At 60.0% G+C, this 56,947-nt stretch carries 52 protein-coding genes (1 of these 52 cut by a window edge); 24 read left to right on the plus strand and 28 right to left on the minus strand.

All coding sequences use genetic code 11. From position 1 onward, the window contains the following. Positions 1-31: 31 nt before the first annotated feature. The 4 genes from ACJO3T_RS13520 to ACJO3T_RS13535 form a co-directional block, all read right to left on the minus strand. Positions 32-985, minus strand: coding sequence for an IS110 family RNA-guided transposase (locus tag ACJO3T_RS13520; RefSeq protein ID WP_406964945.1), 954 nt, complete (start codon positions 983-985; stop codon positions 32-34). 802 nt (positions 986-1,787) lie between these two features. After that, positions 1,788-2,078 (minus strand): hypothetical protein, encoded by a 291-nt coding sequence (locus tag ACJO3T_RS13525; RefSeq protein WP_406978785.1) that lies wholly within the window; start codon positions 2,076-2,078, stop codon positions 1,788-1,790. A gap of 222 nt (positions 2,079-2,300) precedes the next feature. Further along, the gene (locus ACJO3T_RS13530) at positions 2,301-2,654 is read right to left on the minus strand and encodes a hypothetical protein (RefSeq protein ID WP_328184501.1); all 354 of its coding nucleotides are present in this window, start codon (positions 2,652-2,654) and stop codon (positions 2,301-2,303) included. A gap of 3 nt (positions 2,655-2,657) precedes the next feature. Then, entirely contained in the window at positions 2,658-3,659 is a 1,002-nt protein-coding gene (locus tag ACJO3T_RS13535; RefSeq protein ID WP_406963424.1) for a hypothetical protein, read from the minus strand. A gap of 573 nt (positions 3,660-4,232) precedes the next feature. Between ACJO3T_RS13535 and ACJO3T_RS13540 the strand changes: the two genes are divergently transcribed. Next, positions 4,233-4,499 carry a hypothetical protein gene (locus ACJO3T_RS13540; protein ID WP_406963422.1) on the plus strand — a complete coding sequence of 89 codons (267 nt, stop codon included), beginning with the start codon at positions 4,233-4,235 and terminating at the stop codon, positions 4,497-4,499. Between the two features lie 196 nt (positions 4,500-4,695). Here the strand turns inward: ACJO3T_RS13540 and ACJO3T_RS13545 are convergent, their stop codons facing one another. The 3 genes from ACJO3T_RS13545 to ACJO3T_RS13555 all read right to left on the minus strand — a co-directional run bounded on the left by ACJO3T_RS13545 (position 4,696) and on the right by ACJO3T_RS13555 (position 7,764). Further along, a complete protein-coding gene (locus ACJO3T_RS13545) occupies positions 4,696-5,142 on the minus strand; it encodes a YybH family protein (protein WP_406978787.1) in 447 nt (148 codons plus the stop codon). 499 nt (positions 5,143-5,641) lie between these two features. Continuing rightward, the gene (locus ACJO3T_RS13550; RefSeq protein ID WP_406978788.1) at positions 5,642-6,223 is read right to left on the minus strand and encodes a CHRD domain-containing protein; all 582 of its coding nucleotides are present in this window, start codon (positions 6,221-6,223) and stop codon (positions 5,642-5,644) included. A 215-nt stretch (positions 6,224-6,438) separates the two neighbouring features. Beyond that, entirely contained in the window at positions 6,439-7,764 is a 1,326-nt protein-coding gene (locus tag ACJO3T_RS13555) for an SCP2 sterol-binding domain-containing protein (RefSeq protein WP_406978789.1), read from the minus strand. Positions 7,765-8,187: 423 nt separating this feature from the next. Here ACJO3T_RS13555 and ACJO3T_RS13560 point away from each other — a divergent pair, with 423 nt between their 5' ends. Next, a complete protein-coding gene (locus ACJO3T_RS13560; RefSeq protein ID WP_406963419.1) occupies positions 8,188-9,168 on the plus strand; it encodes a sensor domain-containing diguanylate cyclase in 981 nt (326 codons plus the stop codon). A gap of 116 nt (positions 9,169-9,284) precedes the next feature. On the opposite strand, the gene ACJO3T_RS13565 is transcribed toward ACJO3T_RS13560, so the two are convergent. The 3 genes from ACJO3T_RS13565 to ACJO3T_RS13575 are packed head-to-tail and all read right to left on the minus strand — an operon-like array spanning position 9,285 to position 10,472. Next, positions 9,285-9,710 (minus strand): DUF6691 family protein, encoded by a 426-nt coding sequence (locus ACJO3T_RS13565; protein ID WP_406978790.1) that lies wholly within the window; start codon positions 9,708-9,710, stop codon positions 9,285-9,287. Between the two features lies 1 nt (position 9,711). Continuing rightward, the gene (locus tag ACJO3T_RS13570) at positions 9,712-10,146 is read right to left on the minus strand and encodes a YeeE/YedE family protein (RefSeq protein ID WP_406978792.1); all 435 of its coding nucleotides are present in this window, start codon (positions 10,144-10,146) and stop codon (positions 9,712-9,714) included. After that, positions 10,143-10,472, minus strand: a complete 330-nt coding sequence (locus tag ACJO3T_RS13575; protein WP_406963416.1) for a metalloregulator ArsR/SmtB family transcription factor — start codon at positions 10,470-10,472, stop codon at positions 10,143-10,145. Before ACJO3T_RS13575 ends, ACJO3T_RS13570 begins: the two co-directional genes overlap by 4 nt. 95 nt (positions 10,473-10,567) lie before the next feature. Here ACJO3T_RS13575 and ACJO3T_RS13580 point away from each other — a divergent pair, with 95 nt between their 5' ends. After that, positions 10,568-11,428 carry an MBL fold metallo-hydrolase gene (locus tag ACJO3T_RS13580; protein WP_406978793.1) on the plus strand — a complete coding sequence of 287 codons (861 nt, stop codon included), beginning with the start codon at positions 10,568-10,570 and terminating at the stop codon, positions 11,426-11,428. Positions 11,429-11,567: 139 nt separating this feature from the next. Here ACJO3T_RS13580 and ACJO3T_RS13585 read toward each other — a convergent pair whose 3' ends face one another. The 3 genes from ACJO3T_RS13585 to ACJO3T_RS13595 form a co-directional block, all read right to left on the minus strand. Beyond that, positions 11,568-12,272, minus strand: a complete 705-nt coding sequence (locus ACJO3T_RS13585; RefSeq protein WP_406963414.1) for a hypothetical protein — start codon at positions 12,270-12,272, stop codon at positions 11,568-11,570. A 361-nt stretch (positions 12,273-12,633) separates the two neighbouring features. Continuing rightward, complete coding sequence (gene bamJ / locus ACJO3T_RS13590) at positions 12,634-13,395, minus strand: BamJ family beta-barrel-assembly machinery protein (protein ID WP_406978794.1); 762 nt, start codon at positions 13,393-13,395, stop codon at positions 12,634-12,636. Positions 13,396-13,526: 131 nt separating this feature from the next. Continuing rightward, positions 13,527-14,165: a hypothetical protein gene (locus tag ACJO3T_RS13595; RefSeq protein WP_406963412.1), complete on the minus strand. Its 639-nt coding sequence runs from the start codon at positions 14,163-14,165 to the stop codon at positions 13,527-13,529. Positions 14,166-14,656: 491 nt separating this feature from the next. Between ACJO3T_RS13595 and ACJO3T_RS13600 the strand changes: the two genes are divergently transcribed. Next, a complete protein-coding gene (locus ACJO3T_RS13600; protein ID WP_406978795.1) occupies positions 14,657-15,142 on the plus strand; it encodes a VOC family protein in 486 nt (161 codons plus the stop codon). Positions 15,143-15,327: 185 nt separating this feature from the next. On the opposite strand, the gene ACJO3T_RS13605 is transcribed toward ACJO3T_RS13600, so the two are convergent. Beyond that, positions 15,328-17,358, minus strand: coding sequence for a bifunctional 2',3'-cyclic-nucleotide 2'-phosphodiesterase/3'-nucleotidase (locus tag ACJO3T_RS13605; RefSeq protein WP_406978796.1), 2,031 nt, complete (start codon positions 17,356-17,358; stop codon positions 15,328-15,330). A 406-nt stretch (positions 17,359-17,764) separates the two neighbouring features. Between ACJO3T_RS13605 and ACJO3T_RS13610 the strand changes: the two genes are divergently transcribed. After that, positions 17,765-18,508 (plus strand): esterase/lipase family protein, encoded by a 744-nt coding sequence (locus tag ACJO3T_RS13610; protein WP_406978797.1) that lies wholly within the window; start codon positions 17,765-17,767, stop codon positions 18,506-18,508. Positions 18,509-18,525: 17 nt separating this feature from the next. Here the strand turns inward: ACJO3T_RS13610 and ACJO3T_RS13615 are convergent, their stop codons facing one another. Together ACJO3T_RS13615 and ACJO3T_RS13620 are read right to left on the minus strand one after the other, a co-directional pair. Then, complete coding sequence (locus tag ACJO3T_RS13615) at positions 18,526-19,269, minus strand: pseudouridine synthase (protein WP_406978798.1); 744 nt, start codon at positions 19,267-19,269, stop codon at positions 18,526-18,528. Positions 19,270-19,348: 79 nt separating this feature from the next. Beyond that, on the minus strand, positions 19,349-20,044 hold the full coding sequence (locus ACJO3T_RS13620; RefSeq protein WP_406978799.1) for a glutathione S-transferase family protein: 696 nt from the start codon (positions 20,042-20,044) through the stop codon (positions 19,349-19,351). Positions 20,045-20,228: 184 nt separating this feature from the next. Between ACJO3T_RS13620 and ACJO3T_RS13625 the strand changes: the two genes are divergently transcribed. Next, a complete protein-coding gene (locus tag ACJO3T_RS13625) occupies positions 20,229-21,110 on the plus strand; it encodes a LysR family transcriptional regulator (RefSeq protein WP_406978800.1) in 882 nt (293 codons plus the stop codon). Between the two features lie 116 nt (positions 21,111-21,226). Continuing rightward, the gene (locus ACJO3T_RS13630) at positions 21,227-21,904 is read left to right on the plus strand and encodes a nitroreductase (RefSeq protein WP_406978801.1); all 678 of its coding nucleotides are present in this window, start codon (positions 21,227-21,229) and stop codon (positions 21,902-21,904) included. Positions 21,905-21,954: 50 nt separating this feature from the next. On the opposite strand, the gene ACJO3T_RS13635 is transcribed toward ACJO3T_RS13630, so the two are convergent. The 5 genes from ACJO3T_RS13635 to ACJO3T_RS13655 all read right to left on the minus strand — a co-directional run bounded on the left by ACJO3T_RS13635 (position 21,955) and on the right by ACJO3T_RS13655 (position 32,787). Further along, positions 21,955-27,000: a diguanylate cyclase gene (locus ACJO3T_RS13635; protein WP_406978802.1), complete on the minus strand. Its 5,046-nt coding sequence runs from the start codon at positions 26,998-27,000 to the stop codon at positions 21,955-21,957. Between the two features lie 187 nt (positions 27,001-27,187). Further along, a complete protein-coding gene (locus tag ACJO3T_RS13640) occupies positions 27,188-27,913 on the minus strand; it encodes a hypothetical protein (protein ID WP_406963403.1) in 726 nt (241 codons plus the stop codon). A gap of 9 nt (positions 27,914-27,922) precedes the next feature. Continuing rightward, positions 27,923-28,735: a gamma-glutamylcyclotransferase family protein gene (locus ACJO3T_RS13645; RefSeq protein ID WP_406978803.1), complete on the minus strand. Its 813-nt coding sequence runs from the start codon at positions 28,733-28,735 to the stop codon at positions 27,923-27,925. Positions 28,736-28,955: 220 nt separating this feature from the next. Further along, positions 28,956-32,282 carry an alkaline phosphatase family protein gene (locus ACJO3T_RS13650; protein ID WP_406978805.1) on the minus strand — a complete coding sequence of 1,109 codons (3,327 nt, stop codon included), beginning with the start codon at positions 32,280-32,282 and terminating at the stop codon, positions 28,956-28,958. A gap of 289 nt (positions 32,283-32,571) precedes the next feature. Beyond that, positions 32,572-32,787: a hypothetical protein gene (locus ACJO3T_RS13655; RefSeq protein ID WP_406963400.1), complete on the minus strand. Its 216-nt coding sequence runs from the start codon at positions 32,785-32,787 to the stop codon at positions 32,572-32,574. Positions 32,788-33,060: 273 nt separating this feature from the next. On the opposite strand from ACJO3T_RS13655, the gene ACJO3T_RS13660 reads away from it, so the two are divergent. After that, a complete protein-coding gene (locus ACJO3T_RS13660) occupies positions 33,061-34,794 on the plus strand; it encodes an isocitrate/isopropylmalate family dehydrogenase (protein WP_406978806.1) in 1,734 nt (577 codons plus the stop codon). A 7-nt stretch (positions 34,795-34,801) separates the two neighbouring features. On the opposite strand, the gene ACJO3T_RS13665 is transcribed toward ACJO3T_RS13660, so the two are convergent. Continuing rightward, on the minus strand, positions 34,802-35,536 hold the full coding sequence (locus ACJO3T_RS13665) for a metallophosphoesterase (RefSeq protein WP_406963398.1): 735 nt from the start codon (positions 35,534-35,536) through the stop codon (positions 34,802-34,804). A gap of 233 nt (positions 35,537-35,769) precedes the next feature. Between ACJO3T_RS13665 and ACJO3T_RS13670 the strand changes: the two genes are divergently transcribed. From ACJO3T_RS13670 to efpL, 3 genes are all read left to right on the plus strand, one after another. Next, complete coding sequence (locus ACJO3T_RS13670; protein WP_406978807.1) at positions 35,770-38,592, plus strand: AMP-binding protein; 2,823 nt, start codon at positions 35,770-35,772, stop codon at positions 38,590-38,592. A 136-nt stretch (positions 38,593-38,728) separates the two neighbouring features. After that, positions 38,729-39,367, plus strand: coding sequence for an SDR family oxidoreductase (locus ACJO3T_RS13675; RefSeq protein ID WP_406978808.1), 639 nt, complete (start codon positions 38,729-38,731; stop codon positions 39,365-39,367). A gap of 128 nt (positions 39,368-39,495) precedes the next feature. Further along, positions 39,496-40,062 carry an elongation factor P-like protein EfpL gene (gene efpL, locus ACJO3T_RS13680; RefSeq protein ID WP_406963395.1) on the plus strand — a complete coding sequence of 189 codons (567 nt, stop codon included), beginning with the start codon at positions 39,496-39,498 and terminating at the stop codon, positions 40,060-40,062. A gap of 21 nt (positions 40,063-40,083) precedes the next feature. On the opposite strand, the gene ACJO3T_RS13685 is transcribed toward efpL, so the two are convergent. The 4 genes from ACJO3T_RS13685 to ACJO3T_RS13700 all read right to left on the minus strand — a co-directional run bounded on the left by ACJO3T_RS13685 (position 40,084) and on the right by ACJO3T_RS13700 (position 43,419). After that, complete coding sequence (locus ACJO3T_RS13685) at positions 40,084-40,821, minus strand: maleate cis-trans isomerase family protein (RefSeq protein WP_406963394.1); 738 nt, start codon at positions 40,819-40,821, stop codon at positions 40,084-40,086. Between the two features lie 63 nt (positions 40,822-40,884). Further along, positions 40,885-41,517 carry a Vgb family protein gene (locus ACJO3T_RS13690; RefSeq protein WP_406978809.1) on the minus strand — a complete coding sequence of 211 codons (633 nt, stop codon included), beginning with the start codon at positions 41,515-41,517 and terminating at the stop codon, positions 40,885-40,887. A 72-nt stretch (positions 41,518-41,589) separates the two neighbouring features. Beyond that, the gene (locus tag ACJO3T_RS13695) at positions 41,590-42,810 is read right to left on the minus strand and encodes a helix-turn-helix domain-containing protein (RefSeq protein ID WP_406978810.1); all 1,221 of its coding nucleotides are present in this window, start codon (positions 42,808-42,810) and stop codon (positions 41,590-41,592) included. 165 nt (positions 42,811-42,975) lie between these two features. Beyond that, the gene (locus ACJO3T_RS13700) at positions 42,976-43,419 is read right to left on the minus strand and encodes a hypothetical protein (protein ID WP_406978811.1); all 444 of its coding nucleotides are present in this window, start codon (positions 43,417-43,419) and stop codon (positions 42,976-42,978) included. Between the two features lie 182 nt (positions 43,420-43,601). Between ACJO3T_RS13700 and ACJO3T_RS13705 the strand changes: the two genes are divergently transcribed. Next, positions 43,602-44,498 carry a LysR substrate-binding domain-containing protein gene (locus ACJO3T_RS13705; protein ID WP_406978812.1) on the plus strand — a complete coding sequence of 299 codons (897 nt, stop codon included), beginning with the start codon at positions 43,602-43,604 and terminating at the stop codon, positions 44,496-44,498. Positions 44,499-44,710: 212 nt separating this feature from the next. Here the strand turns inward: ACJO3T_RS13705 and ACJO3T_RS13710 are convergent, their stop codons facing one another. After that, positions 44,711-45,124 (minus strand): DUF1090 domain-containing protein, encoded by a 414-nt coding sequence (locus tag ACJO3T_RS13710; protein ID WP_406978813.1) that lies wholly within the window; start codon positions 45,122-45,124, stop codon positions 44,711-44,713. Positions 45,125-45,296: 172 nt separating this feature from the next. Then, a complete protein-coding gene (locus ACJO3T_RS13715; protein ID WP_406963388.1) occupies positions 45,297-45,884 on the minus strand; it encodes a YiiX/YebB-like N1pC/P60 family cysteine hydrolase in 588 nt (195 codons plus the stop codon). A 362-nt stretch (positions 45,885-46,246) separates the two neighbouring features. Between ACJO3T_RS13715 and bla the strand changes: the two genes are divergently transcribed. The 12 genes from bla to ACJO3T_RS13775 form a co-directional block, all read left to right on the plus strand. Further along, positions 46,247-47,155 (plus strand): class A beta-lactamase, encoded by a 909-nt coding sequence (gene bla / locus ACJO3T_RS13720; RefSeq protein WP_406978814.1) that lies wholly within the window; start codon positions 46,247-46,249, stop codon positions 47,153-47,155. A gap of 480 nt (positions 47,156-47,635) precedes the next feature. Next, the gene (locus ACJO3T_RS13725) at positions 47,636-48,352 is read left to right on the plus strand and encodes a PEP-CTERM sorting domain-containing protein (RefSeq protein WP_406963385.1); all 717 of its coding nucleotides are present in this window, start codon (positions 47,636-47,638) and stop codon (positions 48,350-48,352) included. A gap of 208 nt (positions 48,353-48,560) precedes the next feature. Then, positions 48,561-48,854 carry a hypothetical protein gene (locus tag ACJO3T_RS13730; RefSeq protein ID WP_406963384.1) on the plus strand — a complete coding sequence of 98 codons (294 nt, stop codon included), beginning with the start codon at positions 48,561-48,563 and terminating at the stop codon, positions 48,852-48,854. Between the two features lie 105 nt (positions 48,855-48,959). Beyond that, positions 48,960-49,628, plus strand: coding sequence for a DNA-3-methyladenine glycosylase I (locus ACJO3T_RS13735; RefSeq protein WP_406978815.1), 669 nt, complete (start codon positions 48,960-48,962; stop codon positions 49,626-49,628). Positions 49,629-49,772: 144 nt separating this feature from the next. After that, the gene (locus tag ACJO3T_RS13740) at positions 49,773-50,165 is read left to right on the plus strand and encodes a cupin domain-containing protein (RefSeq protein ID WP_406963382.1); all 393 of its coding nucleotides are present in this window, start codon (positions 49,773-49,775) and stop codon (positions 50,163-50,165) included. A gap of 189 nt (positions 50,166-50,354) precedes the next feature. Then, positions 50,355-50,870 (plus strand): hypothetical protein, encoded by a 516-nt coding sequence (locus ACJO3T_RS13745; RefSeq protein ID WP_406963381.1) that lies wholly within the window; start codon positions 50,355-50,357, stop codon positions 50,868-50,870. A 14-nt stretch (positions 50,871-50,884) separates the two neighbouring features. Beyond that, positions 50,885-52,012, plus strand: a complete 1,128-nt coding sequence (locus ACJO3T_RS13750) for an AI-2E family transporter (protein WP_406963380.1) — start codon at positions 50,885-50,887, stop codon at positions 52,010-52,012. Continuing rightward, positions 52,005-53,576, plus strand: coding sequence for a TolC family protein (locus tag ACJO3T_RS13755; protein WP_406978817.1), 1,572 nt, complete (start codon positions 52,005-52,007; stop codon positions 53,574-53,576). Before ACJO3T_RS13750 ends, ACJO3T_RS13755 begins: the two co-directional genes overlap by 8 nt. 11 nt (positions 53,577-53,587) lie before the next feature. Next, entirely contained in the window at positions 53,588-54,751 is a 1,164-nt protein-coding gene (locus ACJO3T_RS13760; protein ID WP_406963378.1) for an HlyD family secretion protein, read from the plus strand. Beyond that, entirely contained in the window at positions 54,741-55,793 is a 1,053-nt protein-coding gene (locus ACJO3T_RS13765; protein ID WP_406978818.1) for a DUF2955 domain-containing protein, read from the plus strand. The genes ACJO3T_RS13760 and ACJO3T_RS13765 overlap by 11 nt, the downstream gene beginning before the upstream one ends. Positions 55,794-55,809: 16 nt before the next feature. Next, positions 55,810-56,280, plus strand: coding sequence for an ion channel (locus ACJO3T_RS13770; protein WP_406963376.1), 471 nt, complete (start codon positions 55,810-55,812; stop codon positions 56,278-56,280). Between the two features lie 287 nt (positions 56,281-56,567). Then, on the plus strand, positions 56,568-56,947 hold the beginning of the coding sequence (locus ACJO3T_RS13775) for a carboxylesterase/lipase family protein (RefSeq protein ID WP_406978819.1). Its footprint extends 1,615 nt past the window's final position; the window shows 380 of its 1,995 coding nt (coding positions 1-380); the start codon lies at positions 56,568-56,570; the stop codon falls past the right edge of the window.

A 56,947-nucleotide genomic window follows, 5' to 3' on the forward strand; every position in this document is an offset into this window, starting at 1 on the left:
TAACAAGTGACTGTGGTGTCAAACTCATTAATTAGGCCATATTTTCACGCCATGGCTCACCGTTTTTCATCATGGTATTGAGCACCACGATCATCTTTCTCATGCAGGCGATGAGGGCGACTTTCGGCATCTTCCCCTGGGCTTTCAGGCGCTCGTAGAATCGCTTGAACACGGGGTTGCACTGGATCGATGAGAGCATGGCCATGAACATCACCGTGCGTACTCTGTGGCGTCCTCCCCGTATCCGTCGCTTGCCGTTGAGCTTGCCACTGTCCCGGTTAATAGGTGCGACCCCGACCAGGGCAGCAATCTCCTTTCGGTTGAGAGAGCCAAGCTCTGGCAGCTCACTGAGCAACGTATAGGCAAGCACTTTGCCGACGCCGGGGACACTGGTCAGGATTTCGGTTTTGGTTCGCCAGTGATCCACTTTGGCCACTTCCTGTTCGATCTGCCGGGTGATGGTGTCGATCTGATTCTGGAGCACTCGGAGCAGGGTTTTGATGGAGCGATGGAGTGATTTTGGCATGATCTGGAGACGGTTTTTCTCCATGGTGGACATCTCCAAAAGCTGTGCCCGTCGTGCCAGGAGGTCTTTGATTTTCTGAGAGGTTTTGTCCGGGATCGGTCTGAACTCCGGCTTGATGGTGGCGGCATATCGGGCGATGACCTGGGCATCGATCCGGTCGGTTTTCGCCAGCACACCGATGGCCTGGGCGTAGCGGCGGACACTGATGGGATTGACGACAATGATCGGTAATCCCGCCTGGTGGCAGGCTGACACCAGGGCATGCTCGTAGCGCCCGGTGGCTTCGACAACGATACGCTCGATGTCGTACTTCTTCAGGACCTGGACCAGATGGCGGATGTAGGCGTCGTTATTGGGAAAGGAATGCGATTGTCCGGTGGGGTGGATGGCAACGTCCAGGTTGGCTTTGCCGACGTCGATACCGATGTTGACTGGGGTTTGGACTTCCGTGTGTTTCATAATAAGCTGACTCTGCCTTGCTATACGGGCTCGAGGCCCCGATGACTGTTCGAGTTATCGCTTGAGAGTCATGCAGCGCTACGCACTTGTTATCGGTCTCTCGAAAGAGGAGCCGTCGCTACACCGAGCTGCTGCATGAAGGCCCCCAGTGGCCGCTGGGGGTGGGCCTCAATTTACCCAAACACGGCAGAAATTATCCATACAAGAAGCAGCAGGCCGACCTACGGCGGCTGTGCTGAGCGTTATAAGGGGACTTAAATGGATGGCGGCGGGATTCCAGGTCCAGAATTGGATGGCGTCCATTGCTCTCGGTGCAGTTTATATTATCCATCTAAGCACTTGGAGTGTCCTCACTGTCCCGAAATGAGTGACACCGAGGCGAAAGACTACGGGCAAAAAGTTCGTAGTGAGATAGTTGGTTCCAACAGACCGCTTGCAAAATTTTTTCTATGGTCGACCGTTATTGTTCTGATATTTATGGTTATTTTGTCGTTGCCCTTATAACAATTCACAGCACCGGACGCCACGTGCGTGGCGCCGGTGTGCTCCGCGTTAGCGAGTAGAAGCTATGGAGTAGCATACTACTAAGACATACTCTCTACTAAGAGACAGGCACATACTAAGAAGAGAGCTTCATCCGGTAACCTTGGTGGTTGGTGAAGGGCAGGGAACTCAGTTCGATCGGTGGGAATCAGCTTTTGGCGACAGGTTTGTTAGAAAATCATTGAATTTCGCCGAATTTTACTCACGTCCGGTCCCTGGCAGTAGCCAGTAGGGTGTAAGTCAGGGGAGAGGCGATACGTCAGCCAGCGGATCGTCGTCGGTCCAGGTGAGCCAGCCGGTTGTCGTGGAATCGGTCTTCGAACTCAGTGGCTTCGGCAAGCCATTCCTCGGTACTCAGGCCGAGTCTTTTCAGGATCGGTGGCTGGTGCTCCGGGATGTGTCCACGCTTGTTGGGATTGATGATTCGCCCGGTGTAATCCACCAGTTCCAGGTAGTCGTTCAGTGAGAACAGAATGCCCCATTGCGGTTGGTTTCTGATCGCCCCCTCGAAGTTTAGTAGTGGTTTGACGGGGAGGCGGAATTGCTTCAAGAAGAGCTGTTCACTTTGGGACTGGACCGCTTCTGACAGATTGAACCTGGGAGCTATTCGTTCATGGATACTGGTGTAGTTGGACGTTTCCGGTGTTTCTGCCATGGCTGCTCGAACCGGGTTCAGGTCTACATAGGCCATGCAGCTCGAAAAGATCGAGAATGCCTGTCCCCGAGACAACCGAGCTATCACCTTGATGGGGTGGTGTTCAGGCTCTGACCCTCACCCAAAATCAAAGATCACGGCAGCGAATACCAACAGCACGAAGCCATGCCCAGCAACCATGAACACCCATGCCCGGAGCCGGTCAGCCCTCGTTGTATATCGCTTTACATCCGATGTTTTGAGCTGACGGTTGTCTACATCAGTAAAGAAAAATTCTGGTAATGCGACAGCGTATGCGTACCATACCAGCCGCCCGCCAACCCCATCCCACGGGCAGGGACGGGGCTTGCCTTCTGCCATGATGGCTTTCTCGATTCTCGCCATGGACAAACGGCCAAAAACCAGCCAGGAAACCATGACCGTTAGCAGGCATCCGGCGAACACAAATGCAAATATGAGCTCTCCATCCATGCGTCAGTCGCCCGTAAAGTAGTCGTAGATTCTTCCAAAAAGGTTCTGGCCACGCTCGTCAGCTTGATACGCGGCGTAAGCACCAACGGCAACTGCGGAGCCAATCATCAGCGCCCATCCCCAGGGTGTGGCTGCTAATGCGACTCGGGCCATAGTCATGGCTACCGTTTTGCCAGTGACAAACCCTGCTGAGGTGGCGCCAGCCAGACCGCCGGTTTGTGCAACGAGTTCCCGCTCCCACTCTTCTTCATTCCGGTAGCTCTGGTAAACCTTGTTGGCCCTGAATCCCACATCCGCCACAATGATGCCACGTCCGGCATATTGCAGGCCCTGAGAAAAACGGCTGACAGCCTGGCCTTCATGCATGTCGGCGACATGAATCCCACGTCCCTTATGCCGTTCAGCCAATGTGACACCGCGATCGGCTCCGGTGATCGCGGTACCTTTGTTCTTGCCAAAGTCAGAACCCGGAGCCAGTCGTTGTAGTTCTTGCTGGAAGTAACGGTTAAGCCGCTCGTAGGTCGATTGAACGTTTTGCCTCAACTGGGCTTTCGTCTGAGCAGGGCCTCGTCCCACTCGGGAGAACTCGTTCAGCTTTACAAGCGCCTCCTGGTACTGACTCAGCGCATTCATAAAACTGTTCGTCCTGGCACCAAGAATCGTGGCTCCCATACCGGCAGCCGAGTTGGTACTGCTGGCATTGTCTGGATTTAGTTGACTCTGAACCCACTCGACAAATAACGCCAACCGAACCGTGTCCTGCCCATGCTGGTCCACGCAGCAGCCAAGCCGCTGTCTGGACTTCTCGGGTAGGCTGTTAAGCATATTGCTGACCGCCTGATCCTGCGGGCTCGGATCGATCGCGAGACAGTAGGCATAGTCCTTGGATACGGATTGACAGCCAAACATCGCTTGACGAGCTCTCGCGTAGTCGTCGAGGGCTGCTGAGGGTTCACAAAAATCAGAAAGGGTGGACGAGTGTCGGGGGATGACGATATCCGTCATGGCGAGGCTCCTGTATCTATCCTTGAAATTGCACTATTTCAGAGAACTACTATAAATCTTGAAATAGAAGCGTCCTGATGCCGTATGCCCTGAACCGAACGTTCGGACAACGTCTCTGGTCCGGTCTACGAACCGTAGAAAGTATTCCACACCAATCTACGTCCGGCAACCTCCTGCCCCAACGTAACGGTGATTTGACGAGATGTCTTCTGACCGGGAAAACGGTCATCGTGACCATGAAAAGATTAGAGTCAGGCATAGCTAAAAGAAGAAGCTTTTGGTGGTTGTCCTGGTACCGTTCTTCGAACTCAGCGGCTTCGGCAAGCCATCCGTTGGTACTGAGTTCGAGTCTTTTCAGGATGGGCGGTTGGTGTTCCGGTATGTGTCCGCGCTTGTTGGGATTGATGATCCGCCCCGGTGTAATCCACCAGTTCCAGATAATCATATAGACTGAAGAGCGTCCCCCTTTGTAAAGCTGTCAAGACACACAAAAGCAAGAAAGGCTGTGAGAAAAACGAATGAGAGACGGACAGGCGTAATCACTGTGCTCTATTTGCGGATACGGAGGCTGCGATGAAAGTGATATCGATAGGCATGCGCCTGATCTTGCCCGGCGCGTTCGTTCTGTTCCTCACCGGTTGTTCGATAACATCCCATATGGGGCCCCCTGAGGGAGGGCTTGAAAATCTGGAATTTGGTAAGACACCAAGTGCTGCCGATACCGTCAACCTGGCGAAGGGCTGGGAGTTCAGTCCAATCGGCGAGAATGAGCTTCTGGCGACAGGTTTGGGTTTAGATCACGAATTTTCACCACATCTGGCCCCTGGCAGCCGTCAGTAGGATGTAAGTCGGGGGAAGTGGGGGCGTCAGGCCGTGGATCGTCGTCGGTCCAGGTAGTCGTTTGGCGAAAACAGGATGCCCCGTTGCGGTTCGTTCCTGACAGCCCCTTCGAAATCGAGTAGCGGTTTTCGCCACAGCGCCTTGCTCTCAAGGCGCTCAGTGGATTAGTCGGTTAACGAATTACCCGGACCGGACCCTAATTGACCCGAACCGGGTCATGGCTCGGTTGCCACTCCATGATCAGTGACATGTCTTCCGGATTGAACGGGCAGGAAAAGTGTTCGTGCACGATCCGCCATTGCTCACCATCCCGACGCCACACCTGGGTGCCGCGCATCCAGCCACCCTGTTTCTCGCCATCTAACGTCGCCCCGCAATAGGTCAGGCTGTGAGCCACTGCCAGCGAATCGGAGGCCTCCACCTTCAGATCGTACATTTCAAAAAAAGGATCGCCGGGGCAGGACTCCATACATTTTCCCCAGTGCTCCCGGTACGCCGCTGCCCCCTCCACCTGCAAGGCAAGAATGGCATCAAACGAACGAATGTCAGTGTGATACAGCGCCATGACCGCATCCAGGTCATTGTTGGCAGCAGCCTCCATCCAGCGCTGTGAGAGGGTTTTGATGGTGGTTTCGATATTCATGATCGGGCTCCCTGGTTAGATAGACTCATCCATGAGTCGAATTGGGGAATGCCTTTTCGACAGCGCCGCCGGATTTTTTGTGGGACTTCGTATGGATCTGTTCAGACAAAGCATCTCCCAAAGGCGCGAAATAACGTCATGTCCCCTTTGACCCAAATCTTTCGGAGCGCGAGGGCAAGAAGAAAAGGGCAAGAAGAAAGTGGACAGATTTATTTCAAGGGCGTCGACTCTTCAAAAAAACAGGCCGGTTCCGGTTCTCCCAGTACCGGTTCCCCAAACTCTCAGTATTTGGCGGTTCCGGCTCAGACCCGGTTGAAGGCCAAGCTCAGCAGCCACCGGTTACCGCTTCCAGTCCTTGTGACGTGATGCCTGTAGAGATCCGACCGAAAGAGCACGACCCGCTCGAACAAGTTGAAAATATTCTTTTCGACTTTCCGTTCCAAGGCTGGCGGTCGCAAGGATTGACGTGGGCTGCGGGTATTACGCATTCTGACCACTGTTACCGTCGGCGACGTGTAACCGCGAGGCCTAGTAGGCCCAGCCCCAGTATCAGCAGTGAACCGGGTTCGGGGACCCGCACGATCTGGCCGCGTAATTCGCCTCCAGGATGGTCGAGTGTGTGGAAGTTGAGGTAGAGGTTACCCTGCAAAAGGGCCGACAGTTGTTCAGAGAGTGTCGTGTTGTTGCCCTCGAGTAGATCCCAGGCGCTGAATACCGTGCCGGCAACGGGGTCGATGACGAGATCGCCGTTCAGGTCGTTGTTTGGGCTCATTAGGCCGAAGACCACGCCTCCGTTGATCTGGGGCGGTGCTGCATGAATATGCATTGCCACCACGTTGTCGCCGGGATCCGCTGTCTGCGAGCCGTTCAGGTCGAGGCCCGAAAGCGTGACCATGATCTCAAGGCGCGTCTGGGCTTCGTTCAGTGTCAGTGTCGCCGTGCCGCTGGCCGCAGTGGTCACCGGGGGCGCTTCCTGGTCGCCGCTGAGGGTCGCGGTAAATGTGATGGGCAGGGCATGTACAGGCGCTGAGACCATCGCTATCAGCAGCGCGAGCAGTGAGGTGGATACTCGATAGCTCATGGTGATTCTCCGGCGCGTTTATGTTGCGGTGAGTCGCGCAATAAACGCACCATCAGCGGGAAAAGCTCCCCTTATGAGTAAATTGGAATCACGGGCGCTTCGGCATTCGGGAGACAGTGTAATAATTCCTGACAGTGGTGCAGGAAAGGCGTGCTCCTACTCCGCCATTATGCTGGAGACCACTCGATACTCTGCCAACTCCAGCCCCAACCTGTTCAGACAAAGCATTTCCCAAAGGCGCGAAATAACGTCATGTCCCCTTTGACCCGGACCTTTCGGAGCGCGAGGGCGGCCAGCACGTTGTACTCGCGGGAGACGACCTTGAGCCAGGTTGCCGAGTCGGCGGTCACTGTGATGTCCGCTTCTCCCACATGGTCGCGTTCGATGGTGAGTTGGCTGTCCTTTATCTCGATCGTGGCCTGGATCTTCTCGTCGCCGGTAAAGGTCCAGTGATAGCGGGCGTCCACCCCTTTGGCACGGCCCCGCTGGAAGCTGAGTGGCATCATGCGCAGGAGCATGTCCACGGATTGCGGACGAATCTGTGGGCGAACCCGTTTGATTTCCTTGTGAGGGAACCGTTGTCCCGCGTGTTTTTCGGCGTCCGAGTGGGGTAGCACGTAGACGGTTTCCTCCTGTTCCGTTAACGGCCGCAGTACCTGCTTGACGTAACTCTTCTTGTCTTCGAGGAAGGGGTTGATGGCATCCTCGCCGGCCGGGCAGACGGCCAGGCAGTAGGCCGCCTTGTAGCCGGGCTTGAAGGACAGGGACTGCCAGATGGAGGCCGTTTCCCCATCCGTGAAGCGCTTGCGGTAGTCCTTGGCGCTTTTGGCATCGGCGAGGGTATGGACCCAGTCGCCGAAATTGCCCAGGAACTCACGGTAGTTATGGGTGAAGCAGCTCATGAAGTCGAAGCCACCGTCGGTCTTGATGGCACCCACGGGGCAGGCCGCCACGCACAGGTTGCAGCCCAGGCAGGGGTTGTAGTCGATCGGTTTATCGTAGGCGGTGGCTTCCTCGCCGATGAGTATGGTGCCCAGGAGCACGAAGCTGCCGAACTTCGGGTGAATGACGTTCCGGTGCAGGCCGATCATCCCCAGCCCGGCTTCCACCGCAACGGGCTTGTGCGACACCATCCAGCCGCGCCCGGGAAGCTGCACCTCCATGGGAAAGGCGGCGACGGCATTGCAGGCGGGGATGCCCTGGGCCTCCAGTGCACGGACGATTCGTCGGGCCGTGTCATTCACGTCGTCATAGACGGCGTGGAATTCCTGATTGGCGACGGAGCGGGCGGGCGAGCGTACCGGTTCCCGGTTCATTCTTATGACGAACGACAGCAACGACTTCGCCGGCTCGAACACCTTGCCGATATAGGGGCGGTCCATTTCCAGCGCTGGCCGGTTGACCTCCACCAGGCCGACATCGTCAGCACCGCATTCCAGGGCCAGGTCCTTCAGGAAGGTCGCGTCAATAGGACCTGAACGTTTTTGGGCGGCGCCGTTGGCGCGAACCTTTACAACAGTGGGGTGGTTGTCCATCTTCATGCCGGCCTCCGGGGCTGTGGGTTGAACCAGGAATCATTGAATGCAAGGCACTGTGCGCTCCGGTGAAGGGTTTTCCATTCGGGGCGGTTGTTCAGTGGCCGTTTTATATTTCGGCCATCATATTATGATCATAATATAATTTGTGCAAGGGATGGAGGAAGGGAAGTGCCAGTGCAATCGACCTCGAATGGGTGAAGAGATTGCTGGGGTGCAGGAGTGAGTATTGAGCCAGTAAGTTCTGGTCCGAGGGCTTTCAGTGTAAAATGTTCCGACAGGGTGATTGAGAAAAACAGCAGTTATCAAGGACGGGCCACGCTAAAGTCATCAAGACGGGACTACAACCATTAAGGATATAGGTACCGCGCAGAACCCTCGCCATCGCATCTTCGGCTCTATGCTGGAAATTCGCCTAAAGGAAGTTGAATGGAACAGCCACCGATCGATATGAACCCCTTCAACGACTTCGAGTCGGCTAGTCGTGCCGTTCTCCGTTTCCTTCATGATCGAATAGACATGGGCTTGTGGATGATGACACGGACCGAGGGCCATGACTGGATCGTGCTTCAGGCAGATGATCACCGGTACGGTGTAGAGGAGGGGACCGTGTTCCAGTGGGTGGATAGCTATTGCTCTCGCATGGCCCGGGGAGAGGGTCCAAGAGTGGCGCCCAACGCCTCTGAAGTGGCTGTTTATGCGGAAGCGCCCATCAATGAACAGATTGAGATAGGTGCGTATATCGGAGTTCCTGTATGCAGAAATGACGGTTCATTGTTTGGCACGCTCTGCGCGATTGACCCTAGTGCGAAAAGGGAGTCAATGGAGAACGAACTCCCGCTCGTTGAGTTGTTGGGAAAGCTTCTTGGAACCGTGTTATCGAGTGAACTGTTGGCTGTCGATATAGAAAGGGCTCTGGAGAAGAGCCGGCGTGAAGCAACAACGGACGATCTGACAGGTCTTGTCAATCGACGCGGTTGGGGGGCAGCCATTGAGGCGGAAGAAGCCAGGGCCGGTCGGTATGGCAGTCCTACGAGCATAATGATCGTCGATGTGGATGGTCTCAAAGAGATCAACGACACCCAGGGGCATGCCCAGGGAGATGATTTGCTATGTCGTGTGGCTCTGGCCCTCAAGGACGCTGTAAGAGAAAGCGACCTGGTAGCTCGACTTGGTGGTGATGAGTTCGGGGTCATGGCAGTCGAATGCGGCCGGACTGAGTTGGATAGCCTTCTTGATAGGGTACGTTCGTCCTTTGCCAGGAACGGTGTTGCGGCCTCGATAGGTACAGCTACCCGTGATCCGAAGCTCGGACTGCTGGGTGCTATATCCGATGCTGACCGACAGATGTATGTTGAGAAAACAGCCCGACGCCGAAAGGTAGGTGGTTCAGGGGGCAGGCAGGATTAAAGCCGTGCACAATCAGAGCCTGGATTACGGTAGCGCTGTTATTGGCGGTAGTCCTCTTTGCCTGCACCACCTCATTAGTGTCTGAGGCCGGCTTACTAAAGAGCGCGACATTGAAATTAGCCAGCGCGGCGTTGCTCCAGTATTTCAAACAGCCCCATACCTGCCAGCATTGCCGCGACGAACACTATAGCCTTGAGTTCGCCTGCTCCCAATGCCACCAGGGCAGGGCCCGGGCAGAAGCCGGCCAGACCCCAGCCCACGCCGAAGCCCAGTCCACCCAAAATCAGGCGCTTGTCCAGGTGTGTGGCGGTGGGTAGACGCAGGGGCGCGCCCAGCCATGAGCGGTTTCGGCCCCTGGCGAGCCGGAAGCCTACCAGGCCAACGGCCACCGCAGCCCCCATCACCAGTGCCAGGGAAGGATCCCAGGCGCCAGCAAGATCCAGGAAGGCCAGTACCTTGGCCGGATTGGCCAGGCCGGACACCAGTAAGCCCAGTCCGAATACCAGGCCGGTGATCAGTGCGGAAAGAAGGTGGCGGTTCATATCAGTTCCCCAGCAGATGACGGGCGACGTAGACAGTGGCAAAGCCGGTGGCCATGAAGCAAACGGTGGCCACCAGGGAGCGCGGCGACAGCCTGGAGATCCCGCAGACCCCGTGCCCGCTGGTGCAGCCGCTGCCGTACCGGGTGCTGATGCCAACAATCAGGCCAGCGATGACCAGTATCGGGTAGCTGGCGGCGATGGTCAGTTCCGGAGCAGCCCATGCCACTGTCCAGATCACGGGCGCCAGTACCAGGCCCGCGACGAAGGCCAGCCGCCAGCCGACATCCCCTGCCTGGGGTCGCAGCAGACCACCCACAATGCCGGATATGCCGGCAATGCGACCGTTGAGCAGCAGGAACGCCACCGCCGCCAGGCCGATGAGGGCCCCGCCGGTCAGCGCCGATACCGGGGTAAATGCATTCCAGTCTACAGTCACGATGCTTCTCCTTTGGGTTGGCAATAGAGTTCATAGAGCGTCTGGAGCAACACCAGCACGCTTTTGTCGGCAATTCGGTAGTGGATATGCTTGCCTTGACGTCGGGTGGCCACCAGTCCTTCCCGGCGCAGCACTCCCAGCTGCTGGGACAGGGTAGGCTGGTGAATTGCCAGCCGTGTCTCCAGGTCGCTCACGCACAGTTCTTCCTGGCTAAGCTGGCAAAGCAGCAGCAGCCGGTCCTCGTGTGCCAATAACCGCAGCATGGCGGTGGCTTCACCGGCATTCTCGCGCATTTGGGCCACACTCAGATGGGAGGTATCAGCCATCAGATCATCTCTCTTCACTAAAACAATATATTTTCAGATATTATGTATAAAAGTATATTGATTTTATCGTCGGACCGGAATACAGGAGAACCCCCATGCGTCCCCAGGTAGAAGCCTTCCTCGACCCGGACACCGAAACCTGGAGTTACGTGGTGTACGAAGGCGCAGGTGGCCATGCTGTGGTCATAGATCCGGTGCTGGATTACGATCCCAGGGCGGGCCGGACCTGCACCGCAGGTGCCCAGCGCCTGGTGGACTTTGTGAAGCGGCACAATCTCACCGTCGACTGGGTGCTGGAGACCCACGCCCATGCCGACCATCTTTCCGCTGCACCCTTTGTGCGTGATCAGGTAGGCGGCCGGCTGGCCATAGGCGAGCATATCCGTGAGGTGCAGGCGACATTCCGCGAGGTGTTTAATCTGGGGAAGGAATTCCTCTGCGACGGCAGTCAGTTCGACCACCTGTTCAGCGACGGCGAGACCTTTTCTGTCAGCGAGCTGAAAGGCCGGGTGATTCATGTGCCGGGTCATACCCCGGCAGACATGGCCTGGCTGATCGGCGATGCCCTTTTCGTGGGCGACACCCTGTTTATGCCCGATAGCGGTACTGCCCGTTGCGATTTCCCGGGGGGCGATGCCGGTACCCTGTATCGCTCCATCCGGAAGCTTCTGACCTTACCCGAGCAAACCCGTGTATTTGTCTGTCATGACTATCCCGGAGGCCGGCGAGAATACGCTTGCCAGACCACCGTCGGTGAGCAGAAACACCACAACATCCATATCCGTGAAGGTGTTAGCGAGGCGGAATTTGTCAGTATGCGGGAGGCGAGGGATGCCACTCTGGAGATGCCGCGACTGATACTGCCCTCGGTGCAGGTGAATATACGGGGCGGGCGAATGCCGCCGCCGGAAGGCAACGGGGTAAGCTACCTGAAACTCCCCATCAACCGCTTGTAAGGAAAAAGTCAGGAAGAAGCAAAGAAGGGCAAAACGGAAAGGCATAACAACGCAAAGGACGACGAGTACCTGCCCATCGTAATAAAAAACCCCAGCCAGGCAGGCCGGGGTTTTCTGAAGTGCTAGAGTCGAGTGGTGATTAGTTATTAACCAACCAACGGTTGGCATATTCGCGCATTACCTCGCCAGGTTCGCCGCCCGTACCGCCGATGGGGGCAAAGTGAGTGCCGGACGTTGTCTCCTGGCTGTAGCGAGTCGAGTTACGACGGCAGTTGCTGGCATTGAAGGGCAGTGCCGGGGCCAGCACGTCACCGGTGCTGAAGATGCAGACAACGTCAACATCGCTAGCCACAGGGCGATCGATCCGGGTGGTGTAAACGGTGTCGGGCTGAACGGCGATCACGCAATCCGCATCCAGGCGATTCGCAGCATTGAAAGAACCACCGCCACCTTGAGAGTGACCAGAGGTACAGACTTTGGGATCTGACCCAACAATGTTGCTGTAACGGCTCTTCGCCTGGTTAACCGCGCTTTCCACATCCCTGCCATTTCCGGACTGGGTAGTGGTGGCAGCGGCGACCAGGACACACTGCTCTGCAACAGACTCCAGCATGCCGCTGTATGCGCTTACGGTACCGCCGGTCCCGTTGCCCCAGCCCAGAATGTTGTAATTACCGCTACCACCGCTCGGTACAAAGAACCGAGCGCCGGAACCTCGTTCGGTGTCAACGTCGCAGGCACCGCCGCCGCCACCACCGACGGCCAGCGCTGAGCCTGACATAAAAAGTCCTGAGGCCAGAACGGCTGCAATGCTTCCAAGTTTCATCTTTGTTGACAGTTTCATAACAAACCCCTTTGTTTGTACGTTATGTTGATATTTTTTACACTTGAACAAATGCATGAAAAGTAACGATTCAAATTACAACCATGAAAACGTACTGAAAGCACCTGCGCCCAAACCTGACGTCTAGCGTCTGGTGCAGGGTCACAAATAGGGTAAAAGCCAGGCTTTCCTCTTGCTATCACACGAAATTCAAAAATAGGTATATTCGTGGAATCTCAAAGTAATTAATAATGACCCTTTGCACAGAAGGGAAGCACGACAGGTATGATGATCCATAGCCTTGGAAGAGGTCGTTCTTCGCCTCAGGGGCTTAATAAAGTTCAGTATTTTTAGTGGCCTGGGGGGGGCTATTACATAGCGCTTACGAGTCTTTCATCTTATTAATTTCCAGTAGCTCAACATCAAATACCAGCACGGCATTCGGGCCAACGTATTGTCCTGCTCCTTCCTCTCCATAGGCAATGTCGGAAGGAATATACAGCTCCCACCTGGAGCCTACTGACATCAACTGGAGTGCTTCGGCCCAACCTTCGATGAGTCGCTTGACTTCAACGGTGTACGGTTCATTACGGCTGTAGGTACTGTCGAATTCGGTGCCATCGACATAGGTACCTCGATAGTGCACAGTCACTTCATCGTCTGCCGTCGGGTTATAGTCACCATCACCTTCGGTGATGACCTTGTACTGCAAACCGCTCTCAGTGATTACCACGCCGTCCTTATTGGCATTCTCCGCCAGGAAGGCTTCTCCTTCCCGTTCGTTTTTCTCAGCCTCCACGGCCCGTTCTGCGTCTTTCTTTTTATTATGAATCCGCTGATAGATTTCGATGGTGGCGGCGATTTCTCCATCGGACATTTTCATTTCGTCGCCGTCAAATACCTCTCGCATCGCCGTCGCCAGCATGTCGACATCCAATGCAACGCCCTCGGCCTTGAAGTTCTTTGCCAACTCAGCGCCATAGGCATAGCTGTAACGGTCATCCAGATCGTCAAAGAATGGCTGTTCTTCGTTAGCTACTGTTGTTTTCTGTTCTGACTCCCCGGGTTGAGACTGTTCACTGTAGGCTCCCATGGATACCGTGCCTATCAATAATGCCATGGCAGCGACTGTGTATTTTCTCATGTGACTTCCTCACTGAACTGAAATTAAAGAACCAACATTATAAGAATGTCGAAGCAGAAATTATTCACGCAAATAATAAAAAACCTCAACCATATAGGCTGAGGTTTTTAAAGAGCTGGCGCTAGAAGCGATTAGTTAACCAACCAACGCTCGGCATATTCACGCATTACGTCGCCAACGGCGCCGCCATCACCGGAGGTCGGCGTAAAGTGAGTACCAGAAGTAAGTTCCTGGGTGTACCTGGTTGAGTTGCTACGGCAATTCCTGCCGTTAAACGGTGATGCCGGTGCCAGGGTATCCCCTGTGCTGAAGATACAGACAACGTCGACGTCGCTGGCTACCGGACGATCAATGCGGGTGGTGTAGACGGTGTCAGGCTGAACGGCGATGACGCAGTCTGCATCCAGGCGATTCGCGGCGTTGAAGGAACCACCGCCACCCTGGGAATGGCCAGACGTACAGACCTTCGGATTGGAACCAACAATGTTGGCGTAACGGCTCTTCGCCCGGTTAACCGCGTTTTCCACATCCCTACCGTCGCCGGACTGAGAGGTAGTGGCTGCCGCCACCAGGATACATTGCTCCGCGACAGACTCCAGCATACCGTCGTAGTTGCTCACGGAACCACCGGTACCGTTACCCCAGCCGAGGATGTTGTAGTTACCATCACCACCGCTGGGTACAAAAAATTCTGCGCCCAACGACCTTTCGGTGCTGACGCTGCAATCACCGCCGCCACCGCCGCCGACAGCGAGTGCGGAACCTGACATAAAGAGCCCTGACGCGAGGACGGCGGCTATGCTCCCCAGTTTCATTTTTGTTGACATTTTCATAAGAAACCTCTTTTTTATAATTTACGTTGTAACTTTGATCTTTACATAACCTAATGGAAAGTAAGAGTTCAGATTACAACCAAATAAACACACTGATCTGTACCTGAGCTCAGACCTGAAAGGGGTCTTTGCACCAGGATCCAGGGAAGTGTAAAAGCGAGGTTTATCTCCTGCTATCACCCGGAAGCCGCAAAGAATCTCCTGGCGGAATGTCGAGTGATCAAATTTTGCACTAAATCATCTTTCTTTCATATTTGCCAACATGGACACATTGGGTGTAACTCTAAATTCGAAAAACGTGCGTGAATGGAATATGGGGTTTTTCTATTGTGGGAAAGCGCATACGTGTCGATCAGGTCAGGTTTCGCACGACAAGTTACCAGTAGGTCGCATACAGCTGATCTACGTTGACCAAGGAGCACTGAATCATGACGACCACACCAAAGAACAGAATCTGCCTCTGGTACGACGGCACTGCCGAGGAAGCAGCACGCTTTTACGCCGATACGTTTCCGGATTCGGAGGTCCTTGCCGTTAACCGTGCACCGGGGGATTATCCCGCAGGCAAAGCGGGAGATGTTATCACCGTTGAGTTCACTGTATTGGGTATTCCATGCCTGGGACTTAATGGCGGGCCAGCGTTCACGCACGATGAGGCGTTTTCATTTCAGGTAGCCACGAGAGACCAGGCTGAAACGGATCGCTACTGGAATGCCATTGTCGGCAACGGAGGCAAGGAAAGCGCCTGCGGCTGGTGCAGGGACAAGTGGGGAATCTCCTGGCAGATAACCCCGATCGTACTGACCGAGGCCGTTACCGATCCCGACCCCGCCAGGGCCAAGCGGGCCTTTGAGGCGATGATGCAGATGGGGAAAATTGATATCGCTACGATTGAGGCTGCGGTTCGCGGCTAGCCGTTATAGGGACGTGTCGATTTCGTTTCCTTCAGCCCGACTAGTCAGGGAGTCAGACAGATTTTCCTTCCTGCAAACGAACGGAGCTGGACACCATGAAACTGTACGGAGCCCCCCCGACCATCGCCGAGTCCTTCGCTGCCCTGGCAACCTGACCAGGGCCAGCCGTTCCGGCTCGGAGGAAGTTACTGCAGGTTCAGTTCGTAGACCGCCTCGTTGTTGCCGTTCACTTCCAGGAAGCTGGCGTTCATGGCGTTGTCGGCCACGAAGTTGCGGGCGCGGTCGGTGTTGGGCACCCGGAACACCACGGTCAGGTCCACGCTGGCGGAAATGGGTGCAATGGACCAGTTCTCATCCGCAGTCGGGGTAACCGGGCTGTTGTCGCGGATGTAATTGGCCAGCACGGTGCGGTTGGCGTCGGGTGAGTTGATCACCACATGGTCGCTGCCGGTTCCCGGGAACACGCCCCCGTTAGCCCGGTAGTTATTGCTGGCGACGATGAACTCCTGGTCCGACGTGACCGGCTGGCCTTCGAACTGCAGGTCCACGATGCGTTGGGCACCCGGGTTCAGTACGTTGCAGGTACCGTCGGTCCTGGGGGGGCGGGTGACGTCAATCTGGTAGGTAACACCATCGATGACATCGAAATTGTAGGTGGGGAAGCCGGTGAAGTTCACCAGTTCCTGGGGGGCGGTGGAATCCACGTCGATCTGGTTGAACTGGGAGGCAGAGCACTCCAGCCAGCCCCGGAGTTCATCGCCGTTGAGTTTCACCGCCATCAGGGTGTTCGGATACAGGTAGAGGTCGGCGGCGTTACGCAGGGTGAGTTCTCCGGCGGGCACGGTGGTGAAGCTGCTTTCCTCGGCACAGATACCTTCACGGTCGCAGGCCTTGAACGGCGCGGCGGCGGAAAGCACTGGCAGGTCCTGCAGGTTGACGTCCCCCTGGATCAGTTCCTCCACATAGGCCTTCTGGGCGTCGCTGACGATCTGGATCGACGGGTCGTCCTTTACCACTGCCAGGAAGGAGAACATGTCGTCGGTGGACTCGCCGATGGGGGTGCCCATGTAGTCGCGGGTGGCCTGGTCATCCTCGGCCAGCAGGGCGGCGATGGTGCTGTCCGCATCCACCACGGATTCGCCGTCCACCTGGATCGGCCGCGCCTCGACCTGGCTGTCCGCCACGGTCCAGGCGTCGCTGTCCACATTGTACTTCAGGGTCAGGTCGATGATGCCCAGGTGGCTGCCCCAGTAGCCGGGCATGACGGCGGGAATGCCCTTGATGGTGCCCTTGTCGATGTCCACTTCCGCGGTGTCCGCGAAGGCGTCGGAGGGAAACACGAGGTGGCTGTGGCCGAACATGATGGCGTCGATACCCTCTACTTCCGAGAGGTACCAGGTACTGTTCTCCGCCTTGGCGTCCTCGCTGTAGGCCTGGGTGCTGACGCCAGAGTGAGGAATGGCCACGATCAGGTCGGCACCCTTTTCCTTCATCTCGGGCACGAATTTTTCGGCGGTGGCGCGAATGTCCTTGGCGATCACCTGGCCGGTCAGGTTGTCCTTGTCCCATTGCATGATCTGCGGGGGCACGAACCCGATAAAGCCGATAGTCAGTTCGTACAGGTTACCTTCGTTATCCTGGACCTGTTTGTCCACCAGCAGGTAGGGATCGAAATAGGGGACATCGTTGTCCGGGTTGTCGTCGCCATCATCGGCGTAGATGTTGGCGCTGATGTAGGGGAAGCTGGCATCGTTAACGCTTTCGGCCAGGTATTCCAGGCCATAGTTGAACTCATGGTTGCCATAGTTGCCCACGGTGTAGTCCAGCTCGTTCATGGCCTTGTAGACCGGGTGCACGTCCTCCGCTGACATGCCTTCGGCATGGCGCCAGTCACCCATGGGGCTGCCCTGGATCAGGTCGCCATTGTCCACCAGCACGCTGTTTGGGGCCTCGCTCATCTCGTTGCGGGCCTCGCGAATGAGCGTGGCGGTGCGCACCAGGCCAATGGAGGAATCCGGCTGGTCACTGTAGTAGTTGTAGTCCATGACATTGGCGTGAATGTCAGTGGTTTCCATCAGGCGCAGTTCCACTGTCGCGGTGTTGGTGGACGGGCCATCGTCGTCATCGCTGCCGCAGCCAGCCAGCAACGTGGCGGTCACCAGGGGGAGGGCGATGGCAATGGGGGATGGGGTGAACGTGCCTGTTCGACGTTTCATGGAGACTCCTTGCTCGGGATATCGGAAATAGTTCTGAAGTGGGGCCACCAGTCTTTTGCCTGGATTTCGTTAGGTGGCGAAGTTCAGCCTCAGGCTAGGGGGAGCCTGTGACGCCGGTGTGAACGGCGTCTTACCGGGCGATGACGATACCGAGACAGCGGGGATGACAAGGCAAACCCGGAAACCGGGGCAGGCACTGCATGGAATGGGTGGTCGTCTTCCAGACCGAATGCCATAGGCCGGGGATTCCGTGTCGCTGATGGTATGATGATGAACGCTAGCACCGTGTCGCCGCACGACGTCGTCGGCCTGGCGCGTCTGAGGTTCAGTGCACCGGGACGGTGACAGCAACAGGAAACGGGTTAAAAGCGGCTGGATGACAGCTCCATCCTGCCGCCGGAGGAGAATGACCAGGATGCGGTATTCCATTTCCATTCCAGGCAGTATTCTGTGCCTGGTGATGCTGCTGGTAGGCGCGCAGGGGGCCCAGGCGGATCAGGCTGATTCCCCCGTTGTGCTGCTTCACGGCCTGGCACGTTCGCACCATTCCATGGACGACATGGCCGAGGCCCTGACGGCGGCGGGGTTCCGCCCGTGCAATATCGACTACCCCTCCACTGACCACCCCATCGGGAAACTGGCCAGCGACTACGTTGTCCCGCAGATCCTGGAATGTGTCGGCCCGGAGAGTGATAGCGAGGTCGCGTTTGTGACCCATTCCCTGGGCGGTATCATCGTGCGGTATCTGAACGACGGGGATGCGCCGTTCCGCTTTGGGCGGGTGGTAATGCTGGGGCCGCCAAACCAGGGCAGTGAGGTTGTGGATAAACTTGGCGGGCTGGCGCCTTTCCAGTGGATCAACGGACCCGCCGGAAACCAGTTGGGAACCGGGAGCGATTCGGTTCCGCAGTCGTTGGGATCCACCGATCTCGACGTCGGGATTATCGCCGGCCATGATTCCATCAACCTGATCCTGTCGACCCTTATCCCCGGGGACGATGACGGCAAGGTTTCCATCGAGCGGGCGAAACTTGAGGGCATGCAGGACTTTATCACCGTGCCGGTCAGCCACCCTTTCCTGATGACGGATGATGAGGTGATTGAACAGACCGTTCACTTCCTGCAGGACGGCGAGTTCCAGCATCCTTAGTATGCCGGGCGCAAGCGTCAGGTAACGACCGGTCGACCGACGTTCCCGGTGATGGCCGCTTGCCCGGCGGGCACGGACCGGACCTCGTCTGTCGTCAGGCTCCGCCAGGTGCCGGGCATCAGATCCCGGGGCAGGGCGATTTCACCAATACGCTCCCGGTGCAGGCTGGTCACCTGGTTACCAACGGCATGGAACATGCGCTTCACCTGGTGGTAGCGGCCTTCAAGGATGGTCACCCGTGCTTCGTTGGGCCCAAGCCGTTCGAGCGTGGCGGGGGAGGTGGTCAGGCCTTCGTAGGCAAACCAGATGCCCTCCGCAAACCGTTGCGCGGTATGGGGCTCGATGGGGCGAAGGGTGGTTACCCGGTAGACCTTGGGTAATTTGACCTCGGGTTCTGTCAGGCACCGTGACCAGGTGCCATCATTGGTCAGGATCATCAGTCCGGTACTGGCCCGGTCCAGGCGTCCGGCAATGTGCAGGTCGGCCCTGATCTCCGGTGGTAGCAACTCCATGACCGTGGGATGAACGGGATCCCGGGTGGCGCTGAGGTATCCAGCCGGTTTGTTCAGCATCAGGTAGTGTGCCGGCAACGCCCGCTTGATGACCTTATCGCCCACCACCACGCCCTGGAAACGTGAAACCTCCCTGGCGGCATCGGTGCATACCTCTCCATCCACCCGTACCTTCCCGGAGGCAATGGCCCGGTTGGCCTGCTGGCGGCTGACACCATTCTGATTGCTTAGGATGCGGGAGAGTTTCACGGGGATATCCGGGCCGGCCTGGAAAGTCCGAAGTATGGTACCAGACCTGCACCGGGGGATATCGCCTATCAGTCATGCATCATCCGCTGTTGCTGGTCTCGTGGTTGGCTCCTGCTACCAGAGATGACATATAGCTGCCACGGTTTCCAACGAAAGCCAGCAGACGTTCCGGGTAGTCTGCAGTAACCGCTTGCCGGACGGACTCCCGTGTCCGCAGGTGGCCCCGCCAAAGCTGGACTTTTTCTACGTTCTGGAAAATATCGAGATCCAGTGCCGTATCGAATACGTCAAAGTACCTGAAAATCGGACCGTAAACGGCATCAATAAGGCAGAACGTCTCTCCGGCAAACCAGGGCCCGTTATCCAGTCGTTCGTCCAACTGCCTGAACCGCACCCGTAACGTGTCACAGGCCTTGTCGAATGCTTCTCTTGTGGCGCCACTGTACATTCTGGCGATCTCGGTCAGGATGCCCGAACCGAATTCGATCCAGGCACGATGGTCAGCGCGTCGCCATGGGTCCTCCGGGTGCAGTGTTCCCGGCGTAACCTCATCCAGGTATTCACAGATCACGGCGGACTCGAACAGGGCCCCTTTTCCCTCTGCTACCAGCACCGGCACCTTGCCCAGTGGGGAAATCTGTTGGAACCAGTCCGGTTTGTTGGACAGGTCGATGTCGGTGCGACGGTAGGGGATACGTTTTTCCTGCAGGGCGATGACCGAGCGCTGCACGTACGGACACAGCACGTGGGTAATGAGTTCGAATTCAGGAATCATGGGTGAACCTCCCCGCGGAACCAGCTGAGTGGGCGGGTGCGGCGGTATCAGGGGTTAATCTGCCAAACATTGTGTGTCCTCCACGTTTCTGGGGTCCTGGCCAGTATCTCTCTTGCACATGGCGGGTGAAATTAGCAATCATGGAAAGGTGATATTGCAATTTTGCAAAGCGAAGGTGAGGCAAGTGGACTGGAATTCACTGAAGGTTTTTCTGGCGGTCGAGCAGACGGGCTCCCTGGCTGGGGCGGCCCGAACGTTGGGGGTGAATCACTCCACGGTTTTTCGTCGTCTGAATGCCTTCGAGGAGGATCTTGGCGCCCGTCTGTTCGACCGGCTTCCCGGAGGTTACGCACTGACCCCCCTGGGTGAGGAACTAAGGGAGTTGGCCAATCGTGTGGATGGCGCCTTCAACGATATTGAACGACGGATTGCCGGTCGGGATGTTCAGCTCGCCGGCAAAGTCCGGATAACCGCCCCCAATAACCTGGCCTACCGATACCTGCCGGACTACCTGGCCGATCTTAACCGGGACTACCCCGATATCAGGGCCGAGATACTCGTCAGCAACCAGGAGATCAACATGAACAGCCGACAGGCGGACATCGCTGTTCGTGTAACGGCCGCGCCCCCGGAGCACCTGGTGGGGCGCAAGGTGCGGTCCATTGGCTGGAGTGTTTACGGTAGCCAGGCCTATCGGGACAAGCACGGATTCCCCGCCAGTCTGGACGAACTGCAGCATCACCGGCTCATTGGCGCCAGCGGTGGCATGCTACGCTTGCCGGCCTTTGTCTGGCTCGAGCGCACGCTTGCACACTGTGTCACGGCTCGCAGTGACGACCTGGTGGCGATGTCCTGGTTGGCACAGGGCGGACATGGTCTGGCACTCCTGCCAAACGATCAGCAGAGACCGGAGCTGGAAACGCTGTTCCCATTCCCCCCTGGGAAATCATCGGATCTCTGGTTGTTGACCCACCCCGACTTGCGCCGGGTGGAGCGTATCAAACTGGTCATGCGCCACCTGTCGGATGCCTTTGCCGGGGAGCAACGTCTTTGCTCAAGTTATTGAGCAAGCGTATTTATAGGGTCTATAATCGAGCGCTTGCATTATTTTTTGATCAGACGGGCAATCCACCATTTGCCGCGAACTGACGCCAACCCTATAAACCTAAAAAAGGGCGACCCATGAAACTTGATCAGGTCATTCAGGAGCGCCGCTCCATCCGTGGATTCCTGGATAAAGCCGTTCCCCGTGAACTTCTGGAAGAGATCATTGCGCTGGCGAACCGCGCGCCTTCCTCCATGAACACCCAGCCCTGGCACCTGCATGTGCTGACGGGCGAGCCCCTTGAAAGGGTTCGCCGGGGCAATACGGAGCGGATGCTTGAGGGCGTGCCGCCGAGCCGGGAAATTGGCGACTATAGCGCTTATGAGGGGGAACACCGTAAGCGTCAGATCGAAATTGCGGTGCAGCTGTTCGAAGCCATGGGGATAGAACGCCATGATGCGGAGCGCCGGCAGGACTGGGTGATGCGGGGCTTTCGCCAGTTTGATGCCCCGGTGTCGATCGTGGTCTGCTTCGATCGGGTACTGCTGGACAACCCTATTGCCCACTTTGATTCCGGGGCGATGACCTACGGGCTGGTGCTGTCGGCCTGGAGCCGGGGGCTGGGCGCTGTCATTAACGGGCAGGGCATTATGCAGAGCCCGGTGGTGAGGGAAGTGGCCGGGATTCCGGATGATCAGGTCATACTGACCTGTGTCGCGTTGGGCTGGCCAGATGATGAGTTCGTTGCCAATTCCGTCGTTTCCCGCCGGCGACCGGTGAGTAATACCGCGAGCTTCCTGGGTTTTGAGGCCTGATATCAGGCGATGAGGGGTAGCAGCAACCGGATCACCGAGGCCCGCCAGACTTAACCGGCCACATGCATCCGGTTACGCCCGCCCTGTTTGGCTTTGTAGAGCGACTGGTCCGCCTCGTACACCAATTGTTCGGCCGTCGCCTGTTCGCTGGGGACGGTGGTGGCGCACCCGACACTGACGGTGATGTGGTCACTGGTTGATGAGTGGTCGTGCTCGATAGCCAGTGCCTCGATGGCGAGGCGTGCGTTTTCCGCGACCCGGATGGCGCCGTCACGGTCGGTGTTGGGGAGTATCATCATGAACTCCTCGCCGCCGTAGCGCACCACCATATCGGTGGAGCGTTGTATCTGTGCCTCAAGCGCCCCCGCCACCAGGACCAGGCACTCGTCACCCATCTGGTGGCCATAGTTGTCGTTGAAGCGCTTGAAGTCGTCCACATCCAGCATGATTACCGACAGTGGTTGAGGCTCACGGCGCAGGCGCAGCCAGGTGTCCTGCAGGTACGCGTTACCGGACCGCCGGTTGGCGACGCCGGTGAGCCCGTCCCGGTCGGCCAGTCGTTGCAGCTCCACGTTGAGTGATTCCAGCTCGGCGGTACGTTCGGCGACTTTCTCTTCCAGGGTGCGGGAATAGTCCTGGACCTGGGCATACAGGTGAGCGTTCTCAATGGCCACCGCTGCCTGTGCGGCCAGCAACCGGATCAACTCCACCCTGTCCCCGGTGAAGGCGCCGTCGGTCAGGTTGTTCTCCATGTAGACCGCCGCCTCGAAACGTTCCCTCAGGATGGGCACACAGAGGACCGAGCGGGGGCGCAGGCTGACGGTGTAGGGGTCGTTGAGAAACGGCCCATCGGCAGCGGCATCGTGCAGGACGATGGCCTCACCCCTCTGGAATACCTGGCTGAGAACGCTCATGGGCATGGCGATGGCGTTGCCGTGGTGATCACTCAGGGTGGAGTGCGCGGGGAGGTTGGCGGGTGGCAGGTCCTGCTCCGGCAGGATGGCGGCTTCCACCACACAGCGGGCCCCGGTCCGCTTGATCATACAGCCCCACTGGCCGCCAGCGTTCTCCAGCAGGATGGCCAGGGTTTTCTGCAGTAGCTGGTCCAGTACCATTTCGCCCGAGATCTCCCGGGAGGCCTTCATGACCGACGCCAGGTCCAGGTTGGACAGCGAATGGCCGGGCGCGCCGAGCTGTGCCTGGCGCCACTCACGCAGTAACGGAAATTCCTCCTCTAACTGTTTCACCTTGCGTCTGGCGCCCCAGCGGTTGTACATGCCGTAGGCGCCACGGAGGTATCCTTCCGCCGACCGGTTCCTGCCCAGGGCCAGTAGCAGGCGGGCGGCGCGCTCGAAGGCGGCGGCCTCGTCCCTCAGGAACCCGCTGGCACGGGCGCCGTCGATGGCGGCATCGTAGTGGGCCAGGGCGGTCAGGTTGTCGCCGTCCAGGCGCGCCAGCTCAGCGCTCATCAGCCATTGCAGGTGCCGGAAGTTGGCCTCGCAGTTATCGGCCCAGAGGGTCATCCTGGCCAGGTCCTGTTCCAGCCGTTGGCGGGTGGCCTTTTGTTCGGCGATGCCCATGGTCGGGTAGCAGGTGGTCAGTGTCAGATTGGCGACGACATAGAATCGCACCAGTTGTGGTAGCGACATGGCGGACCTGATCAGTGTGTCCTGCTTTCTGACGGATTCCAGCGCCTTTTCATAATCCCCGTACAGCGCGTTGATCTCGGCATGGTAGATGTGATGGTTGGCAATACCGGTCATGAACTGGCGGTCCGTCATCGCGTCCAGGCATTGGCCGGCATCGAAATCGCTGCTGCTCAGGCTGGAGGGTGCCTCTGTTTCGCCGAGGAAGTTGCGCTGCATCTGCAGGAACAGGCTGCCGGAGTCCAGCGAGTCCTGGTAGGCGCATTCGCGTACGATTTCCAGGTTCTCGGCGTGCAGTCGACGGGCGGTCTCCAGGTCCATGGTCGGGTCCCAGATGACGCAGTCCTGGGCGCTGTAGGCCAGGTAGAGCAGGTCACCGGACTGGTAGCCTGCCTCGATACCCTTGTGGAACCAGGGAGTCAGGGTCGACCAGTGATTGCTCCAGTGGTGGACAAACATGGCATAGACGTAGATGACACGGGCTCTCAGGCTCAGGTCGTCGAGCCGTTCGTTGATGGCAAGGCCGGCCTTGCCGTATTCGTAGCCGAGGGCGGGTTCGTCCAGTTCCCCGCACAGCAGCATGCCGTAGGCGGCATAGGCAAAGGCGGATTCCGGGCAGTTGCCCCGGTGCAGCGCCAGATTGACCGCCTTGAGCACCAGGTAGCTGAACAGGTTGCTGCCGGAAAGAAAGGCTGCGGCGAAGATCTCCATCAGCAGCCGCATGGCCGTCAGGGTGGCGGGGTCGTCGATGATCGGAGCGTCGACCAGATCCGCAATCTCCCGACCCGCCAGATATTCCTCAACCCGTTGACGCTCTTCGGCGATATCGTCGAGGGTCGGGTGTTCGGTGAAATTGACACCCAGCAGGGCCAGTCCTTCGATGGCGGCCTGGATGGACTCGCTCATCCTGCCCAGGGTGGCATTCTGGCGGGTGCGTGTGGCGAGGATGTCGGCACGCTCAAGGGGCGTTACGGCATGCGCCAGCATGACCTCAAGCCAGTGGTCCGCCTCTTCGGTGTGGCTGGTCAGGTAGAAGCAGAGCTGTAGCTCCGAGGCCAGCGACTTCATCAGGTCGGGATGGCTGGCCCAGGCGTTCTCAGGCAGCAATTCGCGGGCAACCCTGAGGTAGTTCAGGGCCGACTCATAGGCGGAGGCCTGCCGGGCCCGGGTGCCGGCACGGAGGTTGAAACCGGCCAGTTGTCGACGTTCGTCCTCGGACTCGATCAGGTCGCGCCCCAGGTTGAGGTGGTTGACGATATCGATCAACAGGTCATTGCCGGGGGATTTGCCACCGTGTTGCAGCAGCAACCGGCCCACCAGCAGGTGCATGCGTGGCAGCTCCGATGCCTCAATCAGGTTATAGGCCGCCTGCTGAACCCGGTCGTGCTGGAAGCGGTAGTAGGGGTTCAGGGACAGCCGGATGTCTGGCTGGCTGACCAGTCGGTAGTCGCTGTGCAGCGGCAGCACGGTGTACTGTTTCAGGGCGGGCAGCAGTGCCTGGGCAGTGTCCGCCGTCGAATGCTCGTAGATGGCAGCGAGGGTGTGGAGGGTGAAGGTATTGCCGATGCAGGCGGCCAGTTTCAGTACAGTCTGTGTCTCGGCGGGAAGCTGCCGCAGGCTGTCCAGCATGAACTCCACCACATCGTGGCTGATGTCTTCCCAGTGGGTCCGGGCCAGATGCCACTGCCACTGGCCGGTATCCGGGTCCGCTGAGATCGCACCCTGGGTATGAAGTTGGCGCAGTAACTCATTGGTAAAAAAGGGATTTCCCTCGGCTCTCTGATAGAGCATACCGCTCAGTTCGGCGCTGGCGTCAGGGTCGCAGCGAAGGGCGTCCGCCACCAGCTGCGTGACCGAGTAGTGATCCAGTGGCCAGACGGGGATCTCATGAATGCATTGGTGATTGTCCAGGTCTTTCAGTAGCAGGGTGAGAGGGTGCCCCGGGCCGACTTCGTTGCTACGGTAGGCGCCGATCAGCAACAGGTGGCTCTGGTCCCTGGCGGTGACAATACGGCGTAGCAGTTCCAGGGTGGGAGTGTCACTCCATTGCAGGTCGTCCAGGAACAGCACCACGGGGTGCCCCTTGCCGGCAAAGACCCGCAGGAAGGCGGCCAGCACCAGTTGCAGCCGGTTACGGTTTTCCGCCGGCGGCAGTTCGGGAACCGGGGGCTGGTCACCGATGATCAGCGCCAGTTCCGGCACCAGGTCGATGACCAGGGCGCCGTTGGGCCCCAGTGCGTCGGTCAGGCGTTCACGCCACTTCGACAGTTGCGCCTCCGGTTCCAGCAGGACCTGCTGGACCAGGCCCCGGAACGTGGCCGCCAGGGCGGAATAGGCTTCACCCTGCTGGAACTGGTCGAACTTGCTCTGCACCAGGAAGCCGCGCTCGCGCACCTGGTAACGGTCGATCTCATTCACCAGTGCCGACTTGCCCACACCGGAATAGCCATGAACCAGACAGAAACGGGTACGGCCTTCCACCGCCTGTTCGAACAGGTTCAGCAGCTCATCCAGCTCCTGTTCGCGCCCGTAGAGGGCCTGGGGGATCAGGAACTGTTGCAGGCGGTCCTGTTCTCCCAGCTCGAAGGGGAGCGGTGGCTGGCCCTGCTCAATATCGGTTATGCACCGGGCCAGGTCATGCAGCAGGCCCTCGCCGCTCTGATAGCGCTCGTCCGGGGACTTACTCAACAGCTTCAGCACGATGTCGGAAACCGCCTTCGGCACCTCCGGTGACACGCTGCTGGGAGTGGGTGGCAGACGGCTGATGTGGTGGTGTACCCACTCCAGCGTGTTATCGGCGACAAACGGGGGCTGGCCGGTGAGCAGTTCGTACAACAGTACGCCGAGGGAATAGTAGTCGGAGCGGTAGTCGAGGCTGCGGTTCATGCGGCCGGTCTGCTCGGGGGATATGTAGGCCAGCAGCCCTTCCAGGTGAGTCGCCAGATCCGTGGCCTGCCGTTCCTGGCCCAGCTCGGAGGCGATGCTGAAGCCGGTCAGTGCCAGTTCGCCACGCTTCCGGTCGAACAGGATGTTATGGGGAGTGATCGCCTTATGGACGATGTTCCGGGCGTGGATCTCGATCAGGGTCCGGGTCAGGTCCCGGGCGATCTCCAGCACCTGGAGTACCGGTAGGTGCCCGCCGTTGGTCCGGTTCAGCAGATCGGTGAGGGAGCTGTCGTAGTGATCGCTGATCAGGGCCAGGTTACCGCTGCCGTGGGGCAGCACCTGGTGAATCCGGCGTACACCGCCAACACCTTCCAGGCGGGCCGCGATGCTCGCTTCGTGTTGGAGCGCGGCCACCTGGCGGCGGTCCGGATATTCGGTGTCCAGGGTTTCAATGATGACCCCAGTGCCATCCATCTGGCGCTGTGCACTGTACGCCACCCGCCCGGTGTGGCGCCACAGGCAGGAGGTGATGGTGTAGCCCGGTAGCTGGACCGTGTTCTGCATCAGGGTCTTCCCGATCCGGATACCAGGAGTCTGCGCGGTAGAAATCGCGCCAGGCGAGAGCGTCCCACTTTGAGGCCATTTTGACGGTCATTTGAGGCGCATAGTGGTTCTATGCAACGAAAATGAGCGCTCAAAATGGGCCAGAGTGGGGCGGTCGCAGCGGCGGGACTTTCTGCCACGCAGACTCCTAGCACTGGAACAACCGGTTAAACGTCGCGCTGAACTGCTCGTGGGCGCTGTCCAGCAAGGGCTCGCCATGGCCGCACAGGGCGTGCCTGAAGTTCAGTGCCTGCAGGCGGCTGAAGTCCTCGGCGGCCGGTTCCGCAGCCTGTAGCCAGACCGGGCCCACATTGGCCGGTGTGAAGAAGCCCATTCCCGCCATCCGTTCGCGGGTCACGTCGCAGAAATGTTCATCCGGTCTCAGCCAGTTTTGGAGGGCATCACAGGCGACCAGGATGCCACCATCCCGGTCCAGGTGGAGCACGCCTTCGGGAACGTTGGAGGTTCTGAACTGGAACAATGAGGCATCACTGATGGGTAATGGTGAGGTCTGGTCGAGGGGGTGAGCTGTAGTGTCGTCATCCTCCAGACCGGGAGTTACCCAGTAGCGGGCCTGGTACCGATCCAGGTAGAACGCGTCATCCCGTCCGTGCAGCGCGCCCAGGCGGATTACGTCGGTAACCTTTCCCAGGCGGTCGAGTTCGGCCAGGCCGCTGTCATCCATCCGGACGGTGTTGATCAGGATCAGTCGTTCGCCATCCCGGACAATGGTCATATTGCGGCTGAACTGCCAGTCCAGGTCCATAAGCACGGTTTCCATGGCACCGCTGACCATGAATACATCGGTAAAGACCTCTTCAATGGCACCGTGTGCCAGGGCGGGAGGGAAAGGGGGAGTTACTGCCTGGTCCATAGAGGTTCCTCAATCTTTATCATAGTTATATTGGCCGACATAGCGATACTCCCTGGCGTACTCGTTAAGGTAAGCGTTGAGGTATTGCTTCTGGGCCTGATCAAGGCGTCCCTTCCGGATGTCGTCCATGGTTTCATCAACCTTGCTGCTGTCCAGCCTTCTCAGGTGATACAGCGTCATATCCCTGCCACCAAGAAAGCCCCTGAGAAAGTCGTGCAGCGGCCGGGCCTCCGACATGTCGAATACCGCACCATAGAGTGCGGTATAGAGCGGCTGGTCGGCCAGTGTTTCTTTGTCAAAGATTGGGAAATTGCCCAACGGCGGCGTGAATGCGGGATAGTCGGCCATCTGGTGTACCGGATGACTGGCCAGGGCCTCGATATAATCCTCATCCAGCCCGGCCTGGCGGGCCCCCTGCAGCACGATGTTCAGGTAGCGTCGACTGGGCAGGCGGCTGTTATCGATAAACCCGGGCATGCCCACATAGGTGAGGGCGGGGACTTTCCTGTCATTGCCGCTGGTACCCCCGGGCTGTGCTACCTCGACCTCTATGCGGTCATAGCCGTGGCCATAGGCTTCGGCGGCATCCAGTTGTGCCAGGGCTTCGTCCGGGCATTCGTGGAGCACGCCGAGGACACGGTCGTCCGGATTGCCGGTGGGTTCGATATTGCCCACGCCTCCCTCATGCCGGAAGAAGTGCTGCACGTTGAAGCACAGGCGCCAGCCGGGTAATACAGCTCGTCGCGATGCCAGAGGCTCCACCCCCTTGGCTCTCAGCGACAGCATGCTCATGTTGGAACCGAAGCCAAAGTACTGGAACATAGGACGTCGCGAAGCATAAACAGGTGGTAGTGGCTATTCAGCCCAAGTACCTGATTTATTGAATTAGCCACAGGTTAACCCGCCAGCCGTGACTTTTCTATAACCCCGTACCCCAATGTCCGGACGATTGTCCGGGGGCCAGCCCGCGGTTGTCGCCGTCGGACCGCGGGCTGGCGATACCGTCTGGGGGTATCGTCAAGGGACTTGCTCACGGCCTGGCTTATCCATGTCTGGGAAAGTCTTTGTCATAGGGTACGGAAAGCTCCGGTACCGCCTTGCGGGGCTGCGGCTCGGTCAATACCCTTTCAAAGGTGGGGGCTTCCGCGATCCGGTCGCCAAGCCCCCAGGTTTCCCGGGCAATGCCATACCAGTCGAGCAGCGTGGCGGCAAAGGAGGTGGCATCGAAACGCTGGTCACCACTGCTGCGCAGGACCGTCTGCGGCTTGATCCAGGGGGAGGCGAAAACCGCCGGTACCCTCGGCCCCATGAGGTCGAACCCGAAGCCATCGGCCATATCGTTGGGCCAGGGTTTGCGGGCATAGGGCGGCGACACATGGTCAAACAGCCCGCCGTTCTTGTCGAAGGTCACCACCAGCAGGGTTTTCGACCAGACCTTTTCATTGCTGCTGAGGGCCTGGTAGATCTCGTTGAGGGCCCGTTCACCGGGGACGACTGAGTTGAGACCGCTGGCGGAGGAGCCGGGGTGATAGGAAGTGCAGTTGTCTCCAACCCAGGCAGGCTCCAGGTAGCTGAAACGGGGCAGGGCGTCGTTCTTTACATCATCGTGGAACTGCTGGAGCGGTGCGATCCAGCGGGATGTGGGCAGGTCGCCGTAGGGCTTTGCCTCCAGCACGGCCTTCGCCCAGGCGGCGTCCACCTCCGGTATCTGGCCCTTGAGGTAGAGCTGATGGGTGAACACGGCCTTCTGCCAGAGGATGCTGTAGTAGATTTTCCAGTCCTGGTGGCCGTGGCTCCACAGGGTTTTCCAGAGCGACTGGCGGTGTGCAGTATCGGGCCAGTCCTGGTAGGCCTTGCCACCCTCCCAGGTGCCGAGGCGGTTGTAGGCCGAACCGCTGACGGAGAAGCCGCGGTTGATATCGGTTCCGCCCGGCACGGAACCGAACCAGTCGTCACTCACCGCAAATGCCCTGGCGAGGCCGTTCAGCACCGACAACTGCTGCGGGGTAAAGCTGGATAGCACCGCCGCACTGTCCTGGTTCCAGGCAAAGCCGTCCATGGTGGGCGTCCGTCGTCCCGAGTAGCCCTGGTAGCCATGGAACATCTGCATCAGCACATCGCTGTTGTCGTGCCAGGGGTCCTGGGCAGGGCCGCCGAGCACGAACTCGTTGCTCAGTCCGCCATCCATATACTGGCTGACAAACGCCTGCCGACCATCGGGGAGAGGGTTGTTCATCGACGTATCCAGGCCACGGAAGCCGTCCGTGTCGGGCCCGATCCAGTTCAGACCATCCCGCTGGCCGCGTTCGTAGAGCCACCCCAGTACATTGTCGAAGGACCGGCTCTCCAGCATGTAGTAGACCACATGTTCAATCTCCTGGCGCATGAACTCGATGGTACCCGGTGTCCTGGCGCGAACGGCATGGACCGGTTGACTGGGCACCGCGCCAGACAGGGTCGATTGCGATTTAAAGCCGTCCGGTAGTGGTGCGGTGTTGAGCGGTTCGCCTCCCAGCGGGTCCGCGTTGCGGGCGTCGAACGGCCAGATGCGACAGCCTGCCGAGGGTACTGCCGGTTTCCAGGTGACCAGGTACCCGCCCACCACGGTCATGGCGTCGCTGTCGTCAATCGTGCTCCAGTGGCCTTCCTGCACGGTGGGCAGCGCCAGCGGCGGGGCGGACTGGGGATCAAAACTCCAGACCCGGTAGTGGGCGCCCTTGCGGTCCAGCACATAGTTGCCGATGGGGTAGAGCTCACGGTCGGCCGTGATGTCCCGGAAACCGCCGCTGCTGAATTCCCCGGCGGAAAGGCAGTCGTGCTCCGCTTGTGGGTCGAAGCGCCAGAGCTGGTAGGTGCAGCGACCGGCGGCGGGAATGAGGCTGAGGACGTAGCCCGGCAGGCCGATCAGCTCGATCTGCTCAAAACCTGCGCCAAAGTTGGGGCGGTAGTCGCCGAAGAATTTCTCCCGGTCCCAGGTGCCGTAGGTTACCGTTTTCTCCGCCAGGGGATTGCCGCTGTCGCGGTCGTACTTCACCACCCGGTAATGGATGACATCGTCATCGGCCGTTGGCGGCGTCCAGTCCACCAGGTAGCCGCCCACCTGCATCAGCCGGTGGCTGGCGGGGAAACGGGCGTGGCTGGCCATCGGCACGTCCGCAAAGGGCTGGTTGGCGTGGGGGTTGAAGGTGTAGGCCGCATACTGATCCGAATCGGGGGAGCGCTTCAGGGCAAAGGCTTTTGCCGTGGCCTGCGCCTCGGTGGGCGTGAAGCTGTTGTTGTCGAGCCCAAAGGCCTGGTTCTGCTCCTTCATGATTGCCAGCAGGGCGTCGGCCTTGTCCTTCTTTACCGTGCCATTGCTGGCGTCCCAGCCCCACTGTTCCTCCAGGGCGGCCAGGACCCGGTGGGGATTGTCATCGGGGTGGTCGGCCATATGGGCCTGCCAACCGGCGGCAATCAGGTCCTGGCACATGACATGGATCGGGGGCGGGTAGTCGCCATTGGGTTTGAAGGCATCGCTTAACGGCAGGTTGGTGTCATAGAGGTATTCGCTGGGATGGTTGGCACACAGGACCCAGGTCTTCGCGGCCGGTTGCCCGTGGTTACCCTCCAGGATCGACAGTTGCACGATATCCAGGGTGCCAGGCGTCTTCGACAGGTCAAAGGCCTGCCTGAGCCAGTCATGGACCGGCTCGCCGTAGGCGACCATCGGTTGGGTCAGTTCGTGACCGGTCTCCGCCAGTGGTGTCAGGAAGTTCCGTAGCTGCGCCAGGGTGTAGGGGATGAAGTCCTGGTTGTAATCGCTCAGCTCGCTACCGGCACCCCCCGGCGCGGCGATGGGAGCCACATCCACGATGCGTTCCACCGAGGTGTTGCCGGCCCCGTCAAAGCCGTTCTGTGCCAGCAGGCACTCCCAGCGCCGGTTGGTGGGAGAATACAGGTAATCCTTATAGGTGAAGGTCTCCAGGGGCGGAAAATGCAGTAGCTGAACCGATCTGACATTGGCCATGGCGAGGCCAAACGGCAGCAGGAACTCCCAGCCTGCGCGCGCCTGGTATGGGATCTTCCCGTAGTAGCTGGTCAATGCCTGTTTACCCGCGGCAACGTATTGCGGAATCAGCGTCTCATAGGGGGAAACATCGTCACAGGGGCTGGTGACTTTCAGCCGGTACTCGCCATTGCCGTTGCGATAGGCCTGGGCCCAGGACCCGAAGTACCGGTCCCGTTGCAGGGTCTGACTGAATACGAAGGTGATGGCGTCCTCAAGGTATGGGCTGTCGTCCCCGAACCTGAACAGACCCTCGATATCCTGGTAGTAGCCCAGTCCGATATCAATACTGCTGCGTTTGGCGCTGGTTTCCTGGCTTTGCACAGTCGTCTCCCTGTTATTGGTATTGACGCAGTATGTGGTGACACGGGCCGGAGTGCCAATTGCTGCAGCGTATCCAGCGATCAGTATGAGCGGTTAAGGCCCTGGACGGGGCCTGGCAGGTTGTCGAACTCACTGGATCACGGTCAGGCGGGATAAGGGCCTTGATGGGTAGTGCGTTACGCGGGTGATGATCGGCAGGGTGGTAAGCAGGGTTCAGGGGTGGTTGTTGATTGGCAGGTATGGAAGACGGAGGGCCCTGGCCGGTGATGGTCAGGGCCCTGTCAGCAGATCATGATGCGCTGCTGTCGGCCTTCTCTTCGACCTTGCTGTCGGCAGTTTCAGCCGCCTTGGTGTCGTGCTCTTCCTGGGAAGCCTGCAGCTGCTGCTCCAGGACCTCTTCCATCCACACTTGCTGTGCACTGGCGTTGGCGGCGCCGAGGACACCGGCAACAGCGATGGCGGCGATGGCAGCGGTTTTCTTCACGTTTGCATTGATACCGAACATAATAAAATTCCTCATTAACGACTATCTGGTTGAGTCGGGTATCAGCGTTCAGTAGCCTTCGCTGATCTCGATGGTTGTATTATTGAGGAGTTAGGCTGCTCACAAAAATTGTTTAATCGTATTCGATTCATCATTTCAGGTGATGTTAATGGCCGTGGATTGGAAGCCAGTGGCAGTACGGCTTTCTTGACCACGGCGTAATCCGGCTTAGGGTTAGTAGTGACGAGTTCACGTTTGACAGCCGGATCACCGGACAACCGAAGGGAGCACGCAATGAGCAACAAGATCCAGGTGGCATCACCACTGGTCATCCTCCACGGCGACGAGATGGCCCAGGTGGCGTTCGAGGAACTGCTGAAGACCTTCGTCTCCTCACGGTTGGATATCGAACTCAGGGAAATCGACCTCTCCGCCGAGAATCGCCTGGTGACCAACGGCCATGCGGTGACAGAAGCCATCAAGGCGCTCCGGGAGTACGGTGTGGGCATCAAGAACGCGGGTATCACTGTCAACCGGAGCCAGCTCGACGAGTTGCTCCGAAAGCACCCGGGCGTCGACGGCACCTCCCTTGACCCGTTGGCGACCAAGTCGCCGAACGGGGCCATCCGCAAGGGCATTGGTGGCAACATCACCCGGGAGGATATCCAGTTCCGCAATATCCGGGTGCGCAGGCCCGAATGGGTCGGCCGCGACATCGAAGTGATGACCATGGACGACGGCGGTATCAAGGACAGCTTTAACGAACTCTCCCGGGCCACGGGTATCATCAAGCTGCTCTTCGTGGGCAGCAGTGGCGACTCGGAAGAACTGCATCGCCGGGAGATCAGCAAGGGCGATCCGCTGCTGCTTGCCACCAACAGTGTCGACGACATCGCGGAGTGGTCGCACCGGTTTTTCCAGCGGGCCATTGATGAGAAGCGGGACATCTACCTGGGCCTGAAGGACACGGTGATCCCCGGCTACGACGGCGCCATGCGATCCATCGTCGAGGGCATCTACAGACGCGACTATCAGGAGAAAGTGGAAGCCCTCGGTCTCGGTTTCCATTACGAACTGATCGATGCCCAGGCGGCGAGGATCGTTTCCAACCCGCCGGATCGCGCACTGTGGGGGGTGCCGGACAACACCACCGGCCGCAAACTGTTCAAGCTGGTCAACCAGCTCAAACTCCATGGCATTCCGCCCCGCAATGCCCACGTGTCCATCTCCCGCATGAGTGCCGGCGGGGGCGACCAGTACGGCAGCTTCAACGAGCCCGCCCGGGAAGACGGCATCGTCAAGGTGGTGGTGGACGGTGAGGAGAGGCATGCGAGGCATGTCAGGAAGGGCGATCCCATGCTGCTGATGTCCAACGACCGCAAGGCCATCAAGGACTGGGTCAGCCAGGTCTTCCGTGACGCATCACGCAAGCAGAAGGAAGTGTATTTCGGCCTGAAACGGGAATACATGGAATACGATGAAGTCTTCAGCAATGTCATCACCGAAGTGCGCCGGGAACTGGCCAAGGAGGACACACCGCCACCCTCCTTCATGATCATGCGGCCCTCCAGCCAACTCATCAAGATGATTACCGACCCGCCCCGGAATGCCCTGTACCCGTCCCAGAACCTGGATGGGGACATTTTCTCGGACATATCCGCCGCCCTGGGTGGCAGCCTGGCCACCGCCAGTTCGATCATTGAAAGCCAGGAAGGCACCATGCTCTTCGAGGCACCCCACGGTACCGCCCATGACCTGTACGTCCGGTATCAGGAAAGCGGCGGCAAGGAGGCGCATTTCAACCCCTCGGCACTGGTCTACGCCCTGGGCAACGCCCTGGAAACCCTCGCACTGAACGAAGGCAACGACGAACTGGCAGGGTATGCGCTTGCACTCAAACAGGCCCTCAAGGATACGGTGGCCGATGGTATTATCACCGCCGACCTCAAGGGCAAGACCACCGACCCGGACTCCGAGAAGGTGGTGGATCTGTATGGCTTTATCGATGCCCTGCGGGAAAGACTGTGATAGGAGACTAGTAGGTCGGACGAAACGGTTCCGGCGACGAGCCAAGCCCCCAGTTGATGACCTCCTTCAGCTCAAACAGCGTGGGCTCGCCCCCCGGGTAGCCGCCACCGGTATCGATGTAGAAGCGGTTGGCCAGGTGAGTGGGGGAGGCCAGGGGCGTGTGCCCGAAGAACACATGGTCAATGCCGCTGACCGGCGGGGCAGGCTGGCCACGGAGTGCGTTTGTCAGAGTTGTCCGGCCCCAGATGGCATACTGCCGGTCGTCATCCGACAGGGGCGAGGACCAGCATGTCCATCGGGCCCCGGGAACCTCGGCATGGACCACGCCAACCCTCTGGCCTTCCACGGGAACTTCCATGGCCAGTGAGGTTTTCTCGGCATGGGTTGTGATCCGCTGCTTGAGGTCGTCCCGGTCGGACTCCAGGGCCCAATCGCCTCCGTTGAGCATCCATAACCGGAAATCGGGGGAATTCCGGGAGGTGTCCAGGCCTCTCAGCATCAGGTCTTCATGATTACCCCAGACGCTATGGAACCAAGGCTCCCGGACCAGCTGGAGACAACGCCAGGAGTCCGGCCCCCGGTCGACCAGATCGCCCACCGAAAGCAGGCGGTCCGCCGCCGGGTCGAACCCCCTGGCGTCCAGTTGCCGCATGAGGGCGTCGTAGCAGCCGTGGAGATCACCCACCACGAAATCCCGACCGCGGTCATTCTCTGGCAGAACGGTTAATGCCTGGAGTTGCATGGGTGTTTTGCCTGGTTGAAGGGAGATGGATTGGTAAACACCCCCGATATTACTATCCTTACCTGAAAATAGCTGATAAAAGCTGGACTGTCAGCGGCTTATGGGAAGCCCGGGGGGGTGGCGGTGCCGTTAATCCGTCCGGCAGGCGTGAGCCATCCCCGACACTGGTTGGCGTTCCATGGCAGGCTATGCTTGGGGTATGGGGGACCCTGAACGTTCCCACTGGAGTGGCTATGCCGGAACAGGAACATCGCGACACCATGGCCGAGGCCATGATGGCCGCGCTGGATGAGACCCTGCAACATGGCGAGCCGGGGAACCGACGAGACACCGGGCTGACCCTGGACAGCCAACTTGAAAGCGACCTGGGGCTGGACAGCCTGAGCCGGGCGGAATTGCTGGTGAATGTGGAACGCCGGTTCTCGGTCCAGTTACCCGAACAGTTGCTGAGCGATGCCGACACCCCGCGGGATATCCTGGATGCGGTAGCACGGTTGAGGGGAGAGCAGCCGGAGTCCGCCGGTGGTCATTCCTACACAGAAGGACTGGAGGATACTGAAGAGGACCGCGAACATTTCCAGGTACCGGATTTCGAAACCCTGCAGGAGGCCCTGCAATGGCACAACCGGCGGCATCCCGGGCGAACGTACCTGCACTGGATCCGAAGCTATGACGATGTCGCCCCGCTGACATTTGGCGAGTTGCACAAGGGGGCGCTGCGGGTTGCCAATGGTCTTTTCCAGCATGACCTGCGGCAGCGGGATACCGTGGCGTTGATGCTGCCCACCGGCCATGACTATTTCCATGGCTTCTTTGGCACACTCTATGCCGATGGTATTCCGGTGCCGCTTTACCCGCCCGCACGGGCCTCCCAGCTTGAAGAACACCTGCGTCGGCAGGCGGACATCCTCAACAATGCCCAGGTGCGGGTCCTGATCACCTTGCCGGAGGCAAGCAAGCTGGCGTCCCTGATCAAGGGGATGGTGCCAACCCTCAGGCACGTGGTGACGCCGGATGAACTCTGGGGCCACCCGCTGGATCGGCCAGTTGGCGGCTCCGGGGCCAGGGACATCGCCTTCCTGCAATACACCTCTGGCAGCACCGGCAATCCCAAGGGCGTCCAGCTCAGCCATGCCAGCCTGTTTGCCAATATCCGTGCCGCCAATGAGGTGCTGCAGGTGGACCAGGACGATGTCTTCGTCAGCTGGCTGCCGCTCTACCACGACATGGGGCTGATCGGGACCTGCCTGTCCAGCCTGTGGTATGGCATGCACCTGGTGATCATGTCGCCGCTGCTGTTCCTGACACGGCCCCGGTACTGGTTGTGGGCTATCCACCAGTTTGGCGGTACGCTGTCGCCGGCACCCAACTTCGGATACGAGCTCTGCCTCCGGCGCCTGGACGACAGTGACCTGGAGGGGCTTGACCTGGGCTCCTGGCGGGTGGCATTCAACGGTGCGGAGGCCGTCAGTCCGGATACGGTCGAGCGTTTTATCGAACGCTTCCGGCCCTACGGGTTCCGCCCTGAAGCCATGGCGCCGGTTTACGGTCTGGCGGAGAACTGCGTCGCGCTGACCTTTCCGGCGGAGCCCCGGGAACCGGTTATCGACGAGGTCGACCGTGACCGCTTCCAGGAGCAGGGCGAAGCCCGCCCTGTGGGCGCCGGGGCAGGAAACCCACTGCGCTTCGTGGCCTGCGGCAGGCCCATTCCCGGTCACCATATACGGATTGTCGATGCCAGCGGCAAGGAACTGCCCGAACGCCACGAGGGAGCGTTGCAGTTCACCGGACCTTCCGCCACGGCGGGCTATTTCCGCAACGACGAGGAGACCGCCAGGCTGTTCGAGGGGAATTGGCTGAATACCGGTGATCGCGGGTATATCGCCGACGGTGAGCTCTATCTGACCGGTCGCAACAAGGACCTGATTGTGCGCGCAGGCCGCAACCTCTATCCCGGTGAGATCGAAGAAATGGTCGGTAAACTGGAAGGCGTAAGAAGTGGCTGCGTTGTGGCCTTCGCCACCGGCATGGGGGAAGCGCAGGGCGAGAAGTTGGTGCTGGTCGCCGAGACACGGTCGACCGACCGAGAGCTCCGCGACCGCCTGAGGGACGACATTGCCCGCATCGCGCGGGAGTCGCTGGGCATCGATGTGGATGATGTGGTTATCGTCAGGCCCCGTAGCGTTCCCAAGACCACCAGCGGCAAGCTGCGGCGCCATGAAGCCCGCCTGCGTTATGAACGGGGTGAGCTCGAGCAAAAACCGGTGCCGGTATGGCGTCAACTGGCACGCCTGGCCCGTGGTAGCTGGCTGCAACAGGCAAGGCGTATGGTAACCGGCATGGGGCGTTTGCTCTATTCCGGCTGGGCCTGGGTAGCCCTGGTTCTGATCAGTGTACCCGTGGTGGTACTGGTCAATATCCTGCCCCGGTTACGCTGGCGCTGGCGGTTGTGCCACTGGGCCGCCAGGCTACTGGGCCTGCTGACCGGCACCCGCCTGCGGGTCCACGGCGGAGAACGGCTGAAGCAGGTGCCCGGGGGCTGTGTGATTGTGGCCAACCATTGCAGCTACATTGATGCGTTCGTTATGACCGCGCTGGTGCCATTTCCCGTCACCTTCCTGGCCAAGGCCGAGCTGCGTCGGTTTGCCGTGTTGCGGCGTTTTATGGACAGAATAGGCGTGGAAACCATCAAGCGCGCCAGCGGTGAGGCCAGTGTCCGGGGCTCGCGACAGATTGCCGAACGCGGCCGTGACCACCGCCTGGTGTTCTTCGCCGAAGGCAGCTTTGATGCCGCCCCGGGGTTGCGGCCCTTCCATATGGGCGCGTTCATGACGGCATCGCTGCTCCGGGAACCGGTTATCCCCATTGCGCTCAGGGGGACCCGCACCAAGTTACCGGCGGATCGGTGGAATCCCCGGCCAGGCGCCGTGGACGCCATTGTGGGGGAGGCCATCGAGCCGACCGGGGATGACTGGGCCTCCGCCATCCGGTTACGGGATACGACCCGCAGGCGGTTGCTGGCGATGACCGGCGAACCCGACCGGCTCGCCTGGTAATGGTCCGGGATGACAACCTGCGAACCGGACGGCAGTTACGCTGGCCCCAACCTTTTCTGTGGGCTACCGGCTTGAAAGAAGCTGTTGCCGGACGCAGTAAGATAGGACTTTCCCGCCAATGATCAGGAGGTGAACCATGCGTGTTCTTATTGCCGGTGCCAATGGCAAGATCGGCCAGCACCTTGTCCGGCAGATGGCCGGTAGCCAGCACTCCGCCCGGGCCATGGTCCGGAACCCCGAGCAGGCGAAGACGATGGAGGAACTGGGCGCCGCCGAAACCGTGGTGGCAGACCTGGAGCAGGACTGCAGTCATGCACTCAAGGACTGCGACGCGGTGGTGTTCACCGCCGGCTCCGGCCCCCATACCGGCCCGGACAAGACCATTGATGTGGACCAGAACGGTGCCATCAGACTGATTGACGCGGCCGAGGCAGCCGGCGTAAAGCGCTTCCTCATGGTCAGCAGCATGCGGGCCGATGCGCCGGGAAAGGCCCCGGAGAAACTACATCACTACCTGCGGGCCAAACAGAAGGCGGACGAACACCTGCGTGCCAGCAGCCTGGATTTCACCCTGGTCCGCCCCGGCCCCCTGACCAACGATCCCGGTACCGGGCGGGTCGAGTTGCGCCCACGGCTTGACCGGACCGGCTCCATTCCCCGTGAGGATGTGGCTGCGGTGCTGCTCGCCACGCTGGATGCGGACAACACCGTGCACCAGACCTTCGACCTGCTGTCCGGGGATGACGGGATTGCCGAGTCCCTCGTGAGTCTGTAAGCGCCGCCTCTCCTGAGCGGTGTCAGGAATATTTTCTGGCACCGGGCCTTGCCTGTCGATTGTTTGCGCCAGTCGTGCTATATCAGCAAACCCTTTCATCTCACTTTAAGGTTGCAGGACGGACAGCAATGCCAAAAGCCAGCGAAATCAAGAAAAATCAGGCCATTGAATATGATGGCAGGGTCTATTTCGTCAAGGATATCGAGCGCTCGGTGCCCCAGGGGCGTGCCGGGGGCAGTCTCTACCGCATGCGCATGTACGATGTGGTGACCAGCGCCAAGCTGGATGAGACCTTCAAGGATTCCGACATGCTCAACCTGGCGGACCTGGTTCGCCGCCCATCGGCCTTCTCCTACTCCGATGGCGATGAGTATGTGTTCATGGACACCGAGGACTACACCCAGTACAGCCTGAACCGGGAAGCCATCGCCGACGAGCTGCTGTTCATCACCGAGGAAACCCAGGGGGTGATGGTGATCCTGCTGAACGACGCACCGGTGGCTATCGACCTGCCGCCCACCGTGGACCTGGAGATCGCCGAGACGGACCCCTCGATCAAGGGTGGCTCAGCCACGGCCCGCACCAAGCCGGCGAAACTGACCACGGGACTGGTGGTGCAGGTGCCGGAGCATATCTCCACGGGAGACCGGATCCGGATCAATGTTGAGGAGCGGAAGTTCCTGGGCCGGGCCTAGCGTTACGGTACCAACTCCCCATCAACCCAGGGGATCCATCCGGAACAGGGCGCCAAGGCCGGGCTGGGGACTGAGTCTGCCGCATAACCTCAGTCCCTCCCAGAAGCTGACCTGGTTGGCGGTCAGCACCGGTTTGCCCGCCGCCGCTTCCAGGTCTTCCAGCCAGGCGGCGGAGTGTAGCGCGGTGTCCGGCACCAGCAGGGCATCGGCGTCCGGGTGGTTGTTATCGATGGCGAACCCGAGCACCGCCTCCCTGTCCAGGGCGCCTACCTCCGTGGCGGTGATAATGCCGTGACTGGCGACGGATACCACCTCGATATCGAAATGCTCCAGGAACGCCTGGAACCGCAGGGCGATATCCCGGGGATAGCTGGCGGCGATGGCAACACGTTTGGCGTCAAGGGCGGTAATGGCCCGGGCAAAGGCCATGGCGGTGGTGGAAGCCGGGATATGAAGCAGGTGTTCCAGGGTCTCGATCTGTTCCCGGATGCCGTCGATACCGCGCACGAAGCTGGCGCTGGTGGAGGTCCAGAGCACCGCGTCCAGGTCCTGGTGCTCCAGGTGTCTGGCGCCTTCGGTCAGGCGCCGTGGGCTGCCCATCTCCGTGAGTGCCTCCACGGTATGGGCATCCTCGTCAAACGCCGTATGGATGACAGTGACGTCCGCCGCCGGAGAGACCATCCGCGCCAGTCGCGGGTAATCATCCTCGGCGGCGTGGCCGGGATAGAGGAAGGCTATGCGGGCGGTTGTGCTGCTCATAGGTTACCGGATACCGTCTATGCCATGAACGGCGCAAACACCCGGGCCAGGCCCTTTTGACCCTTACCCTTGGGGGCGTCGCACCACCCTGATCTTACCACTGGTGCCGCCACCACAGAAGAAGCGGTCGCTGCCGTTGGATTCGAGACCGGATACGCCCGTGTTGGCCGGCATGGCCAGTGTTTCCAGGGGCTCGCCGGTGTCGGGGTCGATGCGCATAAGCTCGCTTTCGTCATCTTCCCAGCAGCCATGCCAGAGTTCCCCGTCCACCCAGGTGACACCGGTCACGAAACGGCTGCTCTCAATGGTGCGAAGGATATCGCCGGTTGCAGGGTCCACCTGGTGGATCCTGCGGTCCCGGTATTGCCCGACCCAAAGGCTGCCTTCCGCCCAGGCCATGCCGGAATTGCTGTTGCCGGGGGCCGGGATGCTCGACAGTACCTCGCCGGTGCCCGGGTCCAGCTTCTGGATACGGTCCTCGGCAATCTGGTACAGGTGCGTGCCGTCCCAGGCGGTGCCCGCGTTGGCCGTCACATTGAGGGTGCGCTGGAGTGCGTTGCTCTCCGGGGCCAGGGCGAGCAACCGGTCACCCACGGCAAACCAGACGTGCTTACCGTCGTAACTGACGCCATGAACCGCATCGACCTCCGGGAAGGGGCCATATTCGTCGATAATGATGGCATTGGATTGTTTCATTGGAGCATTCCTTTCGCTGGTTGAGGTTTGACTGCCACCGCTCAATGGCGGGCCGACAGCCTCAACGACAGCCTAATGCACCGGCAGTGGCGACGGGAGTAACAAGGTTGTCGTGAATCCCGGCACGGATGGCGTGGTCCAGCGCCGGGCCCGCCCGCGGCCGAACGCCTGTATCTTGCCTGCCTTAGCCAGGGCGTCCAGGGCCCGTTGCACGGTGCGCTGGCTGGTGCCCAGGGCAATGGCCAGGGATGAGCTGGACCAGGCCTCGCCGTCCACCAGCAGGGCGAGTACCGCCGCGTGCCTGTCGTCCACCGGGGGAGCCACGAGCACAACGTCTTGCCCGGAGTGGGGCGCCAGTGCATAGCCGTCCCCGGTGGCGCTGACGTCGGCCAGGGGTTGAAGGGCGGTGCGCAGCCGCCCCATTTCCACCCGCAGCCGCACCCGCAGGGATTCATCGGTGGGTTTCAGCCGGAAGGCGTGGTGGGTCAGGGTGTCCCGGGAGACCTCCGCCGGCCAGGCTTCAGCCAGGGTACGGGCAAGCGTGAACAGCACCGGGCGACCGGCCAGGGAAACCACCTGGTCGCGATGGCGAACCAGATAACGGCAGGCGTCCACCACCAGGTTGTCCGAGGCGAACAGGGCCTCCACGTCTTCCAGCCGCATGGGGTATTCACTTCCCATCGATACCCTTCGGGCAGCCGGGGCATCCAGCACCTGGAAGGCGTTGTCCACTTCTCCGGCAAGTGCCGGTATGCCTGACTCTCCGGCGGCCTGTCGGGCACGCTGGAGTGCCGCCCGGGCGGGTCCGGTTTGCAGGCGTCGCAGGGCAATGCCCGCTGTCAGGAGTTCGTGGACCGCCACCAGTGGTGGGGGAAAGTCTGTGGGGGTGAGCCAGGCGAGGGTGGCTTCGGCGTCGTCGATATGCCCGATCAGCAACTGACGCCTTGCCTCGAGGTAACGGGCGTGTGCGGCGTTGGCCCGGTCACCGTGTTGTTCCAGTGTCTGCCGTGCCCGGTCGACCACGTCGGCGGACCAGCCCAGGTCCCGGGAGGCCAGCGCCACTTCCGCCTCGGCGATAGTGCACCTGGCCCGGGCCAGAGCCTCTTTACGACCAAAGGAGCGCCGGGCCCGTTGCAGGAGCGCCCTGGCACGCCCGAAATCCCCAAGCTGGGCCATGGCAGTGCCGCGCAGCGCCAGTGCCGGTGGATCGTCGCGCAGGGCGACCCGGTTAAGGGCTCCGAGCGGGTCGCCCGCCGCCAGGGCGCGCGCCGCCGCCGTGATCAATGCATCCATGAATAGTCCGCCATACCGGTCATGTCCTCTACTGGACTGGTCACCGTCAGTTAACGAACGGGACACTAGCTGATGATAAACAACTGCAGAGAGGAATGAACCATGGAGGGCTGGGGGGGAACACACGTTGATGGGCGTGTTCCCCTTCACAAAGGTTTGGCCGCTTCAGCAACCTGGGGCGACGGTTGCCCCACGCGGGCTCCTGTCAGAGCTGGCGGGGGCAGGCTTCCCGGTGGCGGTGATTGCTGTTCCCTCAGCTCCATCCGGAGAACATGGCCGTTTCCCGTACTGCTCCTCAAGGTACTGCCGCCGTGCCCGCCGGCACCTGGCCAGGGCCTTGAGGGCGTCCACCTTCAGCGGCAGGTTGAGGGCCCATTCGATATCGCTCCGTTCCAGGCCGACATCCTGCAACACCGTGTCGGACGCCTTCAGTAGGGGAGCACTGCGGTGGCGGAACCGGAGCCGGCGCCAGACCATCCGTACCCAGAACTCGAGAACCGATAGTGATGCCAGCGGCGGTGTGGCGGGCATATACAGGTCCAGCCGTGGTGGCTTCCGGGGGGATTCCGGTGTTGGTTGTGGGCGCTGGAATGTGTGGTTGTGGTTCATGGTCCTGGCCTCCTCTTTTCTGTCTCGTTCGAGGGTGTGTTGGCTAAGGAGGCCTGCGCTTCTGTTGGCCTCCCGTCCTTTCCAAACAGGATGGGCCGGGCAGTTTGATAAGACAAACGAAAAGGTTTAAGGTATCTGTTAAGTAAAATTGAAAGGCCTGAATTCAGAAGGTGAGAGTTCAAATGGACGCTTCCGTTGCCACCCCCCATCCCGCCAATCTGCCTTTGCTGGATATCGATGTGCTCAGGACCTTCGTTGCCATTGCCGAGAGCGGCAGTTTTACCCGTGCGGCACGGCAGGTTCACCGAACGCCCTCGGCATTGAGCATGCAGATAAAGCGCCTGGAGGACATCCTGGGGCAATCACTCTTCGTGCGGGAGGCCCGACATGTGCGGCTGACTTCCGAGGGCGAGGTGCTGCTCGGCTATGGTCGGCGTTTTCTGAGCCTCAACGAGGAAGCGGTCCAGCAGTTCCTGTCTCCCGTCCTGGAAGGCCGGATCAGCCTGGGGACCACGGACGATGTGGGGACACGAATCCTGCCGGGGGTGCTGTCCCAGTTTGCGCGTTCGCACCCGGCGGTGCAGGTGGATGTTGTCGTGGGGCCAAGCGAGCAGAACCTGGCCCGGCTGGATGCCGGGGAACTGGATCTGGTACTGGTCACATCGGGCAACCAGAACCAGGAACCAAGGGGGGAGGTGGTGCATTCTGAACCCCTGGTCTGGGCCGGACGGGAAGGGGGAGTCGCCGCTCATCGCTCCCCCCTGCCGGTGGCCCTGGCCAACCATGGCTGCGTCTGGCGCCGAACCGCCCTGGATGCCCTGGACCGGGCTGGCGTTTCCTACCGGGTTGCGTTCAACTGTGATCACTGTGCAGGGCAGGAGGCAGCCATGATGGCGGACCTGGCGGTGGCGCCTTTCCCGCGAAGCCTGGTGCGCCCGCCGTTACGCCGGCTGGACAAGGAAGGGTTGCCGCCGCTGGCGAACTATCAGGTGGTGCTTGTCCAGCGTGCCAGGGCACCCGTCAGCGACGCCCTGTGCGGCCATGTGCGGGATGCGCTGAAGGAACTCAGGGAAGGGTAGTTTCAGGACGCGGCGGATTCGCGAGGCGATCATGGGATAAAGGACCAGAGGACAGGATGAAGATACTGGGTCGATGGCTTTGTCGCAGGTCGGGATCTGCCTGTGGACCGTGCCATCAAATGTGATATCCGGTTGACGGAGTGGCTTCTGGAGTCGGGGCCCAGCCATCTCCGTGTGGTCAGGTGGAATAGTCACGAAATGACGAACTGGCGCTAGCGACCTGCCTGGTTGCGCAGGGCTTCCAGCTCCCGGGTGTGCTCCTCAAGCTCGTCTGTGGCCTCTTTCAGGTCTTCCCGGCGGTCCTCGATCTCATCGGTGTCGCCTTCCTGGATCGCCTCCTCGAGTTCCTGCCTTTGCTCTTCCAGATCCTCCAGGCTGTCCCGGACCTCTTCCTCGGCGTCTGCCAGCAGTTCGTCGTCGGTGCAATGGGTGCGGATACGCTCCAGCGACGTTTCCAGGCCCCGGAGCCGCTCCCGGTTGCCTTGCTCGCGAGCCATGTCCATTTGCCGTTCTACCTCGGCTTCCTTGGCGGCACAGAGTGGGTTTCCGGTGGAAGCCGCAAACGCCGGGACGCCGAAGCCGAGGGCCAGCACCAGCGCCGACAGGGAGAGAGAGTGTCTTTTCATCTGCAGATCCATGGTTTGAGAAGTGAAGGCGAGACCGGAACTGAAGCAACGACCATTCGCTGATTACCGGCCACGCGTATCGGCCAATATTGCGGCCCATCCTATCATTGCGGAGTCCGCTATGGTCCTGACCGTCCCGTAATCGTCGCCATCCGTTACCGCCGGCTATTGCCTACAGGATCCGGCCAAGCAGTGAAAGCCGGTCATCCAGCCAGATATCCTGGGGGCTGATAAACCCCTTCCGGTTGTAGCGGAACTCCTTGCCGGCGTGGGCGAAGCATTCGTAGACGAGTTCCGAGCAGATGTATTCCCGGTCCCGTTTGCGTTTGCCCTTACCGAGTGTGATGCGGGCGAGCACATTGGCGATCTCGTCCTTGTCGTAGGGCTTGGTCAGCTCGTCCACACCAAACACCGATAGCTTTCGGACCATGTCGGGCGTGATGTCAGCGCAGCGGGCAATGGCGACGCGTCCCTTGTAGGGTTTTCCGTTCTCGTAGTCCCTCACATACTTGGACAGGGGGGCAAAACGGACGCCCATATCCTCGACACTTTCCAGCAGCAGGATGCGGTCAATGGCCTCGATATGGAAGACGATGCCCACGTGGCTCCAGGCGCTGCGGGTCATGGTCTGGATGGCCTTTGAAACCAGGTAGTCGCCGGAGGTGAACAGCAGGTCGCCGGACCTGAGCTGAGAGCGAAGATCCTGGTACGACAGGACGGGTAGGGCTTCAAGGTCTGATTTTTCGATGTGGGCCGCCATGATACTTCTTCCCTGACGATCGGTGTTATGGGTTGGGGGCTGGGACGAGTCAACCTGGATAGCTCTACCGCAGTCAGGTGACAGCTGGATTGCGGTGTGGCTGTCGGGGTGGGCTCGTCGACCAGCGTGCCCTGAAGAATAGACCATGGGAGCCGATCTGTTCAGTCAGACGATAGTCTGTGGTGGTGTGGTACTCGTAACTGTCGCCCATAAAAATGGCAGCTGCGGCGAGGTTTCAGAGCCCTTGTCAGGTGCCCGCCATATTTCGCCACAATCCGCCATTCTTCCGCCGCCTTCCGATACCCGGGGCAGTGTATGCTCCCCTCTGGTTGTCACTACACAACGGCTGAGGATATCCCTGTATGGCAAAGGTAAAGACACGTCGGCTTCGTACGATCAGCATGGGGGCGGCTGTTGCTGCCCTGGCATTGATGGTCAATATGGCTTGTGCCGACACCGGCCCGTCCGCTGACGAGCGATTCCAGGAGTCGATTGAAGCCCTGGAATCCACCAATGGTGGTCGCCTGGGCGTGGCGGTTCTGGATACGGAAACAGGTCGGCGATTCGAGTATCGGGCTGACGAACGCTTCGCCATGACCAGCACCTTCAAGTGGGTTCTGGGGGCGGCAGTCCTGGCCCGGGTGGATGCGGGGGAAGAGACCCTGGACCGACCGGTTCGCTACGATGAGAGTGATATCCAGTCCTACGCCCCGGTGGCGAAAGAGCACCTGCCCGAGGGTGAAATGACCGTAGCCGAACTGATTGACGCCAGCATCCGTTACAGCGATAACACCACGGCTAACCTGCTGTTGGAAACCCTTGGCGGCCCGGCGGGGCTGACCTCTTACATGCGCTCCCAGGGTGATACGGTATCCCGGCTGGACCGGAATGAGCCGGACCTGAACACCAACCTGCCAGGGGATAAACGGGACTCCACGACGCCTGCCGCCATGCTGGGCCTGATGGAAACGGTACTGCTGGGTGAGGCCCTGTCTACCGGTTCCAGGGAGCAACTGCATGACTGGCTGATCCGCAATACCACCGGTGACAGCAAGCTCAGGGCCGGCCTGGACCCGCAATGGACGGTGGGTGACAAGACCGGCAGTGGGGACCGAGGTGCCAGTAATGATGTCGCCATTGTCTGGCGCCCGGATGCCGGCCCGGTCCTGATTGCGGTGTACTATTCCGGTTCTGAGCGCTCGAACGATGCCCGCAGTGCGGTGCATGCCGAGGTAGGGCGGCTGGTGACCGAGGTTGTGAAGAGCGAATAGCGATTCACCGCCAGCCGGTTACCGGAGCCGGTGGCGGGGCGCCGCCGTTTCTTCGAATTCGGTAAAAAGGGGATGTGCGATCCAGACTGCCAGGCTTGGAGTCGAAGGCCGATAGGGCCTTGGAAGAGCCCGTCAGGAAACTATACAGGTAGATTGCGAAAGGAGGTGCCACCATGTCCATGCTGACCTTCTACGTCAACCGTGCCGGACGTTAGTTGTCTTATGCCCAGCGGGACACCCTGGAACGGGCCAAGGACGAACTGAGGGCGTTGTATGGCCGTCCCCTCAGGGGCGGACGTTCCTAGGGGATTGTCAGGCAAGTACAGTCATCATTACCCGTCGAGCGAGTGTCAGTTCAGTTTACAGCCAGGTTTATCTTATTTATTAACTACATGAAAGTATTAGGTAATATTATCTGGCATGAGGGTTGCTTATATCACTTCAGAACGAATCTGATATCGATCGATATGGAGTATCGAGATGAAGCAGTACCTGAAACCCGTCGCAGCCGTCCTCGCTATCGGCGTGGCCTCTGCCGCCAACGCCGCCCCGATCCTTAACATCAGCGGCCAGGGTGCATCCGCCGCCTCTGCCGCCGAGGCAGCCTTCCTTGGCTCGGCCCAATCGGGTTATATCACCGAGAATTTTGACGACGCCAGCTACTCGGTGGGTACCCAGGCCGGTACCATCAATTCCGTGGCCGGCGTGGGAAGCTTTAGCCGTGTAACCGCCGGCTCCGGCGGCCTGTGCGATACCGGCAGCTACGACTGTGACGACGGGCTGGCGGTGCTGGATGCCGCCACCACCCCCTTTACGGGTCGTTTTTCCGTGTCTCCGGACAACTGGCTGGACAGCATGGATGCCATGGAAATGACGATTTCCCTCACCGCCGGTTATAACGCGATCGGGTTCTACATGACCGATCCCAACGACGCCGGGGGCCGTTTCTCCATCGGTGGGGTGGACTTCAGTTTCACCGATGTCTTTGGCTCGTCCCTGGGTAATGGCAAGGTCTACTACGTTACGCTGTTCGACGCCGCCGGGCTGGACGACATCAGTATCTATTCCAACAACCCGGACGACGGCTATGGCCTGGATGATGTCACCATAGCCAGTGTCGCCGAGCCGGGTACACTGGCCCTGCTTGCTTTGGGCGTATTTGGTCTGGGCATGGCCCGTCGCCGCCAGAAGGCCTGAAACGCGGTTCATCGGAAAACCCGGGGGCGGTATAGCGCTTCCGGGTTTTTTCGTTTTGCGGGTGTCGTCAGACGTAGTCCCGTAACCGCACCAGTTGCCTCTTAGCGCCCCAATTGCCAGCCGGTCCCCGGAGTGATGGCAGTAGGTGCTGGAGCCGCCATGGTCATGGACGTTGCCGGTGTAGGCGTAGCCATAGGTGGTCAGCACCATGGCGTCGTTCAGACGTCCACGGACAAAGCAACAGCCCTCGCTGGCCTTCATGAAGTTTGCAGAAGCGGGGGAACAGGTCACACTGGATCCGGCCGTCGTCGAGGAAATGCCAGTACCCCCCTGGATGGCCCTGCAGGATGGGAGTGTCGCCCATGGTCAGACCTCCGCGCCTTCTCCCCTGCAGGACCGGATTCGCCACCTGAAACGCAAGGCGGGACTACTGGACCACTACTGGTCTTCATCCATGCGCTTCGGGCGGTATTCCAATGAGGAGATGTCTTCCTCCGAGTGACCCTGGAACAAGCCACCAGCGGCCATTTTTGTGGCATCCTGTGCAGCACCTTCAGTTACGTCCAGTTAACGGGCCTCAATACCAACCAATCATCGGAGCAGGATCATGGCGTTCGCCAGACTCTATGAACAGGCCGCTGCACGAAAAGGCGGCGAGGCCGCGTTGCAAAGTCTGTTACCCCGGATAGCGGAACCCGGGGAGCTGGAAGTGTTTGGTGATGACCGCTACCTGTCCGAAATCACCCGCTGTATATTCAAGGCCGGATTCGTCTGGCGGGTGATCGACAACAAGTGGCCGGGCTTCGAGGCCGCCTTTGATGGGTTTGTGCCCCTGTACTGGCAACAGGTGCCACCGGAGGTGATTGAGGACCTGGCCAGGGACGAGCGTATCGTCCGTAACCTCCAGAAGATCCGTACCGTGCCGGAGAATGCCCGGATGATTGTGGATGCGGCCCGGGAGCACGGCAGTTTCGGGCAGTTCCTCGCCCAGTGGTCGTCGGATGACCAGGCCGGGTTGCTGTTGTGGTTCAAACGTAACGGCAGTCGCCTGGGTGGTAACACGGCCCAGTACTTTCTCCGCCGCATGGGTTGGGACGGGTTTGTGTTGTCCGGGGATGTTATCGCCGCCCTGCGTCGGGAAAATCTCCTGGATGCCACACCGGGCACCAAAAAGGCGTTGATGCAGGCCCAGGCGGCGTTTAATGACTGGCACCGGGAAACCGGACTGCCCTACAGCCACCTCTCGAAAATCCTGTCTTTCACGGTTGGTGATTGAGGATGTTATCCAGCCATGGGTGAGGGGCGAGGTGCCGGAGCAGACTGGTTGATTGTTCCCGGCGGTTCCGTCCAGAATCCTCTGGTGCGGTAGTCTCTGACAATGTTCGGCCCGGCCGGATCGGCCAGAAAGGGAGCGTCAACCATGCCTGTACTTACCTCATCACTGAAGAAGGATTTCGTTGTCCTCGATGCCGGCAAGAAGGCGACACTGGAGCCGTGCGACGGAACCCTCTATGAACGCCTGGATCGGGATTACAACGGCTTCAGTGGCTGTGAACTGATCTCCCACCATGAATTCGACGCGGACTGGCCCAGTTGGGAAAAGCACCCCCATGGTGACGAGATCGTTATCCTGTTGTCCGGACACATGACCTTCGTACTGCAGTCGGCGGACGGCGACCGGGAGGTTGAGCTCAAGGCGTCGGGCGACTACGTGGTGGTGCCCATGGACACCTGGCATACCGCCAGGACCCACGAACCCTCCCGTATGCTGTTTGTGACCCCGGGAGAAGGAACCGAACACAGACCTGCCTGATAAAGGGAAGCCCATGTAGCGAACGTCCTGGCTTGCCAGTACCCCGGACATTGTCTTTACTTAAAGTCGTCCGCTCAGGACAGCACCCTGTTACGCCGGTCAGGGATTCGATGAAGTCGGTCGGCCCAGGCTGTCTGCGCAGGTGCCCAGGCACTTTCAATGCGTTGGTATACGTAAAGGGAACCGCCAATGGAGAAGGCAGGCAGCCACAGCGTCTTTGAGCCCGTCCTGGTCCAGGCCGTCAATAACCGGCAGCGGCTTTTTGTCCGTTATTTCCTGGCCATCCTGATCGACCTGGTGGTGCTGAACCTGTTCAACGAGTATTCAGACCACGTCCGCATTGATTCCTTTACCACCTCCCTGTTCGCCGCCGTGCTGCTGCAGGTTCTCCTGCGCCTAACCATTGTGATTGAGCACCGGGTGGCGGCCTGGTTCAGGGCGATGCGGGGAGGGTTTGCGGTATTCATGCGTTACTTCAGTGCCTGGCTGCTGCTGTTTGGTTCCAAGTTCGTGATCCTTGAGGCGCTATCGTTGGCCTTCGGCGATGGTGTGCAGTTCCTGGGCCGGTTCCATGGTGTGCTGGTGCTGATACTGGTGATTGTCACCATGCTGCTGGCCGAAGAACTGGTCGCACGGATCTATCGGTGGCTTGGGGAATCTCCGGAAACCAGCGACAAGACGAATGGTGAAAGCCTTCGCCCGTGACGGAGAGAACATCCATGGCGTTTGATGAATCCGTAGTTCGTAGGATGGTGACCCGTGACCTGTTGGAGACGCTGATCAGAGTCGCCCTGGTGCTGGTCCTGGCGGTGGTCTGTGTTCGCATCGTCACGCCCTTTGCCAACCTGGTGATCTGGGCAACCATTCTTGCCATTGCACTGTCGCCAATGACGGAGGGCCTTGCCGCCCGCCTGGGCAGTCGTCGGGGCCTGGCAGCGGGTATTGTTGTCATTTCCGGGCTCCTGCTGATTGGTGTACCGACGTTGCTGCTGGGCATTTCCTTTGTTGATCATCTGGCCGGTGTGCTCGATGGGGTGAGGAGCGGGGCACTGCACATTGATCCACCGCCCGAAACCGTGGCGGACTGGCCGCTGATCGGCAACGCCGTGTATGGCGCCTGGAGCGAGGCGGCGGCCAATCTGCCACAGTATGCAGAGGACCACCGTGAAGCCTTGGCCGACTGGTCCCGCCGGGCGTTGTCAGGGGTGGCCGGTAGCGCCGTGGGCATCCTGCTGTTCCTCGCTTCCATCGCCATTGCCGGTGTCATGCTGGCGTACGCTTCCCACGCGGATCAGGCTTTTGAGCGGATCTTCGTCCGCTTTACGGATCCTGTCCGGGGGCGCCGCCTGAAGGTATTGTCCATCGCCACGGTACGGTCGGTGGCCACGGGTGTCATCGGGGTTGCTTTTATTCAGTCGTTGCTGTTGGGAGTGGGCTTCCTGCTGGCAGGTATTCCGGCGGCCGGTGTTCTGGCGCTGGTTGTGTTCCTGACAGGCATCATCCAGCTACCTGCCCTGATCATCACCCTGCCGGCCATCGCGTACCTGTGGACCGGCGATGGTTCCACGGTCAGCAATACGGTGTTCACCGTCTACCTGTTTGTTGCGGGGCTGTCAGACAACGTCCTCAAACCCCTGTTGCTGGGGAGGGGAGTGGAAGCGCCAATGATCATTGTCCTGCTGGGGGCGTTGGGCGGCATGATCACCGGTGGCTTGATCGGGCTGTTTGTCGGCGGGGTGGTGCTCGCCGTGGGCTATCAGATATTCATGGAATGGGTGGATGCGGCTGAACCGGTTACGGAGGAAGCAGCAACGGATGTGCGGACCAGTGCCGAGGGCAATGACTGAGTCCGTGCCATCGCCTGGGTGGCGACGGTTACGGGGTGTGTTGGTGGTGCTGGGGCTGCTGGGAGGCTGTGCCACCGTGGGACCGGACTACCAGCCACCAGAGGTGGACTGGCTGTCGGACTGGCAACCGGACCTGTATGGCCAGCGGGTTCAGGCGGACGACGGCACGGGGGATGACCTGCGTTTCTGGTGGCATCTGTTCAATGACCCGGTGCTCACGGTCCTGATTGCCGAGGCACGCCGCGAGAATCCCTCGCTGCGCCTTGCCGGCCTGCGCATCCTGGAAAGCCGGGCGGCCCTGGGTATCGCCGACAGTGGCCGCTATCCGCAACTGCAGCAGATTGGCGCCGATGCCACCTACATTCGCGGGGAACAGGCGGGCGGGGCGGACCGTGACCGGAGTTTTGCCCGCTATTCAGCGGATTTTTCCGTGGGCTGGGAGCTGGATTTCTGGGGACGGTTTCGCCGTGGTATCGAATCGGCGGATGCGGCCTTCTTTGCCTCCATTGCCAACCAGCAGGATGCCCAGGTGCTGCTGGTGGCCCAGGTGGTGGACCTTTACTACGCCTATTGCACGACGCTTCAGCGTATCGACATAGCCCGACACAATGCGGCCATCCAGCACCGCAGTTTCGAGATCACCGAGCGGATATTCAAGGCAGGGCAGGGCTCGGAACTGGATCTTCAGCAGGCCCGGACGCAATACCTGGCAACCAGGGCCACCATCCCGCTGTTACAGGCGGACATGATTCGACTGCGTAACGCGCTGGCGGGGCTGCTGGGCCGGCCCCCCGGTCCCATATCGGAACTGGAGGCCACCAGGGGTGAGCTGCCCCCTGTCCGTCCGATGGCGATCGAGGCGGTGCCCGCTCAACTGCTGCTGCGACGCCCGGATGTGCGCTCCGCCGCCTGGCAGGTGGCTGTGCAATCGGCCCAGATCGGCGTGGCGGAGGCGGACTACTACCCGGCGATCTCCCTGTTCGGCAGCATCGGCTGGAGCACATCCACGCTGTCGGACAGCGGCTCCAGTACCAGCCTGCTGGCCGGTCCGGCCCTGAGCTGGAATATCTTCGATTACGGTCGCATCCGCAACAACGTGCGCCTGCAGGATGCCCGCCTGCAGTCGGCCATTGCGGCCTTCCAGGGCCAGGTGCTGGCTGCCGCCAGGGAACTGGACGATGCCGCCGTCCAGGTGGTGAAGACGGTGGAAAGTCAGCGGTCCCTGACGGAATCCGTCGAGGCGGCACAACGGGCCCTGGATCTGGCTACCAAACGCTACCAGGAGGGTTATTCGGACTTCCAGCGGGTGCTGGATGCCCAGCGCATCCTGTTTGCCCAGGCCGAGCGGGAGCTGGTCAACCACGGCGCCCATGTGAGCGCCATCGTCGACCTGTACCGGGCAGCGGGTGGCGGCTGGATGCCCATGACCACGAACGACATGCTGCCGGCAGACATTCGCCAGACCATGGAAGAGCGAACGGACTGGGGGGACCTCCTGGATGAACCCATTCCCGAGGTGGGCCATCCCGCCGGTCCTGCGGCCCCATCATCATCGACCCCGTGAGAGCCATAACCGTGAACGACGAAAAACCAAAACCAGCGGCAGGGGAGCCGGAGCAGGAGACGGCTCCGGCTGACCCCATCACCGAGGCCCCGGATGCGGAAAAATCCGTGAAGAAGGGCGGGGTTCTGGTGGTACTGATGATCATCCTGAGCCTGGCGGCCTACATGCTGGCGGACCGGTTCACGCCCGTCACCAGTCAGGCGAGGATCGAGGGGTACGTGGTCGGCGTGGCGCCGGACGTCAGTGGCCGGGTTACCGATGTGTGGGTGCGGAACAACCAGGAGGTGATGGCCGGGGACCCCCTGTTCCAGATCGATCGCTCCCAGTACGAGATTGCCCTGGAAAGTGCCCGGACCCAACTGGAGAATGCGGAACGTCAGATGGGCGCCGGCAGTGCCGCCGTGGAGGCTGCTCGCGCCAGTCTGCGCGCCGCACAAGCCAATGAACGCAAGGCCCGCCAGGACGCCAGTCGACTGGAGCGTCTGTATGCGGAAGACCCGGGAACCATCTCGGTACGGCGCCTGGAGATCGCCAGGGCGACCCTGGAACAGGCGGAGGCGGGTGTTACCGCAGCGCGGGCAGATATCCAGCGGGCCATCGAACAGATGGGGGGCGATGACGCCGAGAACAATACCCTGTTGAAGGGCGCCGTTACCGCTGTCAACAAGGCCGAACTGGACCTCCGGAACACCCTGGTCCGCGCTCCGTCCAGGGGCATGATTACCGACCTTCGGGCCGATCCCGGACAATTCGCCAGCGCCGGCCATCCCGTGCTGACCCTGATTCCCATCCACGATGTCTGGATCAATGCCGAGTTCACCGAGAATAACCTGGGGCACATCCGGGTGGGCACGCCGGTTGACATTGTGCTGGACGCCCTGCCGGGCCGGATATTCGACGGCGAGATTCGCAGCGTCGGCCTCGGTGTCAGTGATGGTCGGAGCCAGCCGGTGGGGGCCCTGCCCACCATCCAGAACGACCGGGACTGGCTGCGGCAGGCACAGCGCTTTCCGGTGATCATCGAGTTCGATACGTCACAGGCGGACGAACTCCGGCAACAACTGAGGATTGGAGGCCAGGCCACGGTCATCGCCTACAGTGACCAGAGCGCCATCCTGGACTGGCTGGGCAGGCTGTACATCCGCATCAATAGCTGGTTGACCTATGCCTACTGACACCGCCCGGCCCCTGGCGGAGGGCTGTCCACCCATGGCGGCAACCCGGACATTCCGCTTTGCCCTGACGGTGTCACTGGCACTGGCGGCGGGCTATGGGCTGGCGCTGCCGTTTCCGTTCTTCGCACCGTTGTTCGCGATTCTACTGGGAGCAACCCCCGGGCCACCCCCGGCAGTGCGGGGGTTGTTTGCTCTGGTGATGCTGGTCGTTCTGGCGCTTGGGTTGGGACTGTTCCTGACACCCTTCCTTGCCGTCTATCCGATTGCCATAGTGCTGGTGATCGCGGTCTGCCTCTATGGCGCCACCTACCTCAGCGTCGGTGGGGGCAAAGTGCTTCCGGGTATACTGCTGACCATTGGTGTCACCATGATTCCTGCCGCCGGGCTGGTGGAATACGCTTTGGCGGTGGCCGTACTCCAGGGGCTGGTGGCGGGTATTGTTGTGGCCGTGCTGTGTCAGTGGCTGGTGTACCCGCTGTTCCCGGAACCGCCAGCGTCAGTGACGTCCGTGCCGCCTCCGCAACCGGCAGGGCAGGCCCGCTGGATTGCCGCCCGCACCACCCTGATCGTTATCCCACCGGTGCTGCTCGCTTTCACCAATCCGGCACTCTATATGGCGTCGATTATCAAGACCGCAACACTGGCCCAGCAGGGCTCCAGGATCAGTGCCAGGGCGGCAGGTCGAGAATTGATTGGTTCGACGTTCCTGGCGGGCCTGCTGGCGGTGGTGTTCTGGTTTGCCCTCAGGCTGGCGCCGACGCTTTGGATGTTCTTCCTCTGGATGTTGCTGTTCGGCCTGCTTTTTGGCGGGAAGCTCTATGGTGCCCTGGCAAGTCGTTTCCCGCCGACGTTCTGGCAGAATGTCGCGGTTACGCTGATCATCCTGTTGGGACCGGCGGTGCAGGACAGTGCCTCCGGTAAGGACGTGCAACAGGCATTCGCCATGCGCTTCACCCTGTTCGTCGCCATCACCCTCTATGCGTGGCTGGCAATCCTCCTGCTGGAGCACCTTAGGGAACTGACCGCAAGGCGACGACAATGAAACAGGAGGTCGATCCTTGCTGATAAACCTGATAATCGGGCTATCCACCATGACGGCCTGCCTGTTGTTGCAGGCCATACTGCTGGTGCTGGCTATCCGCTACTACATTGGTCACATCGGTCTGGCGACCACGTCCTCATCCTGGTCGATGCTCCGCGTTATCTGCGCCTTCATGGTCATGCTGGTCCTGGGCAATCTGTTGCAATGCACGATCTGGGCATTGGTATTCATGGTACTGGGAGAGTTCGAGGCATTGTCCGAGGCGGTCTACCACTCCGCCGTGAACTTCGCGACCCTGGGGTACGGAGACATTGTGATGTCAGAGCGGCACCGCCTCCTGGGGCCGATAGAAGCCATCAACGGCGTCATAATGATCGGGGTATCCACCGCCGCCCTGATGACGGCGCTGCAGCACAGTCTGAAAGAGTCCCTGGCTGCCCAGCGATGGACTCTTGAACAGCGTCGGGATGACCATGAATCCCATTGATGCGGTGGGATAAGGCATGGGATTCACCATGACAGTGGCCCCGGACTCCAATCGGATATTTTTTGAATCCTTTCAATTCAGGGTTGTCTGATCGCTGAATGAGACCTATAGTGATTTTGACTCATAAAGTGACATAACCCTGGAGAAGATAGACCAGAAACGTTCACTGGCGCCCCGGCCAGGCCCTATCCCTTTGAATGCAGTACGTTTGTTGATCCGTTTCGGCAAACCGGATCTCCCGGCGATATTCAGGAAGAAAGACGAATACAACAATAAAGGATTCCTGCATGAACAATCCCAACCCGAACACGGCGCGCACAACGGTCGTGGCCACTCTGACGTCCCTTGCTTTCGCTCTTACCGGCTGTGGTGGCGATGGTGGTGGCTCTTCAACACCCAACAGCCTCACCGGTACCTTTGTGGACAGCCCCGTTTCGGGACTGGACTATGAGGGCGACCAAACGGCGGCCTCCCTCACCAATGAAAATGGCCAGTTCCAGTACCTTGACGGTGAAACCCTGACCTTCGCCATCGGCGACCTGGTGCTGGGTTCGGCAACCGGCGCCGGCACGGTGACCCCGGTGGACATCACCGAAGGCGCCAGCGACGGATCAGACCCTGGCGTCCGTAACCGGCTGGTGCTCCTGCAGACGCTGGACGCCGACGG

Source organism: Marinobacter shunpengi (assembly GCF_045449715.1).
In the GTDB taxonomy this organism is placed as follows: domain Bacteria; phylum Pseudomonadota; class Gammaproteobacteria; order Pseudomonadales; family Oleiphilaceae; genus Marinobacter.

Coding starts and splice junctions, on each gene's coding strand:
- efpL (WP_406963395.1), top strand. CDS start 39,496: ATGCCAAAAGCCAGCGAAATCAAGAAAAATCAGGCCATTGAATATGAT.
- ACJO3T_RS13645 (WP_406978803.1), bottom strand. CDS start 28,735: ATGTTCCAGTACTTTGGCTTCGGTTCCAACATGAGCATGCTGTCGCTG.
- ACJO3T_RS13710 (WP_406978813.1), bottom strand. CDS start 45,124: ATGAAAAGACACTCTCTCTCCCTGTCGGCGCTGGTGCTGGCCCTCGGC.
- ACJO3T_RS13575 (WP_406963416.1), bottom strand. CDS start 10,472: ATGGCTGATACCTCCCATCTGAGTGTGGCCCAAATGCGCGAGAATGCC.
- ACJO3T_RS13545 (WP_406978787.1), bottom strand. CDS start 5,142: ATGAATATCGAAACCACCATCAAAACCCTCTCACAGCGCTGGATGGAG.
- ACJO3T_RS13530 (WP_328184501.1), bottom strand. CDS start 2,654: ATGGATGGAGAGCTCATATTTGCATTTGTGTTCGCCGGATGCCTGCTA.
- ACJO3T_RS13655 (WP_406963400.1), bottom strand. CDS start 32,787: ATGTTCGGTATCAATGCAAACGTGAAGAAAACCGCTGCCATCGCCGCC.
- ACJO3T_RS13755 (WP_406978817.1), top strand. CDS start 52,005: ATGACTGAGTCCGTGCCATCGCCTGGGTGGCGACGGTTACGGGGTGTG.
- ACJO3T_RS13670 (WP_406978807.1), top strand. CDS start 35,770: ATGCCGGAACAGGAACATCGCGACACCATGGCCGAGGCCATGATGGCC.
- ACJO3T_RS13750 (WP_406963380.1), top strand. CDS start 50,885: ATGGCGTTTGATGAATCCGTAGTTCGTAGGATGGTGACCCGTGACCTG.
- ACJO3T_RS13600 (WP_406978795.1), top strand. CDS start 14,657: ATGACGACCACACCAAAGAACAGAATCTGCCTCTGGTACGACGGCACT.
- ACJO3T_RS13690 (WP_406978809.1), bottom strand. CDS start 41,517: ATGAAACAATCCAATGCCATCATTATCGACGAATATGGCCCCTTCCCG.
- ACJO3T_RS13740 (WP_406963382.1), top strand. CDS start 49,773: ATGCCTGTACTTACCTCATCACTGAAGAAGGATTTCGTTGTCCTCGAT.
- ACJO3T_RS13535 (WP_406963424.1), bottom strand. CDS start 3,659: ATGACGGATATCGTCATCCCCCGACACTCGTCCACCCTTTCTGATTTT.
- ACJO3T_RS13595 (WP_406963412.1), bottom strand. CDS start 14,165: ATGTCAGGTTCCGCACTCGCTGTCGGCGGCGGTGGCGGCGGTGATTGC.
- ACJO3T_RS13580 (WP_406978793.1), top strand. CDS start 10,568: ATGCGTCCCCAGGTAGAAGCCTTCCTCGACCCGGACACCGAAACCTGG.
- ACJO3T_RS13705 (WP_406978812.1), top strand. CDS start 43,602: ATGGACGCTTCCGTTGCCACCCCCCATCCCGCCAATCTGCCTTTGCTG.
- ACJO3T_RS13700 (WP_406978811.1), bottom strand. CDS start 43,419: ATGAACCACAACCACACATTCCAGCGCCCACAACCAACACCGGAATCC.
- ACJO3T_RS13765 (WP_406978818.1), top strand. CDS start 54,741: ATGCCTACTGACACCGCCCGGCCCCTGGCGGAGGGCTGTCCACCCATG.
- ACJO3T_RS13640 (WP_406963403.1), bottom strand. CDS start 27,913: ATGGACCAGGCAGTAACTCCCCCTTTCCCTCCCGCCCTGGCACACGGT.
- ACJO3T_RS13725 (WP_406963385.1), top strand. CDS start 47,636: ATGAAGCAGTACCTGAAACCCGTCGCAGCCGTCCTCGCTATCGGCGTG.
- ACJO3T_RS13520 (WP_406964945.1), bottom strand. CDS start 985: ATGAAACACACGGAAGTCCAAACCCCAGTCAACATCGGTATCGACGTC.
- ACJO3T_RS13665 (WP_406963398.1), bottom strand. CDS start 35,536: ATGCAACTCCAGGCATTAACCGTTCTGCCAGAGAATGACCGCGGTCGG.
- ACJO3T_RS13695 (WP_406978810.1), bottom strand. CDS start 42,810: ATGGATGCATTGATCACGGCGGCGGCGCGCGCCCTGGCGGCGGGCGAC.
- ACJO3T_RS13715 (WP_406963388.1), bottom strand. CDS start 45,884: ATGGCGGCCCACATCGAAAAATCAGACCTTGAAGCCCTACCCGTCCTG.
- ACJO3T_RS13620 (WP_406978799.1), bottom strand. CDS start 20,044: ATGATTCCTGAATTCGAACTCATTACCCACGTGCTGTGTCCGTACGTG.
- bamJ (WP_406978794.1), bottom strand. CDS start 13,395: ATGAGAAAATACACAGTCGCTGCCATGGCATTATTGATAGGCACGGTA.
- ACJO3T_RS13610 (WP_406978797.1), top strand. CDS start 17,765: ATGACCAGGATGCGGTATTCCATTTCCATTCCAGGCAGTATTCTGTGC.
- ACJO3T_RS13560 (WP_406963419.1), top strand. CDS start 8,188: ATGGAACAGCCACCGATCGATATGAACCCCTTCAACGACTTCGAGTCG.
- ACJO3T_RS13605 (WP_406978796.1), bottom strand. CDS start 17,358: ATGAAACGTCGAACAGGCACGTTCACCCCATCCCCCATTGCCATCGCC.
- ACJO3T_RS13540 (WP_406963422.1), top strand. CDS start 4,233: ATGAAAGTGATATCGATAGGCATGCGCCTGATCTTGCCCGGCGCGTTC.
- ACJO3T_RS13550 (WP_406978788.1), bottom strand. CDS start 6,223: ATGAGCTATCGAGTATCCACCTCACTGCTCGCGCTGCTGATAGCGATG.
- bla (WP_406978814.1), top strand. CDS start 46,247: ATGGCAAAGGTAAAGACACGTCGGCTTCGTACGATCAGCATGGGGGCG.
- ACJO3T_RS13555 (WP_406978789.1), bottom strand. CDS start 7,764: ATGAAGATGGACAACCACCCCACTGTTGTAAAGGTTCGCGCCAACGGC.
- ACJO3T_RS13730 (WP_406963384.1), top strand. CDS start 48,561: ATGGCGTCGTTCAGACGTCCACGGACAAAGCAACAGCCCTCGCTGGCC.
- ACJO3T_RS13565 (WP_406978790.1), bottom strand. CDS start 9,710: ATGAACCGCCACCTTCTTTCCGCACTGATCACCGGCCTGGTATTCGGA.
- ACJO3T_RS13630 (WP_406978801.1), top strand. CDS start 21,227: ATGAAACTTGATCAGGTCATTCAGGAGCGCCGCTCCATCCGTGGATTC.
- ACJO3T_RS13660 (WP_406978806.1), top strand. CDS start 33,061: ATGAGCAACAAGATCCAGGTGGCATCACCACTGGTCATCCTCCACGGC.
- ACJO3T_RS13635 (WP_406978802.1), bottom strand. CDS start 27,000: ATGCAGAACACGGTCCAGCTACCGGGCTACACCATCACCTCCTGCCTG.
- ACJO3T_RS13735 (WP_406978815.1), top strand. CDS start 48,960: ATGGCGTTCGCCAGACTCTATGAACAGGCCGCTGCACGAAAAGGCGGC.
- ACJO3T_RS13745 (WP_406963381.1), top strand. CDS start 50,355: ATGGAGAAGGCAGGCAGCCACAGCGTCTTTGAGCCCGTCCTGGTCCAG.
- ACJO3T_RS13675 (WP_406978808.1), top strand. CDS start 38,729: ATGCGTGTTCTTATTGCCGGTGCCAATGGCAAGATCGGCCAGCACCTT.
- ACJO3T_RS13685 (WP_406963394.1), bottom strand. CDS start 40,821: ATGAGCAGCACAACCGCCCGCATAGCCTTCCTCTATCCCGGCCACGCC.
- ACJO3T_RS13585 (WP_406963414.1), bottom strand. CDS start 12,272: ATGAAACTGTCAACAAAGATGAAACTTGGAAGCATTGCAGCCGTTCTG.